At 68.3% G+C, this 57,671-nt stretch carries 48 protein-coding genes and 2 pseudogenes (1 of these 50 cut by a window edge); 28 read left to right on the top strand and 22 right to left on the bottom strand.

The features are described from left to right. Positions 1-19: 19 nt before the first annotated feature. Positions 20-1,387, bottom strand: a complete 1,368-nt coding sequence (locus tag DB32_RS35100; RefSeq protein ID WP_053237025.1) for a hypothetical protein — start codon at positions 1,385-1,387, stop codon at positions 20-22. A gap of 114 nt (positions 1,388-1,501) precedes the next feature. After that, entirely contained in the window at positions 1,502-2,209 is a 708-nt protein-coding gene (locus tag DB32_RS35095) for a DUF429 domain-containing protein (protein ID WP_053237024.1), read from the bottom strand. A 787-nt stretch (positions 2,210-2,996) separates the two neighbouring features. Between DB32_RS35095 and DB32_RS35090 the strand changes: the two genes are divergently transcribed. From DB32_RS35090 to DB32_RS35045, 9 genes are all read left to right on the top strand, one after another. Further along, positions 2,997-3,347: a hypothetical protein gene (locus DB32_RS35090; protein WP_157069751.1), complete on the top strand. Its 351-nt coding sequence runs from the start codon at positions 2,997-2,999 to the stop codon at positions 3,345-3,347. Between the two features lie 230 nt (positions 3,348-3,577). Next, positions 3,578-4,528: a ParB/RepB/Spo0J family partition protein gene (locus DB32_RS35085; RefSeq protein WP_169791661.1), complete on the top strand. Its 951-nt coding sequence runs from the start codon at positions 3,578-3,580 to the stop codon at positions 4,526-4,528. A gap of 36 nt (positions 4,529-4,564) precedes the next feature. Beyond that, on the top strand, positions 4,565-4,906 hold the full coding sequence (locus DB32_RS35080; RefSeq protein ID WP_053237021.1) for a hypothetical protein: 342 nt from the start codon (positions 4,565-4,567) through the stop codon (positions 4,904-4,906). A gap of 64 nt (positions 4,907-4,970) precedes the next feature. Continuing rightward, entirely contained in the window at positions 4,971-6,251 is a 1,281-nt protein-coding gene (locus tag DB32_RS35075; protein WP_053237020.1) for a GP88 family protein, read from the top strand. Between the two features lie 16 nt (positions 6,252-6,267). Beyond that, the gene (locus DB32_RS35065; RefSeq protein WP_169791660.1) at positions 6,268-7,020 is read left to right on the top strand and encodes a hypothetical protein; all 753 of its coding nucleotides are present in this window, start codon (positions 6,268-6,270) and stop codon (positions 7,018-7,020) included. A 168-nt stretch (positions 7,021-7,188) separates the two neighbouring features. Beyond that, entirely contained in the window at positions 7,189-8,070 is an 882-nt protein-coding gene (locus DB32_RS35060; protein ID WP_083458181.1) for an N-6 DNA methylase, read from the top strand. A 361-nt stretch (positions 8,071-8,431) separates the two neighbouring features. After that, entirely contained in the window at positions 8,432-10,072 is a 1,641-nt protein-coding gene (locus DB32_RS35055) for a class I SAM-dependent DNA methyltransferase (RefSeq protein ID WP_083458603.1), read from the top strand. After that, entirely contained in the window at positions 10,065-11,378 is a 1,314-nt protein-coding gene (locus DB32_RS44660; RefSeq protein ID WP_075097701.1) for a restriction endonuclease subunit S, read from the top strand. Before DB32_RS35055 ends, DB32_RS44660 begins: the two co-directional genes overlap by 8 nt. After that, the gene (locus DB32_RS35045) at positions 11,375-14,494 is read left to right on the top strand and encodes a type I restriction endonuclease subunit R (RefSeq protein ID WP_053237016.1); all 3,120 of its coding nucleotides are present in this window, start codon (positions 11,375-11,377) and stop codon (positions 14,492-14,494) included. The genes DB32_RS44660 and DB32_RS35045 overlap by 4 nt, the downstream gene beginning before the upstream one ends. A 302-nt stretch (positions 14,495-14,796) precedes the next feature. Here the strand turns inward: DB32_RS35045 and DB32_RS47490 are convergent, their stop codons facing one another. The 3 genes from DB32_RS47490 to DB32_RS35030 all read right to left on the bottom strand — a co-directional run bounded on the left by DB32_RS47490 (position 14,797) and on the right by DB32_RS35030 (position 21,002). Further along, positions 14,797-16,962, bottom strand: coding sequence for an alpha/beta hydrolase (locus DB32_RS47490; RefSeq protein WP_157069749.1), 2,166 nt, complete (start codon positions 16,960-16,962; stop codon positions 14,797-14,799). A gap of 1,742 nt (positions 16,963-18,704) precedes the next feature. Beyond that, a complete protein-coding gene (locus DB32_RS44655; RefSeq protein ID WP_169791659.1) occupies positions 18,705-20,072 on the bottom strand; it encodes an MBL fold metallo-hydrolase in 1,368 nt (455 codons plus the stop codon). Between the two features lie 273 nt (positions 20,073-20,345). Then, entirely contained in the window at positions 20,346-21,002 is a 657-nt protein-coding gene (locus tag DB32_RS35030; protein ID WP_157069748.1) for a hypothetical protein, read from the bottom strand. Positions 21,003-21,298: 296 nt separating this feature from the next. Between DB32_RS35030 and DB32_RS35025 the strand changes: the two genes are divergently transcribed. Genes DB32_RS35025 through DB32_RS35010 form a run of 4 tightly spaced genes read left to right on the top strand, consistent with a single transcriptional unit; the run spans position 21,299 to position 26,806 of the window. Next, positions 21,299-22,465 (top strand): ComEC/Rec2 family competence protein, encoded by a 1,167-nt coding sequence (locus DB32_RS35025; RefSeq protein ID WP_053237012.1) that lies wholly within the window; start codon positions 21,299-21,301, stop codon positions 22,463-22,465. Positions 22,466-22,471: 6 nt separating this feature from the next. Further along, entirely contained in the window at positions 22,472-24,727 is a 2,256-nt protein-coding gene (locus DB32_RS35020) for a ThiF family adenylyltransferase (protein ID WP_053237011.1), read from the top strand. Positions 24,728-24,780: 53 nt separating this feature from the next. Then, positions 24,781-25,947, top strand: coding sequence for a patatin-like phospholipase family protein (locus tag DB32_RS35015; RefSeq protein ID WP_420820945.1), 1,167 nt, complete (start codon positions 24,781-24,783; stop codon positions 25,945-25,947). Position 25,948: 1 nt separating this feature from the next. Further along, on the top strand, positions 25,949-26,806 hold the full coding sequence (locus DB32_RS35010) for a ComEC/Rec2 family competence protein (RefSeq protein WP_169791658.1): 858 nt from the start codon (positions 25,949-25,951) through the stop codon (positions 26,804-26,806). Between the two features lie 447 nt (positions 26,807-27,253). Here the strand turns inward: DB32_RS35010 and DB32_RS35000 are convergent, their stop codons facing one another. Continuing rightward, entirely contained in the window at positions 27,254-27,994 is a 741-nt protein-coding gene (locus tag DB32_RS35000) for a hypothetical protein (protein ID WP_157069747.1), read from the bottom strand. Between the two features lie 821 nt (positions 27,995-28,815). Between DB32_RS35000 and DB32_RS50385 the strand changes: the two genes are divergently transcribed. The 9 genes from DB32_RS50385 (at position 28,816) to DB32_RS34950 (ending at position 38,630) form a co-directional block, all read left to right on the top strand. Continuing rightward, positions 28,816-29,268 carry a hypothetical protein gene (locus tag DB32_RS50385; RefSeq protein ID WP_476707530.1) on the top strand — a complete coding sequence of 151 codons (453 nt, stop codon included), beginning with the start codon at positions 28,816-28,818 and terminating at the stop codon, positions 29,266-29,268. Between the two features lie 48 nt (positions 29,269-29,316). After that, positions 29,317-30,285, top strand: coding sequence for a reverse transcriptase domain-containing protein (locus DB32_RS44650; protein WP_075097699.1), 969 nt, complete (start codon positions 29,317-29,319; stop codon positions 30,283-30,285). A gap of 455 nt (positions 30,286-30,740) precedes the next feature. Next, the gene (gene istA, locus DB32_RS34985; RefSeq protein WP_157069319.1) at positions 30,741-32,297 is read left to right on the top strand and encodes an IS21 family transposase; all 1,557 of its coding nucleotides are present in this window, start codon (positions 30,741-30,743) and stop codon (positions 32,295-32,297) included. Continuing rightward, positions 32,294-33,109: an IS21-like element helper ATPase IstB gene (gene istB, locus DB32_RS34980; RefSeq protein WP_053234869.1), complete on the top strand. Its 816-nt coding sequence runs from the start codon at positions 32,294-32,296 to the stop codon at positions 33,107-33,109. Before istA ends, istB begins: the two co-directional genes overlap by 4 nt. 1,486 nt (positions 33,110-34,595) lie before the next feature. Next, the gene (locus DB32_RS48750) at positions 34,596-35,261 is read left to right on the top strand and encodes a helix-turn-helix domain-containing protein (protein ID WP_053237003.1); all 666 of its coding nucleotides are present in this window, start codon (positions 34,596-34,598) and stop codon (positions 35,259-35,261) included. Positions 35,262-35,599: 338 nt separating this feature from the next. After that, a complete protein-coding gene (locus DB32_RS34965) occupies positions 35,600-36,733 on the top strand; it encodes an epoxide hydrolase family protein (protein WP_053237002.1) in 1,134 nt (377 codons plus the stop codon). Positions 36,734-36,812: 79 nt separating this feature from the next. Then, entirely contained in the window at positions 36,813-37,490 is a 678-nt protein-coding gene (locus DB32_RS34960) for a MotA/TolQ/ExbB proton channel family protein (RefSeq protein WP_053237001.1), read from the top strand. A gap of 1 nt (position 37,491) precedes the next feature. Beyond that, positions 37,492-37,758: a hypothetical protein gene (locus DB32_RS34955; protein WP_053237000.1), complete on the top strand. Its 267-nt coding sequence runs from the start codon at positions 37,492-37,494 to the stop codon at positions 37,756-37,758. A gap of 137 nt (positions 37,759-37,895) precedes the next feature. After that, positions 37,896-38,630, top strand: a complete 735-nt coding sequence (locus tag DB32_RS34950; protein WP_053239059.1) for a type 1 glutamine amidotransferase domain-containing protein — start codon at positions 37,896-37,898, stop codon at positions 38,628-38,630. A 1-nt stretch (position 38,631) separates the two neighbouring features. Here DB32_RS34950 and DB32_RS34945 read toward each other — a convergent pair whose 3' ends face one another. From DB32_RS34945 to DB32_RS34905, 10 genes and pseudogenes are all read right to left on the bottom strand, one after another. Then, positions 38,632-39,300 (bottom strand): hypothetical protein, encoded by a 669-nt coding sequence (locus DB32_RS34945; protein ID WP_053236999.1) that lies wholly within the window; start codon positions 39,298-39,300, stop codon positions 38,632-38,634. Further along, positions 39,297-39,545 (bottom strand): hypothetical protein, encoded by a 249-nt coding sequence (locus tag DB32_RS34940; protein WP_053236998.1) that lies wholly within the window; start codon positions 39,543-39,545, stop codon positions 39,297-39,299. Before DB32_RS34940 ends, DB32_RS34945 begins: the two co-directional genes overlap by 4 nt. A gap of 87 nt (positions 39,546-39,632) precedes the next feature. Then, positions 39,633-41,708, bottom strand: a complete 2,076-nt coding sequence (locus DB32_RS34935) for a serine/threonine-protein kinase (protein ID WP_053236997.1) — start codon at positions 41,706-41,708, stop codon at positions 39,633-39,635. Beyond that, positions 41,708-42,316, bottom strand: a pseudogene (locus DB32_RS50330) (exopolysaccharide biosynthesis polyprenyl glycosylphosphotransferase); the annotation flags it as partial. The pseudogene DB32_RS50330 and the gene DB32_RS34935, both read right to left, overlap by 1 nt. Positions 42,317-42,346: 30 nt before the next feature. Next, positions 42,347-42,697, bottom strand: a pseudogene (locus DB32_RS50325) (TerB family tellurite resistance protein); the annotation flags it as partial. 283 nt (positions 42,698-42,980) lie between these two features. Further along, on the bottom strand, positions 42,981-43,460 hold the full coding sequence (locus tag DB32_RS34925; RefSeq protein ID WP_053236995.1) for a hypothetical protein: 480 nt from the start codon (positions 43,458-43,460) through the stop codon (positions 42,981-42,983). Positions 43,461-43,695: 235 nt separating this feature from the next. Beyond that, complete coding sequence (locus DB32_RS34920; protein ID WP_053236994.1) at positions 43,696-45,111, bottom strand: GAF domain-containing protein; 1,416 nt, start codon at positions 45,109-45,111, stop codon at positions 43,696-43,698. Continuing rightward, positions 45,108-45,563, bottom strand: coding sequence for a pyridoxamine 5'-phosphate oxidase family protein (locus tag DB32_RS34915; protein ID WP_053236993.1), 456 nt, complete (start codon positions 45,561-45,563; stop codon positions 45,108-45,110). The genes DB32_RS34920 and DB32_RS34915 overlap by 4 nt, the downstream gene beginning before the upstream one ends. Before the next feature lie 30 nt (positions 45,564-45,593). Continuing rightward, positions 45,594-46,838, bottom strand: coding sequence for a YcjF family protein (locus tag DB32_RS34910; protein ID WP_053236992.1), 1,245 nt, complete (start codon positions 46,836-46,838; stop codon positions 45,594-45,596). A gap of 72 nt (positions 46,839-46,910) precedes the next feature. Continuing rightward, positions 46,911-47,666 (bottom strand): Coq4 family protein, encoded by a 756-nt coding sequence (locus tag DB32_RS34905; RefSeq protein WP_053236991.1) that lies wholly within the window; start codon positions 47,664-47,666, stop codon positions 46,911-46,913. A gap of 85 nt (positions 47,667-47,751) precedes the next feature. Here DB32_RS34905 and DB32_RS34900 point away from each other — a divergent pair, with 85 nt between their 5' ends. Further along, on the top strand, positions 47,752-48,492 hold the full coding sequence (locus DB32_RS34900) for a TetR/AcrR family transcriptional regulator (RefSeq protein WP_053236990.1): 741 nt from the start codon (positions 47,752-47,754) through the stop codon (positions 48,490-48,492). On the opposite strand, the gene DB32_RS34895 is transcribed toward DB32_RS34900, so the two are convergent. After that, positions 48,475-48,984: a hypothetical protein gene (locus DB32_RS34895; RefSeq protein WP_053236989.1), complete on the bottom strand. Its 510-nt coding sequence runs from the start codon at positions 48,982-48,984 to the stop codon at positions 48,475-48,477. The two genes, DB32_RS34900 and DB32_RS34895, sit on opposite strands and share 18 nt — an antisense overlap. Positions 48,985-49,111: 127 nt before the next feature. Next, on the bottom strand, positions 49,112-49,573 hold the full coding sequence (locus DB32_RS34890) for a carboxymuconolactone decarboxylase family protein (protein ID WP_053239058.1): 462 nt from the start codon (positions 49,571-49,573) through the stop codon (positions 49,112-49,114). Between the two features lie 104 nt (positions 49,574-49,677). Here DB32_RS34890 and DB32_RS34885 point away from each other — a divergent pair, with 104 nt between their 5' ends. The 3 genes from DB32_RS34885 (at position 49,678) to DB32_RS34875 (ending at position 52,407) form a co-directional block, all read left to right on the top strand. Continuing rightward, a complete protein-coding gene (locus DB32_RS34885) occupies positions 49,678-50,532 on the top strand; it encodes a sigma-70 family RNA polymerase sigma factor (RefSeq protein ID WP_053239057.1) in 855 nt (284 codons plus the stop codon). 73 nt (positions 50,533-50,605) lie between these two features. Beyond that, the gene (locus DB32_RS34880) at positions 50,606-51,199 is read left to right on the top strand and encodes a hypothetical protein (protein ID WP_157069745.1); all 594 of its coding nucleotides are present in this window, start codon (positions 50,606-50,608) and stop codon (positions 51,197-51,199) included. Further along, complete coding sequence (locus tag DB32_RS34875; protein WP_157069744.1) at positions 51,187-52,407, top strand: hypothetical protein; 1,221 nt, start codon at positions 51,187-51,189, stop codon at positions 52,405-52,407. Before DB32_RS34880 ends, DB32_RS34875 begins: the two co-directional genes overlap by 13 nt. An 11-nt stretch (positions 52,408-52,418) precedes the next feature. On the opposite strand, the gene DB32_RS34870 is transcribed toward DB32_RS34875, so the two are convergent. The 4 genes from DB32_RS34870 to DB32_RS34855 are packed head-to-tail and all read right to left on the bottom strand — an operon-like array spanning position 52,419 to position 55,824. Continuing rightward, positions 52,419-54,083, bottom strand: coding sequence for an NAD+ synthase (locus DB32_RS34870; protein ID WP_053236986.1), 1,665 nt, complete (start codon positions 54,081-54,083; stop codon positions 52,419-52,421). Continuing rightward, on the bottom strand, positions 54,080-54,634 hold the full coding sequence (locus DB32_RS34865; protein WP_083458171.1) for a hotdog fold domain-containing protein: 555 nt from the start codon (positions 54,632-54,634) through the stop codon (positions 54,080-54,082). Before DB32_RS34865 ends, DB32_RS34870 begins: the two co-directional genes overlap by 4 nt. Positions 54,635-54,685: 51 nt before the next feature. Then, positions 54,686-55,345: a TetR/AcrR family transcriptional regulator gene (locus DB32_RS34860; RefSeq protein WP_053236985.1), complete on the bottom strand. Its 660-nt coding sequence runs from the start codon at positions 55,343-55,345 to the stop codon at positions 54,686-54,688. A gap of 35 nt (positions 55,346-55,380) precedes the next feature. Beyond that, the gene (locus DB32_RS34855; protein WP_053236984.1) at positions 55,381-55,824 is read right to left on the bottom strand and encodes a TerB family tellurite resistance protein; all 444 of its coding nucleotides are present in this window, start codon (positions 55,822-55,824) and stop codon (positions 55,381-55,383) included. 68 nt (positions 55,825-55,892) lie between these two features. On the opposite strand from DB32_RS34855, the gene DB32_RS34850 reads away from it, so the two are divergent. Both DB32_RS34850 and DB32_RS48745 read left to right on the top strand, forming a co-directional pair. Continuing rightward, positions 55,893-57,404 carry an SDR family NAD(P)-dependent oxidoreductase gene (locus DB32_RS34850; RefSeq protein ID WP_053236983.1) on the top strand — a complete coding sequence of 504 codons (1,512 nt, stop codon included), beginning with the start codon at positions 55,893-55,895 and terminating at the stop codon, positions 57,402-57,404. 49 nt (positions 57,405-57,453) lie between these two features. Continuing rightward, a protein-coding gene (locus tag DB32_RS48745) for a hypothetical protein (protein ID WP_053236982.1) crosses the window boundary here: on the top strand, positions 57,454-57,671 show its beginning. Its footprint extends 352 nt past the window's final position; the window shows 218 of its 570 coding nt (coding positions 1-218); it begins with the start codon at positions 57,454-57,456; its stop codon lies off the right edge, out of view.

Below are 57,671 nucleotides of genomic sequence, written 5' to 3'. Positions count from 1 at the left end.
GGAAAGCTATCAAGGTATCTCATTGCTCGTCGTGCGCGAGCAGCTCCTCGAGCGAGACCACGATCGGCGTGTGCTTCTGGTGCGAGTTCGCTTCGGAACTCGGCGCGATGTCCACCAGCACCGGCCAGATGCGGACACCATCGACGGGCACCTCCGGCGGGAGCACGAGCCGCGGGCCTCCCACGCGAAACACGACGAGGAATGCTTCCCGGATGCCGTTCGGCAGCGCGCGCAACGGGAGCAGCGTGTCGGCGATCTGTCTGACCGCCTTCTTCACGACACTCCTGCCCGCCTCATTGTACTGCTTCGCTTCGACGTAGAAGCTCCATCGCGTGGTCGGATCCAGCAGGTCCGGCTGCGACGGGCCGACGTTGGCTTTCGTGAGTGGGTTAAGCCCGCGCTCGAACAGAAAGCGCGCGAGCTGCTGTGTGAGCACGTCCTCGACTTTGCCGGGCGTATTCTTGGCGAGGTCGTACAGCTCGTTGCGTCCGTAGAGCTGAACCCACTGCGCGAACCGGAGCACGAGCGCGCGGTGGGATCGCATCGAGAGCAGGCGTCGGCGAGTTTCCTCGTATGCGCGTCGGGCCTCGGTGCGAATCATCGCGACGAGCTCGGCGTCGCGTGGCGTGTTCGCCATCTCGACTCGCTCGCCAAACGTATTCGCGCGCAGGTTGCGGAACGGATAGGCCACCTCCACCCACGCTTCCTCGAGAAGCGCGAACAGGGCGAGGTCAGTGCTCAATGCTCGCGGTTTCGGGTTGACGTCACGAGCAATGCCGAGGATCCGCAGCGCGGAAGCGCATCCGTCGGTCCGCGTGTAGAGCAGCCAATCGCGCACGAAGTGCTGGTGGCGGCGCTTGATCCTGGAGACACTTCGGATGAACTCGCTCGAAGGTGTTGCTGCTCCCGGTTCGTTTGGGAACAACTCGTCCTCGCCCATCCGACGGAGCCGGCTCTCGAGGATTCGAATGAGTTTCGTCGCGAGCGAGCCGTCGTCGATGTCGCGTGCGAGGAGAGAGAACCGGATGGAGCTCGTTCCCGCGGCCAACTCGTCGAAGCGTGCCAGCGACCACTGCCGTGGAAACGGGTCGACGTCCGGGCCGCTTGCGACGTCTTGCGGCTTGTCCTCGAGCTGCGGCAATTCGAGCACAATCTCCCTTCGAAGCTCGACGACCTCCCGGGCGATGGCTTCGTCCTGAGCTTGAGCGGCGCGGAGACGTTCGACGCATTCCTCGACGAGCTCCGCGAAGACGGAGCTGGTTCTCGCGTCGGCCTCGAGCGCCGCGACGAAGCGGTACAGCTCCGCATAAACGTCAGCATCACCGCGATCTGCGAAGAACTGATGCAAGCGATCGAGTTGCTCGAGTGCGTCGGAGAGGTCGCTCATTCGAGCCCGATCGATAGCGCGATGGAGCCGTGATCTCCAAGCGCGACAGAACGCCGCGCACGCGCGAGCGCCCGTCGCAGCGGAACTGACCGCGAGACTTACGGCGACTGCGTGCTAGCAGCGCAGCTCTGCGACGTTGCAAGTGGGGATCTGGATCCAACCCTCGCATGCTGCCGCCGCTTCGAGGTCCGGCGGGATCGGGTGCACGCGCCCGAGCGCCACTGCGCGCGCGATGAGGCTCGCGACGAGCGCGTCGAGGGCGTCGGCACACGTCGCGAGGCACTCGGCATCGGCGTCCACGACGCAGAGTGAGAGCTTCGCGCGCAGCGCCGAGAGGATGCGGATTCGCGCGTCCCGCTGGTCGGCGTTCTTGTACGCCTTGTGTTCCAAGCTCCAGACCGCGAGCGCGCTGCCCGGGTAGACCTCATGGAGCCGGGCGGATGCCGACGCGACGCGTGTCGCGAGCAGCCGCCACCGCATCGCCGGCGCGGCGATCCGATCGGACGAGACCGAGAGCGGGTCCTTGCCCGTCAGGCGCTTGCAGTGGCGATCGGTGTCTCGAAGCCGAAGCCTCGCGGCGTCGACGCTCCACGATTGCGCGGACCCCCGGGCCGTGAGGAGCTCTACGAACGCAACGGGCCAGCCGAACGGCACGTCGACGCCGATCGCGGCGAACGCGTCATCGGTGACGAGCTTCACGAGACGCTCGTCGTCGAGTTTCGGGTGCAGCGCCGCAACCCGACAGGCTCCCCCGGACCAGTCGATCGCGCAACCGTAGGTCTCGTTCGCTTGTGCGCCGAGGTCGATCCCGAGCGTCAGCATCTGCGCATCGTCTCACATCACTGACCCGCTGCTCGAGCGAACCTGTGATGCGAGTGAGGTCGTCACGCTGGCAACCACACCCCGGCCCGAGGCTGCCGGCGTTCTCGCCATTCTTCAATATTCTGAGTTTGCAACTAGCGCTTCGGTCGAACGCTCTCAACGGGATAGCCCGTGACGGATGCCGGGTTGAACTGGCTGATTAGAGTCGACTCGACTTGGAGCGCGACGAAAGACCGTTTCCGAACGGTTTCAAGAGAGCGGTCTACGCGACGCTTTCCGCTCGAGCCACATGGACTGAGATCCAGCGTCGTCAGGACGCGGAGAGCCTGCGGTTGAGTTCTCTGAAGACCGGCGCGCAAGAGCGTCGTGCCGTCAATACGACGTCAGTGCCGTCAATACGACGTCATGTGATGTCGAGTATTTGCGTCCTAAACGACCCCGATGATGACGTGACCCCCCGTAGCGTGGGTACGCGACCTCCGATTCACAGTCATGAGCGCCAGATTCTGCTGGTGCCGAGGACGGGTTCTCGATGACCAAAAGTATTGAAATGGTCGTCGAAAGGCGACTCCCATGACAATTGCCAGTTTGATGGTAACTCGCTGGTAACACGGCAGTCTCGCGATTGCCGGGAACCCGGGTTCTCGGCAATTGTGTCGACTGATACAGGCGCCTTCAGACGGGCTCGCCGACGGGAATCCCGTCATGCTCCGTCGGGTTTGGAGAGACGGACGAAGAAAACCGGTTTTCGAGGACGTCGATTCCGATGCTGTCGTGGAGATGAATCGTGATCGAATCGATGAGCTACGGTGAAGAATGGCGCGCGCGTGCGCGCAGCGGAATGGCCCTCTCCGCACTCGAGCGCGAGCGATGGGAGTTGGAGATGGCGTGGGACCGGGCGAACAGCGCGCTCGCCATCCGCCTCGATGAGCTGGTCGGGACCATGGTCGCGACCATCCGTGCTCTGCACACGATCGATGACGCGATCGTGCCGATCGGAGCTCGGTTCCTTGTGCGTGCTCGCTTCGCGAACCGGCTGCTCTGCGAGAGCATGACGCATGGACTGCTGTCCTTCTCGCCGGCGTGGGTCGGCGCACAGGAACGTGAGCCAGCCCAGCCGATGGCGCCGTTAGGTTAGGCACCTTGTCTGCGCCAGATTGAGCGAAGCGCAGACGAAAATTGCCACCACTCCGCCTCCCTGCAGTGCGGCACGGCATTGAACGTCGCGAGTCATGAGCGCATCCGCGCGCAGCGACTCGGCGGCGCCACACCCATTGCGTGACGCGCGACATGCGCGCGAAGCACAAGGGATCGCGCGTCGGAGATCCGCCTCCGATGCTCGTGCAGGAGTGTCTCTGGAGGAGTGAGATGGGTACGACCGAGCGCGCGATCGTCTCGGAAAGCATGCTGCACCTGGCCCCCGAGGACCTGGTGCTCATTGGTGTCGATACGCCACATCGAAAAGGGGAGCACGCGCTGTTCGATGAGCGCGTCTTCCTGCCTCTCGACGAGAACATGCTCCACTCGATCGAGATGGTCGGAGTGCTCAGGCCGATCTTCGTGCGACAGGTCGGAGCCCGCTACCAAGTTGTCGATGGTCGTCGCCGGGTGCTTCACGCGCGCGAGGTGAATCGCGTCCTGCGCGAGCGCGATGGGGAAGCGCCTCGCACGATCCGCGCGATCGTCCAGGAGGGGGACGACGCACACGTCTTCGGGCTTTCGCGACTCGCGAATCGCGGCGCCAAACCCGAGCATGCGATCCAGACCGCAGAGGCGGCGCAGCAGCTTCTGACGGATGGCAAGACGCTCAGCGAAATTGCGGCGTACCTCAGTATTGGCGTCCCGATGGTCCGCAATTATCTCAGCTTGCTCGAGCTCGACGCGCTGGTGCGCGAGGCAGTCGCGAACGAAACAGTGACGATGACCGCTGCGCTGAAGCTCGTGGTGCTCCCTGCGGAGCTGCAGGTTGTGGCGCTCGAGGAGCTCCTGCGGGGCGAGAATCGAACCGTTGCCGCAGCCGTGGCGGTACGAAATCGTTTGTGCACGAGCGAAGTCGACGGGAAGTCCGCGCGCGAACCTCCGCCTGCCCGCCGTGTCGTCCAGCGACTCCTTGCAGACCCCGCGGCGTTCGGTCTTGGGCACGTCAGGGAGGACTTCTGGCTCGGGGTCCGATGGGCCCTCGGGTTCGTGCCGAGCTCGCGGATTCGCGGGATGACGGAGGCGGTCAGCAATGCACTCCGGTCCGGGCGCAAGCACAAGGATGCGAAGGTCGATGCCGCCGACGTGGGCGATGAGTCGACGCATCGGGATGAGCCGTGATCGCGTGCGCACGAGCGGAGGTGCGAAGTGCGAGCCTTGAAGGACGTGATTCGCACGGTGCGCGTGGTCGTGCGCGCGCACCACTTCCTCCGCCGAGCGTATGCGGACGAGGCGAGTGAGCGCGTGAAGAAGGCGAGGCAGCTCGAGTTGAGGCGCGCGCTCGATCGATTGACGGATGCGATGGTGGCATTCGAGCACGAGCTCGTGCGGCTTCGTGCGACGCCGACGGTGCAGCGGCCGGGATTCGACTGGGCGGGGTTCTTCCGTACGTCGCTGGAGATTCTCGACGTGGTGAAGACGGCGATGTCAGAGGACCGCGCAGCTCCGCGTGCCCCGGTCGACTTCATCGACGCGGAAGTGGTCTCTGACGATGGCTGAGCACGAGCGTTGTCATCGACGGTACTGCTCGTCGATCGCGCGGGTTCGGCACTGTGGGTGAGATATGGCCGCGATCACGATCAAGCTCGAACACCAGTCGGCTCTGACGGAACTCGACCGCGCGATCGCGTCGCTCGCGCGGGTGGAGCTCGTGGGGGCTACGAAGCGATCGCGCGAGCGCTCCTCCGGTCTGGGGAGCGCGCCGGAGGACGACACGGGCGCGCTCCGAATTGCCAGCGAGGCCCTGCAGAAGTCGCACGCTCAGCTCGAACAGATGGCGTGGATACGTGCGGTATTGCAGCGCGCGCTCGTGGGCAACCGCATCACACCCGTGCTCGATGGTCGGCAGGTGTGGCTCGAGCTCGAGCATGCGCTGCCGACGGTGCCGGCGTGGAACCCGCCGGCGCAGGAGAACCTGCGCCGATTTCAGTTGCTGTCGTGGACGAGCAAGATGGGCACGCCGTCATTCAGCCTCCCCGCCGGAGCGATTACGATGGGCGGCACCTGTCCCGGCGCGAACGCCGGTCAGTCTGTCGTGCCGCTCTCGACGCTGCGCCGCGCAGCTCGCAGAGTGAGCGAGCAGATCGGCGCGCCGGTGCATTTCGCACAGGCCATCTGTCAGCACTGCTACGCGGAAGGCGGGCAGTACTCGACCGCGTCGGTCCAGTACGCGCAGCTCGTGCGGCTGGCATTCGTCAGCGAGATGCTCACGTCGCGGGAGGGGCAGGGAGATCTCACCGCGCTGTTCGACTACGCGATCAAGAACGCCAACTACTACCTCGATGGGCGCCGCGGATCTCTCGACCCCGTCGAGGGCTGGCGCCGAGCTCGAGGGGAGCGCGACTGTCGGCGCTACTTCCGACTGCACGACAGCGGCGATTTCTTCAGCCCCGGCTATCTGGCGATCTGGAAGAGCGTGGCGAACCTGAATCCCGACGTGAGCTTCTGGGCGCCCTCGCGCGTCTGGGTCAATGAGATGCTGCGCGAAGCGGTGAACGCCGTGAACGGTCCGGCCGAGCACTCGAACCTGGTGATCCGTCCGAGCGCGTTTCACATCAACGAGGCCGCTCCCGACGCGCGCGAGCTGGGTGTCGGCTGGGCCGCCGGCGCCACGACGTACAAGGACAGCCTGAAGCCCGACGGACCGCGGGTCATGGCCCGCGGCGGGCGGCGGCCGCCGTACGACTGGGATTGCCAGGCGTACGACTCGGCGAACGAGCTCGCGAGTTGCCGCGAGGCCAGAGCCCCGGACGGGCGCATCGGATGTCGTGCGTGCTGGACGTACGGCACGCGGACACCCGAAGGCGCGCCGGGCGGGCTCGCGATCAACTACACGCTCCACTGACGAGGGATCGATGAGGATGAAGGATTCGATGCGGGCGCCGCCGACGCGCCGATGCGCAACTCAGCAGCGGCGGAAGCGCTCGACATCCTGTCCGCGCGGGTTCTCGGAAGAGGTACGCACCAGCGCGAGCGGTCGCGCGCGCACGGTGTGCGTTCGTCCGCCGGTCGACATCGTCGAGCACGCTCGCGTCGACTCGCGGTCGGGCGCGCACTCGACGTTCTCGAAGATCGTGATCTCGCGGCCGCCGGGATTCCGATACACGTCGCCGAGCGCGATCGAAGCACGCTCGGCGCAGCATCGGCGCGAGTTCACGTGCGCTCGCGGGCCCGCGCAGGGAGCGGAGCCGGGCGTGCGATTGCCGTACGCGTGCGCGCGTCCGTACTCGTACGAGCCGGCACGCGGTGTGTGCGCGCATCCGGCACTCGGAGAGATACCGCCCGTCCCGACGCCGGCGTGTGCGGGGATCTCGCGGCCGTGCGACCAGTTCCGGAACGCCTGCCCGATCCAGCTCTACTGGGACGACGGCCGACCGCATCTGCGTGCGTGTCGCAAGCCGGGCGACGGACGCCGCGGCTACAAGTTCGCCGTCACCGGCCCGCTCGACGCGCAGGAGCTCGCGGCGCGGCTCTGCGCATGTTGGGCCCGGAGCGGTCCGACACCGCGCTCGCGTTCGTTCTCGGCGTGCGACGACATCACGCGCCTCATCGCGAGCCTGCCGTCTCGAAACGCCGCGCTCGGGCGGACGAAAACGACGAGCCGCGCGCCGTAGCTCGAGCGCTGGGGCGTGACCGAGGCGCGCGGCTTCTCCGTGCTTCGCTGGCAGCGCGCGTCAGATGCGGCGACCGTTCGACACGAAGCGATCGACCTCAGCGATCGATCTCGGGACGGATGACCGGGTCCAGGCGCACGACCGAGTAGGCGAGCACGCCTCCGACAGATCGATCCCTGGTGCGGAACGGGGCTCCTGCTCGCCGATGCAGTCGAACGCGTCCGACGCGATGCTGGCGATGTCCCGCGGCTCCACGGGACGCACCCCTCGCTCGAGGCGGTCTCGATGGCACGCGTCCTCACGTTCCTCGCCGACGGCGAGCCCGACGTGCGCGTGGCGCACGCGCTGACGGCCCCCGTACCCGATCACGCAGGTGCGTTCGACACGGTGATCAGCGTGCTTCCGTTCAACATGCGAACGCCCGATCACCTGCACCTCGCGTCGGGGGGTCGCTTCCGGTTCGGTGCGCCGTCGAGAACCGCGGATTTGCTCCTGGTCCAGCACGCGATCTCGCTGTTGGACGCGAACGGCCGCGCAGCGCTCGTCGTCCCCCGCGGCCCGCTGTTCCGGAGCGGTGCCGAGGCGGAAGTGCGGCGTGGGCTCATCGAAGCGGACCTGATCGACGCCGTGATCGCGTTGCCGCCGGGGTTGCTGTCCTCGACGAGTCTCCCGATCGTCGTGCTCGTCCTCGGTCGCGATCGACCCGCCGCGCGCAAGGGGCGCACGCTCTTCGTGCGCGTGGGTGCAGCGCGAGAGCGCCTCAAGGATCTCTCGCAGCCGGTGGTCGACTCGGTGCTGCGATTGGTCCGCGAGTACCGCGACCACGACACGGAGGACTGCCGCGCTCGAGTCGTGTCGGCATCGGAGCTCCGCGCCGCCGAGTACTCGCTCGACCCCAACAGGTTCTTCGAGGACGAAGCGAGCGAGACCCTGGCGCCCGACGCCGCGGACCTCGCGCGCGAGGTTGCCGAGCTCCGCGCGGCGGAAGAGTCTGCGCGCGCCCGAACGGCGGGTGCCCTCGCGAATCTCGTCGCCGCAGGTCGGGGCTGAGCCAGCGCTCGACCGGAACGGTTCGTCACCAGCAACAGCGATCACCCGCGCCGCGGGTCCGCGGAGCGCCAGACCTGGCGCTCCTCGGACTTCCCCGAACGCAGGGCTCCAAGGCATCATCGTCGGAGGGCCAGTGAAGCGAGAAATCCTCAACTATCTGAAACGCGACGAGCTGCTCGCGGCAGTCGAGCGCTTCGACATCCACGTCGCCGATCGTCGGGTGCGCGACCAGCTCGTGGACGCGCTGGTCGTCTCGCGGAGTGCGAGCCTCGAGCAGATCCTCGACCCGCTCTCGCGCGACCGGCTGAAGGAGCTGTGCCGCGCGCTCGGGCTCGACGACAGCGGACGCGAGAAGGCGCTCATGATCTCGCGGCTCGCCGGAGGCGCAGCGTCGGCACGCGCCGCGGACGCTGCGGCGACGCCTACGCCGCCCCTGCCTCCGAGCGGACCGCGCGCCAAGACGCAGGAGCCGAAGAGCGGCGGCGACCTCGGCTTCGAGCGCACTCTCTTCCAGGCCGCGGACAAGCTCCGCAACAACCTCGACGCGGCCGAGTACAAGCACGTCGTCCTCGGCCTGATCTTCCTCAAGTACATCTCGGACGCGTTCGACGAGCTGCACGCGAAGCTCGCCGCCGAGGTCGACCAGGGCGCGGATCCCGAGGACCCCGACGAGTACCGCGCCGAGCGCGTCTTCTGGGTGCCGAAGGAGGCGCGGTGGACCACGCTTCAGGCCAACGCGAAGCAGGCGACGATCGGCCAGCTGATCGACGACGCGATGGTCGCGATCGAGCGCGACAACCCGTCGCTCAAGGGCGTGCTGCCGAAGAACTACGGCCGCCCGCAGCTCGACAAGCAGCGCCTCGGCGAGCTGGTCGACCTGATCGGCACCATCGCCCTCGGCTCCAAGGCCGACCAGAGCAAGGACATCCTCGGCCGCGTCTACGAGTACTTCCTCGGCGAGTTCGCGCTCGCCGAGGGCAAGAAGGGCGGGCAGTTCTACACGCCGGGCTCGGTCGTGCGCCTGCTCGTCGAGATGCTCGCGCCCTACAAGGGCCGCGTCTACGACCCGGCGTGCGGCTCGGGCGGCATGTTCGTCTCCTCCGAGCGCTTCATCCAGGAGCACGGCGGGCGCGTGGGCGACATCAGCGTCTTCGGGCAGGAGTCGAATCCGACGACGTGGCGGCTCGCGAAGATGAACCTCGCGATCCGCGGCATCGAGGCGAACCTCGGCCCCGAGAACGCCGACACCTTCCACCGCGACCTGCACCCCGACCTGCGCGCCGACTACGTCATCGCGAACCCGCCCTTCAACGACTCCGACTGGGGCGGCGATCGGCTGCGCGAGGACCCGCGCTGGAAGTACGGCATCCCGCCCGCGCGCAACGCGAACTTCGCGTGGGTGCAGCACTTCGTCCACCACCTCGCACCGAGCGGCCAGGCGGGCTTCGTCCTCGCGAACGGCTCGATGTCGTCGAACCAGTCGGGCGAGGGTGAGATCCGCAAGAGCATCGTCGAGGCGGATCTCGTCGACTGCATGGTCGCGCTGCCCGGCCAGCTCTTCTACTCGACGCAGATCCCCGCGTGCCTGTGGTTCCTGGCGCGCGACAAGCGCGACAAGCGCTTCCGCGATCGCCGCGGCGAGATCCTCTTCATCGACGCCCGCAAGCTCGGCCGGATGATCGACCGCGTGCAGCGCGAGCTGACCGACGAGGACGTCGCGCGCATCGCCGCGACCTACCACGCGTGGCGCGGCGACAAGGGCGCGGGCACTTACGAGGACGTCGCGGGCTTCTGCAAGAGCGACACGCTCGACGAGGTGCGCGCTCATCAGCACGTGCTCACGCCGGGCCGCTACGTCGGAGCGGAGGACGTCGAGGACGACGACGAGCCCTTCGAGGTGAAGTTCCCGAGGCTGGTGAAGAAGCTGGAGGAGCAGTTCGCCGAGAGCGACCGGCTCGGCGCCGTGGTTCGCGCGAGTCTAGCCGGGCTGACCGATGGCTGAGCGCACCACTGTTCGCCTCGGTGACTGCTGCGAAATCACCGACTACGTCGCGAACGGGAGCTTCGAAGCTCTCCGCAATAACGTGCAGTACCTCGATGCACCGGGGTACGCCGTGCTCGTCCGGCTCGTCGACCACAGCAACGGCTGGAACGGCAACTACGTCTTCGTCTCGGAGAGCGCGTTCCGGTTTCTCCGCAAGAGCGAGGTCGCGCCTGGTGACGTGATCGTCGCGAATGTCGGTGCCAACGCAGGAACCGTGTTCCGCGCGCCGCGGCTCCCGTACCCGATGACACTGGGACCCAACGCGGTCCTGTGCCGTCCTGATCGTCAGATCCTCTTGCGCGACTTCCTCTACTACTTTCTGTCCTCGCCGCCTGGACAAGATCTGCTGCGCTCGATCGTCTCGGGGAGCGCGCAGCCGAAGTTCAACAAGACGGACCTGCGCAACGCCGCGGTCCCCGCACCTTCCCTTCCCCAGCAGCGCGCCATCGCCGCGGTGCTCGGCGCGCTCGACGACAAGATCGACCTGAACCGCCGGATGAGCGAGACGCTCGAGGAGACGGCGAGGGCGCTCTTCAAGTCGTGGTTCGTCGACTTCGATCCGGTGCGCGCGAAGGCCGAAGGCCGGCAGCCGTTCGGGATGGACGCTGCGACCGCTGCCCTGTTCCCGGCGTCGTTCGATGACTCGGAGACCGGCGAGGTGCCGAAGGGCTGGGCCGTCGACGCGCTCGACGGCATCGCGAGCTTCCTGAACGGGTTGGCGCTCCAGAAGTTCCCGCCGATCGAAGGTCGTCCTGTGCTGCCCGTGATCAAGATCGCCCAGCTCCGTGCGGGTGCACCGAACGAGCGCGAACTCGCGGACGCCGCGGTTCCGGCGCAGTACGTCATCGAAGACGGCGACCTCCTGTTCTCGTGGTCGGGCTCGTTGTTGGTGGACGTCTGGTGCGGCGGGCGCGGCGCGCTCAACCAGCATCTATTCAAGGTCACGTCCGACCGATGCCCGAAATGGTTCTTCAAGGGCTGGCTCGATCATCACCTGCCCTCGTTCCAAGCGATCGCGGCGGACAAGGCGACCACGATGGGGCACATCCAGCGCCGGCACCTCACGGAGGCGAAGGTCGCCATTCCGCCGCAGGCGGTGATCACTGCGGCAGGCGGGACCTTCGAGCCGATGCTGGCTCGAGCTGTTTCGAGCCGTGTCGAGTCCCGCACGCTCGCGGAGCTGCGCGACTACCTCCTGCCCAAGCTCCTCTCGGGCGAGGTCCGCATGCGGGACGCCGAGAAGCTCGTCGGAGAGGCGACATGAGCATCCCGGGCATCGCCGAGTCGCACGTCGAGGAGCTGGCGCTCGAGCTCTTCGCGGCGCTCGGGTACGAGGTTCAGCACGGGCCGGACATCGCGCCCGGCGAGCCAAGCGCGGAGCGCGCGTCGTACGCCGACGTGGTGCTGGTCGGCCGCTTGGAAGAGGCCATCCGCCGGCTCAACCCGCACGCGAGCGAGGCGGCGATTCGCGAGGCGCGGCGCACGCTCCTGCTCGGCGACGCGCCGACGCTGATCGAGAACAACCGGCGCGCCCACGCGCTCATGCGGGACGGAGTGGAGATCGAGGTCGCGCACGAGGGCGGCGAGGTCCGCGGCGAGCGGCTGCGCGTGATTTATCCGGCGCCCGAGGGCAACGACTGGGTGGTCGTCAACCAGCTCACGGTGATCGAGGGGCAGGCGAACCGGCGGCCCGACCTCGTAGTGTACGTGAACGGGCTGCCGCTCGCGGTGATCGAGCTGAAGAACCCCACCGACGAGGCCGCGACGACGCGCGCCGCGTTCCAGCAGCTCCAGACCTACAAGAAGCAGGTCCCCTCGCTCTTCCAGTTCAACGAGCTGCTCGTCGTCTCCGACGGCATCGGCGCGCGCATGGGCACGCTCACCGGCTCGTGGGAGCGCTTCGCGCCCTGGCGCACGGTGGACGGCGTCGAGGTCGCCGCGCCCGGCGAGCTGGAGATGCGGACGCTGCTCGAGGGCGTGTTCGAGAAGGAGCGCTTCCTCGATCTCGTGCGCGGATTCGTGGTGTTCGAGGACGACGACGGCGGCGTGATCAAGAAGGTCGCGGGCTACCACCAGTTCCACGCGGTGCGCACCGCGGTCGCGCAGACGGTGCGCGCGACGTCGTCGGCGGGCGACCGCAAGGTGGGCGTCGTCTGGCACACCCAGGGCTCGGGCAAGAGCCTCACGATGGCGTTCTACGCCGGCAAGGTGGTCCAGCACCCTGACATGGAGAACCCGACGCTCGTCGTGATCACTGATCGCAACGATCTCGACGATCAGCTCTTCGGCACCTTCGCGCGCTGCCGCGACCTCTTCCGCCAGACGCCGGTGCAGGCGAGGGATCGGACGCACCTGCGAGAGCTCCTCCAGGTCGCGTCCGGCGGCGTGGTGTTCACCACGATCCAGAAGTTCCTGCCCGAGGAAGGCGGCGACGGCGTGCCGAGCCTCTCGGCGCGCCGGAACATCGTGGTGATCGCCGACGAGGCGCACCGCAGCCAGTACGGCTTCGCGTCGCGGCTGGTGCAGCGGGACGGCGGCGGGCACCTCGTCGCGGGCTTCGCGCAGCACATGCGCGACGCGCTGCCGAACGCGTCGTTCATCGGCTTCACCGGCACGCCGGTCGAGGCGACCGACAAGAACACGCGCGCGGTCTTCGGCGACTACATCTCGGTCTACGACATCCAGCGCGCGGTCGAGGACGGAGCGACGGTCCCGATCTATTACGAGAGCCGGCTCGCGAAGCTCGAGCTGAACGACGCGCTCAAGCCGGTGCTCGACGACGGGTTCGAGCAGCTCACCGAGGCCGAAGAGGAGTCGCGCAAGGAGCGGCTCAAGTCGAAGTGGGCCGCGCTCGAGGCGGTGGTCGGCGATCCCAAGCGCGTGAAGATGATCGCCGAGGACCTGGTCGCGCACTTCGAGGCGCGCGTCGCCGCGATCGACGGCAAGGCGATGATCGTCTGCATGTCGCGCCGCATCTGCGTCGACATGTACGAGGCGCTCTGCGCGCTGCGGCCCGAGTGGCGCGCGGACGGCGACGACGCGGCGGGCGCGATCAAGGTGATCATGACGGGCTCGGCCTCGGACCCCGAGAGCTGGCAGCCGCACATCCGAAGCAAGACGCGCCTCAAGGCGCTGGCCGAGCGCTTCAAGAAGCCGGCGGACCCGCTGAAGATCGTCATCGTGCGCGACATGTGGCTCACGGGGTTCGACGCGCCGTGCATGCACACGCTCTACGTCGACAAGCCGATGCAGGGGCACGGGCTCATGCAGGCGATCGCGCGCGTGAACCGCGTCTTCCGCGACAAGCCGGGCGGCCTCGTCGTCGACTATCTGGGTCTCGCCGACAGCCTGCGCCGCGCGCTCGCGACGTACACCGAGAGCGGCGGCCAAGGCGAGGCGACGGTCGATCTCGACGAAGCGGTCGAGGTGATGCTCGAGAAGCTCGAGATCAGCCGCGACCTCTTCCACGGCTTCGACTACTCGAAGTTCTTCACCGGAACGCCAGTCGAGCGACTGAAGATCCTACCCGCCGCGCAGAACCACGTCTTCGGCATCGAGGACGGCAGCGATCGTCTGGTGAAGGTCGTCACCGAGCTGTCGAAGGCGTACGCGCTTGCGGCCTCGCGCAACGAAGCGATCGCGGTGCGCGACGAGGTTGCGTTCTTCCAGGCCGTGAAGGCGGCCGTGGTGAAGACGACCGGCGGCGCGCCGGGAGGGAAATCCGAGGCCGACGTCGAGCACGCGATCCGCCAGATCGTCTCGCAGGCGATCGTGACCGACGGCGTGATCGATGTGTTCGCCGCGGCCGGGCTCAAGAAGCCGGACATCTCGATTCTCTCCGAAGAGTTCCTCGCCGAGGTGAAGGAGCTGCCACAGAAGAACCTCGCGGTGGAGCTCCTGCGCAAGCTGCTCAACGACGAGCTCAAGCTCCGGCGCAAGAAGAACCTCGTGCAGTCGCAGGCGTTCTCCGAGAAGCTCGAGCAGACGATCTTCCGCTACCGCAACCGCGCGATCGAGACGGTGCAGGTCATCGAGGAGCTGCTTGAGATCGCGCGGGAGGTGAAGGCCGCGCACCAGCGTGGCGAAAAGCTCGGCCTCACCGACGACGAGCTCGCGTTCTACGATGCGCTCGAGACCAACGACTCCGCGGTCGCGGTGCTCGGCGATGCGGTGCTCGCGAAGATCGCGCGCGAGCTGACGCAGACGATCCGCGGCTCGGTCACGATCGACTGGACGATGAAGGAGACCGTCCGCGCGAAGCTGCGCACGCTGGTCAGGCGCAAGCTGCGCCAATGCGGCTACCCGCCTGACAAGACCGAGACGGCAGTTGAAACCATCATCAGACAGGCCGAGTTGCTGGCGGCCAACTGGGCGGCGTAGCGCGCGAGCCGCTCGGTATCAGAAGCTGGACGAGCGCTTTCGCGTTGAGGAGTGTGATTCACGGCCGAGCCGCGGCACACGCGTGGGTGCGTCCGGGCGACCCGACGGGTTCCGGTGGATGCATCGCCCACCCGGCCGGAAGACGTCAGATATCGACGGCAGAGCCCGAGGTTCGGGCTCCTCGCCAGAGTCGTGTTTGCGAGCCACCAACGCTCTTGAAGAGCGCGATCGCGGCGCGCTGCGGGAGGGCTACCTGCGAGTACCGCTATTCATCAACCTGCCGTGCGGGGAGGGGAGCCTAGTTAGAGCCCAAGGGGGCAGCCCGGAAGAACGCAGGCCATGGCCGCGCCGTAGCGGGCCTCGTCGACGACGACTTGCCCATCGCGGAGCTCCGCCGATGCGAGTACGGCTTGCAGCGCTGGCGGATGAAATTCAAAGCCATCGCCGTGGTATGCGACGAAGCCCGAGAACCGCAGCAGGTCGGCCTCTCGAATCTCGTACGATTGCGATCCAACAGAGAAACGCACTGCCCCCATGCCGACGAGGACATCGGCGCGCGTCATGCCCGCACCGCGTGGAATGCCTTCGTGAGCTAGCGTCGAGAGCGCGCTGAAGTAGGGCGCGAACAAGCGATCACCGGGCTGAGGTCGACCGTGGTGCTCGCGTGCCCGCTGCAGGAGTCTAGTGAGGACTGCCGTGGGGATTCGGTCGCTTCCGTCGAACGCGGCCTGGATGACGATGTTTCCGGTTTCGCCTGCGTACAGCAGGTCACGTGCGCCATCCAGTCCGAGGCCGGCCGCGGCGTCGACAGCCCAAGCTCGTCGATCAGCCCACGACTCGTGCTCCGCGCACGTCATTCTTCCCTGCGCACTCGACGGGAGCGGCACCCCGCGGAGATGCGCGGTGCATGCAACGTCCGTCAGGTACCAGAGAAACGTTTCGCCAGAGCCCACGAAGAGTGGATCCAGACGTGCAATGCCAATCGCGCGTGTATCTCCGTGCGTGCGGACCAGCGGAATGGCAGCCTCGGCACGACTCAGGAACACCACGGCCCGTTCGTCGTCCTCGGCGGTCCATGCTGTTGCGAGTTCTAGTATTGCCCGGCCGCTTGACGCCGAGATCTCATCTAGTGAGTCGACAATCACGGTCCTCGGGTTCGCACGAATGAACCCACGCTCATGAGCCGGAGCGTTCTGTCCGTAAAAGTCGATGACAGCGGAAAAGCGCGCGGCGAGCGCGCCGCTGCCCGTGTCACGGGCAGCGTCCGTTGGAGCGCTCCCGGGTACATTCAATTCGCTTGCGTCCGTGGCACGATCAGCAGCACCGTCGCGCGCATGCGGCCACCGCACGCGATCAAACTGGGGTGCGGGTAGCGACGCTGCGAGCACACCCGGGACGGTGGAGTACGGTTCGTATGTGCCTCCGAGCGAATCGAATGCCGCACCAGCGTCGCGGGGCCATGCGAGGTCGATGCGTGTGGCGCCGGCCAAGGTCACCGCAAGATGGCGACCGACGGGTCCCTTCCCGGTGCCCCCGGGCGCGACGATGATCGTCACGCCAACGCAGTCGGCCCTCGATCCCGTCGACTCCTGCAGGCACTCGCGCAGCTGACGCACCTGGCTGTTTGCCTCGACGAGCACGTCGCCAAGTGTTCGAGCGGGGTGAAGTGGATCGCCATCGTGCGCAAAGCGCGAGATTTCCCAGTCCCGCGTCAATGCGTGCTCGTCCTGATGAGCTACCGCGGCGAGGCGGATCGGGCGGCTCTGTATCCAGGCTCTCATCTCGTGGCGCCAGACGCCCATCGCGCCGACTACTATCGCTAGCGTCGCGACTACCGCCCCAACGCCCACAGCGCGCGAGCGTCTTCTCGGGCGGGGTACAGGTGGAAGCGGCTTCGTCGATGTAGACGGTCCCTTCGTCGATGTAGACGGTGGATCCGTCGATGTAGACGGTGGTGGCGCCTCGGTCAGAAGCGCGCGCACATACTCTTCCATGCGCACGTATGCCGGATCGGACGGCGCTTCCGGCTTGCAGCACGCGAAGTGGTCGCCATCAACGGCGGCGAAGGGGTCATTGTTCTCGTTATCCATGCCGCGCAGAGCGCTGCTCCGGGGCACGACGAGCACTCCCTTGGTCTCGAGAGTTTCGTACATGCCGCGCAGCCGGGGCGGGCGCGCGCCAGCGCCGGTTGCGGGGCGGCGATCACGCGCAGTACCCACAGATGCGAGAAACTGCTGATGGAGTTCTTCGAGCTCCCCCCAGGCGCGCCGCCGCTGGAGATAGAGCACATCTTGCCCCACAAGCCACGACGTGTGACTCGCGATGTTCGCCACGTGAGACCCATCGTGTGGAGTTGCGATGAAGAGCATCCCTTGCAGCTGGTCAACGATGGGGCGCGTGTCCGCCTTGCGCTCGAGCTGTACGACCAGGTGCTTCGCGACGACTCCGCCCAGGCTGTGGGCAATCATGACCCAAGGGCGCGTCCCGACTCCGGCGGTTTCCAACGCGCTACCCACCAGCCCCGCTCGCCAGGGCGCGGGCATGTTCGGTGTGGGCTGAAAGCTGGCTACCTGCGTGGGGTACTGGACGCACAGCACACGGACGCCAAGTCCTCGAGACATCCAGCCGGGCCAGTAAGCCTCCGGATGTTCTGACGCAGCCCATGTTCCCCATGCATCGCCGCCCAGTCCATGTAGCAGGACGACGTCCGCGGCCGTCGGACCGGCGTCCGTGCGCGGCACCTCATAAACAGCTATCCGTGCGCGTGAAGGCGAATTCAGGCGCGTGGCAAATCGAACAGTCCCCGCGATCCAAGCGAGAGTATTATGAAGAGAGATCGGCATACCTGTGCTTGCTTGCCCTCAACCCGCCGCGCAGAAGCCGCACGATGCTGGCATCCCGAAAGGCACGCCAATCCGCGCGTTGACCAGTAGGAAACGCGCCAAGCTCGTTCGGATGGGAGCGGGCCGCGCCGTCGATAGCTCTCACGATGCACTGCACCTGCCGCGGCCTGGACCCAATCGAACGTGTGACTCCGTCCGATCACACCCCGCTCTCCCCTTGCCCGCCGACATCTCGGTGCACTGGGACCCGGAGCATTCGTAGCGAAAGCCGACTGGCGCTGTCTAGTGATCGTTGCAGCCGAGGGATCTCCATTGCCAAGTCTTAAGTCACCCCTGGGGGTGGATCGATCGCGGGGTGATCATCGCCTCGATACTGCGCGGCGTGCCCTCCGCTCGCCTCTGTCCAGAATTCGCGAGGTTTATCCCGCACTTCCGCTCGGGAGCTGTGATCCACCCAGGGGATGGGCGAGGTGGGCGAGGTATCCCGTCATTCGCAAGAAGTGGTCGAGGCTTTCGAGACGGGGCGAGCAGGCGGGACCCGATTCGGCGCCGTCACTGCGTCCGCCAAGCGATGGGGTGACTGGCGCGGGAGTGGGCGTCTTGAGCCCGAAGCCGCACTATGCGGCCCCCCCTCCGCGTGTTGCCGGCGAGGCGCTGGCGGCCACTCTCCGAGCGCATCCGAACGCGATGTCGAGCTCAACCGAGGTCGCCGAGGAAGTCGGCGCGCAGGTGCCGAGTGTGAAAGGCTCTTCATCGGCACGGGTGCGTGGGGAAAAAAGGCGTGTCCGCCCCGGCTGAGCAGCTTCGAGAGGACGTGATCGTCAACGTGCGGCGTTCGTGTGTCGCATCCGGCGCGTTCCCTTCGAGCGCCTTGTGGTTTCTGGACGAATCGGGCTCACGACCGTCATGCATCGCGCGCACGCATGGGTCCCAGCGGCGACGAACGCGTGGAGCGGCGCCCGATCAAAGTGGGCACGAACTCACTGTGCTTGGCGCGATTCGCCTCTCCGGCTGGGTTCAGACATCCACGATGTTCGCGACGATGAACGCCGAGCGGTTCGTGGCGTGGCTCGGGGCAAGCTTCTTCCAGCCTCAATAGCGGCACGTCCTCGTCTGGACAACCTCGCCGCGCTCACGACCCGCGGGTTGCCCGCATCGCGAGCCGACCACGGCACCAAGGTGATGTACCAGCCGACGTACTCTCCCGACCTGAATCCCATCGAGTCCGCGCGGGGGTTTGCTGAAGCAGTTCATTCGCGCCCAGCCTCTGCGCGCCCGCTTCTTGTATGTCGCCTCGCCCAGCGAGCGCGTCGTCGAGTGATTCGGCACCATTGCGAGCGCTGGTTTCGCTACGCTGGATATGCGAATCAACGGTTCTGATCTCCGGGGTTAGCCAGTCCATTCGTCCGAAACGCGCGGCGGAAGGCAGTTCGGGGCAGCAACCCGACTTTCTTGAACGATCCCTGGTGCCATCTCGTGATCTGGCGGCGTATGGCCGGCGAGGGATGATGAGCCGAGCGGCCAGCGCAAGCGAGCCAGTCGCGCGGCGTCAGCAGCTTGCTCAGCTCGTCAACGTCACAGTTGTGCTTGGACCCATGATGGGGGATCACGAAAACGTCCACGCCCCGAAGGCGAACGGGATCCAACCCGGCCGCGAATTCCGCGATCTGCACTGCTGACCGGAGCGGAAGGTCGCCCGTGGACAACCAGTTCAGCCTCCGTGAAGGCTGCCGGCCCACTGCCCTCCAGCAATCCGGATGGCTCGGTCCGGTGCACATGCACAGAGACATGTCATTCGGTGCACGTCCGATCGCACGGTCATACGCGCTCACCAGTCGCTTCCTGAGCGTTTCGCTCCAGACGGCCTCCCTCAACACTGCATCGAAGTTGACCGAGCGTTCTAGGGCGCTGCACACGCGACGTTCGAGGTCGAGCTGCGCTTTCGCGTCGATGCGCGGAGCGTATAGGGCAACGTCCCAGAGGTCTGCGCCCAGTACTCGCAATTTCAGCACGCCGCCAGAACCGATTGCGCCGTCGGCTGCAACATCAGTGGAATGGACGCCGCTGAGCTCCCACCATTGCGCCGCGTGGATCCGTTCAGGTGGCTTCGGTTCGAGAAGGCGCGGGCTACCGTCGTGATCGCCGCGCGCCACGAGGTAAACGCGCCGTGCTCCGCGGTTCCTCAACCAACTGATTGGGCTTACGATGCGCTCGGCGGCATCCGGCCCGTATCCGTCACTCCTGATCTCTCCGACAGCGAGCTGGACGCGCTCGACTGGCGTGAGATACGGCAAGATCACGGCTCCTGCGCCGTTTTTCGCGAGAAGGGCCTCGACGCCATTCACGTGGTCAGAGTCGAGATGCGAGAGAACGAGTATGTCGATTCTTCGGCCCGGGCCATGCTGAAACGTGGCGATCTCGCGTCGCAGCTCTTTTTGGTTGCGCGATCCGCAGTCGTAAACGATGTTGACTTCCTCGTCGAGAGCCTCAAGCGTTCCAGTTAGAAATCCGCCCTGTCCAACAGGGCGTTGGGTGAACACGGCGGTCGCACGTGACATGGGCGCTCCTTGGGCAGTGCCTACTTCATGCCGCGTCCCGGTCTGGCTGGGAGTGCCGACGATTGCACGCGAGATGGCGTCGTATTCCACTAGGAACGCGATCGCCTGCTTGCGTCCGACGCGGTCGCATAACTTGGTCTTCGCCTCCGCGTAGGCCTTCTCCAGCGCTTCGAACAAAACAGCGTCAGTGGCAGAGAGCTCCAGCAGCTCTCCCAGGCGCCAGAGTTCGATTAAGCTGGGAACGCAGCACAGGGGGATGGAGTAGCGAGATGCAATTTCGGGGATAGTAGCCATGAAGTTTCAGGGCGACCTCACGCGGTCAACCGGAAATGGCGGGCCGGCGACACTGTTGCGCGGTGTGGGGCAACGCGGTCCCCCGATCCGTCACAGGCGCCAGTTCTCCGAGGCGAGGCACGCTGCGAGCTGTTGCAGCGGAGACGCGCTCTCGAATCAGCCCTTCGCGGCCGGCTCAACTCCGGCGGACGCCACAGCTACGACCGTGCGCACGAACGCGTTGCCGCGCGCGCGCGCAACGATGCAGAATACGATCGTGATTCCGACAGATGCGGATGCATACAGCGTCGCCATCCGTGCGGTCGGCATCGCTGAGTACACGAGGATGCATCCTAAGCAGCCCAGTACGATGGAGACCCAAGTCAAGTCGCGAAAGAGCAGCCACTCGAAGTGCGTCTGTCGCACCGACGGGTCGCTCTCGTTGGCGCGGTAGAGCCGATACCATACTCTATTCTGCTCGGCCGGATCGTTAGGGAGTTCACCGCCGACCAGCGCACGCACACGGACCGGATCGATACGGGGGTCGCCCGAGATGAGTGCGCTGAACACGCGCGTGCCGGGCTCAGGATAGCGGCGTGTCAGGTAAACGATGGACGTCTTCGTTCCGTGGTCAACGACACCGTTCAGAGCCATCGCGGCGACTGCGACAACCGCGGCGATTGCGGCTTTGGTCCAGTCGATCCCTCCGGCCGAGTTGAGTGCAGACTCCGCGATCGCGGGCGTGCCGTGCACAACCCAAGCTCCCGTTGCGGCGTATGCGAATGCATAAGCTGCGACCAGCGCGATCGAGACGCGTTTTAGCGAGTTCGACACTCGGTGGACCGTATCACTGGCGTCACGATGATGACGCTCGCATGACAGTCTCGGCGTGCCTCTCGAGTGTGCTCAATCACCCGTGAGGGTGATTGACGCGAGACGGTGGGTGCGGTCCACTTCCGCGGGCGTGACCGATGATTTCGGGCGCGCCAGGCTCCCCTCCTGTTCCTCGGTAGCTAAACCTACGAAGAGCACGAGCGGCGCGGCGCGCTTAGGCGGCGCAACCCGTGTTGCGACGCGCGTTGCGTCGATGGCCCGGATGGATCGCACAACGATCGCTCAGGAGGTATCGCATGACCACCCGCACGCTTCCCGACAAGGGATTCGTTTTTTGGCCAGTGGGCACCGGCGACAGCGCGACGATCGCGATCGACAAGAGCACGGTGGTGCAGGTCGACGTCAATCACCTTGAGAAAGCCGAAGGCGATGACGACCCGTCGCTTCCGATCGTCGACGAGCTCGTGCAGATGCTGCCTAAGAAGAACGGCCGGCCGTACCTGTCGCTCTTTGTGCTCACGCACCCTGATACTGATCACTGCCGAGGCTTCGCCGAGTTGCAGAAGAAGGTCGGCATCGGCGAGCTGTGGTTCACGCCTCGCGTGTTTACCGAGTACAAGGGTGACCTCGGCGACGATGCCAGGGCGTTCCAGACCGAGGCGAAACGACGCGTCAAAGCTACCATCGACGCCAAGGGCACGGTCCCGGCGGGCGACCGCGTGCGCATCATCGGGTACCACGAGGTACTGCAGGAGAGCGACTACAAGGGCTTCCCTGAGGCCCGGCTCACGATCCCTGGGAATGCGGTCACTGAGATCGACGGCGCCGACCTCTCGGCGACATTCCGGGCGTTCGTGCACGCGCCGTTCAAAGACGATATCGCGAGCGAGCGCAACGACTCCTGCGTCGGGCTGCAGATTAGTCTATTCGACGGCGAGGCGGTCGGGCGCGCGCTGCTCTTCGGCGATCTCTGCTACCCGACCGTGAAAGCGATCTTCGACCGAAGCAGTGAAGAAGATCTCAAGTGGAACATCCTCCTTGCGCCGCACCACTGTTCGAAGTCCGTCATGTTCTGGGGGGAGAGCGAAGACGACGAGGAAGTACTGCAGCAGGATCTCCTCGACGTGCTCGAGCAGGCCGCTCAGCCCGATGGCTACGTCGTGGTGAGTTCGCACTGCATCCCGGAGAAAAACGAGCCCGGCGACAACCCGCCACACGCGATCGCGAAGGAGCAGTACGAAATCATCGCCCCTAATGGAGTCCTGTGCACGATGGAGTATCCGAACTCCGAGGATCCGACCGTGATGGTGTTCACGATGACTGCAAGCGGTCTATCCTTGGCGGGAGCGGCAACGTCCACGAAAGCGCACGACGGCGCCTCGCAGCTGAAGTCCGACATCGACGCTGCGCGCGGTGCGCCGGAGCCGTCCCGCGATCGCGTGGGGTTCGGAGCGGCGCGCTGAAACCGTATGGGGCTTCAGCCGCACGACGAGGCGCTCCAGCAGCTCCGCGATATCGAGGACGCCTCGAACGGCCGGTTCCGCGTCCGCCGGAGCTGGGTTCCGGATCCGCGCACGCTGTGCGTGGATCTCGCCGTTTGGTGCGGCGGGTTCGAGCGCCGGGCCGGGGGGCTGCCGATCCGGAATCGAGAACGGTTCACGATCTCGATCCCGGACGATTTCCCGTTCGTGCCACCCAGCGTGTGTGCAGCCCACGATCGCTTCGCCGGATTCGGGCACGTTCAGTGGAAGCGCTCGCTCTGCCTCTACCAATCGACCGAGAGCGAGTGGTCTCCGCGCGATGGCATGTTCGGGTTCCTTACGCGGCTTGTGGATTGGCTTTCGCATGGGGCGCGCGGCGAGTTCGAGCCCGAAGGCGCTCCGCTCCACCCGCCGGTCGCGTACCAGCGGTCGGGCATCACCGTGATTCCGCGGATCGATACACCCGCGCCGAACGGCGCGCCGTGGATCGGCCTCGCGCAGGTGAACGTCGTTCACGAGGCGCGGGTCGACCTGGTCGGCTGGTGCTCGCTTGAGGAAACCCCTGCGAGCGGGCTGCAAGCCGGCGCCGCCATCCTGCTCGATACGTCGATGCCGTATGAGTACCCCGCGAAGGTCTCGGATCTCTTCGGACTGCTTGAAGCGCGTGGCGTTACCGCGCGATTTCGCCCGCTGTTCACCGCGGCTACGCGCAACGCTTACGGGACTCCACTCTACGTCATCGTCGGCACGCCCATGCGGGGCGTCAGCGGCGCGCGTCAACTCGAGCAGCACGTTGCTGCGTGGCGTGTCGACGCGGCATTCGCTGACAAGCTCCGGGCGCTTCTCGAGGTGGCAGCGCTTGACGATCCCGCTTTTCGCGAGATCGAGGACGCACTGCTTCAGAGCGTCGCGTCCTGGGCCGCTGAGGCGAAGATCGAGTGGGCGACTGTCCGAGAGGCGCGGCCCGCAGTGACCCGCCGGCGCGATGAGCACGCGCCGATGAACTACTTTGCCGGCAAGGCGGTCGCGGTCTGGGGCTGCGGCGCGCTCGGAGGTCACATCGCGGAGTTGCTCGCACGAGCTGGCGTTCGCCGACTCGTGCTCCGTGACCGGTCAACGGTCGCGCCGGGAGTTCTCGTTCGCCAGCCCTTTGAGGATCTCGATATCGGGCGCCACAAAGCGGAGCTCGTCGCGGCGCGCGTGGCGCGGATTGACCCGTCGATCGTGGTGGAACCGCACCGCGCGGAACTCTTGGTCGACCCGCTCGATTGTGATGACTGGACCGACGGAACCGACGTAGTCGTTGACGCCAGCGCCAGCCTCGCGGTGCTCGAGAAGGTGGAGCTGCGCCGCGCAGCATCGGTACGCCGCGTACCCCTGGTGAACCTCGTGGTGGATGGCGGGGCGGAGCGCGCGCTCCTGACGATCGCGCGAGCCGAGCACACTGGAGCCGCAGGAGACGTCGCGCGCCGAGCGAAGCTCGCCGCGTGCGCTCGTCGTGAGCTCCGTGATTTCGCCGATGCGTTCTGGCCGGTCGTGCGCGCGCCGGTTTTCCAGCCCGAGCCCGGATGCTCCGCGAGCACGTTCCGGGGCTCGGCGGCAGACCTCGTCGGGCTCGCCGCAACCGGTCTGAACCTCGCCGCAGTGAGCTTGTCCGACCCTGCGCCTGACGCGACCGCCTGCGCCCACTTCATCGCGCAGCCCCACGTGCGGTCCCCACCGGGCTGCGTTCGCCACGCCTGCGTTGTCTGGCCGGCCGATGTCATCTGCGATGATGCGGTATCCGGGTACCAGATCCGTATCGCGGCCGGAGCTTGGCGTGAACTCGCAGGGTGGACCGTGCGATCGGCACGCGTCCACGGACCGAGTATCGAGACCGGAGGCATCCTCTTCGGCGAGAGAAATGACGCGTGCCGCGTCATCTGGGTTGATGAGATTCTCGGACCGCCGCCTGACAGCCGCGCGCGCGCCGATGTGTTCGAGTGTGGCGTCGAAGGCGTCCTTGCCGCTTGCGCCGAGAAACGCGCCCGCACGCGCCGATCGGTTGAGTACATCGGCATGTGGCACACGCATCCCGACGCGAAGCCAATTCCGAGCGCCACGGATCGAGAGGGAATGGCGCGTCTCACGAGCCTCGCGGGCACGAGAACGCAGAAAGCGCTCCTCGTAATCCTGGGCACGTCCGCGGGCCGTCCCGCAAGTCACGGGGCATACCTTTTTTCGCGGGCCGACTTCGTGCCATGACAACCGAACTTCGACCCGCGCAGGACCCGACAGCGGAGAGCGGCACCGTCGTCGTGTCCCCAGCCCCTCCAAGGCAGATCGGGCTCGCTCTGTCGGGCGGCGGCGCCCGCGCGATGGCTTTCCACCTGGGGTGCCTTCGCGCGCTGCACGATCGAGGGATCCTGGAACAGGTTCGCGTGCTTTCGACGGTCTCCGGGGGCTCCGTCATCGGCGCGATGTACGCGTACAGTGACGACGACTTTGAGGCTTTCGACGCGCGCGTGGTGAACGTGCTGCGACGCGGGCTCGCGGGCTCAATCCTGTCTCGAGTCCTGTCTCCCACCGATCTCGTCGCGTCCTTCTTCACGTCGCTCTCGGCATCCGTTCTCGCGCTTGGTGCGGACATCTTGCGAGTGGTGGCCGGCCGATTCTCGAGGCGGGTGCGCCGGATGCAGCCGCCGCTTCGACGCTGGCACAGCAGGACGACGTCGTTCGAGCGGAGTCTCGACGCGCTCATCTTCGGCAAGGCGCGGATGAGCGACGTGAAGCGAAGAACCCGACACGGCGCCCTCGACGTTTTCATAAACGCAACCGAGCTCCGCACCGGAACCGCCTTCCGGTTCGCAAGTGACGTCGTCGGTTCGCGTCGTCACGGCACGATCACGGCCGCGAGCGTTCCGGTGAGCCTTGGGGTCGCTGCGTCGGCGGCGTACCCGGTGTTCCTTCCCGCGCTCGATTGCGAGATGGAGTTAACGACGAAAGGCGGCGAGACGAAACGCCAGCGCGTGCTGCTCACGGACGGCGGCGTCTACGACAACCTCGGCACGGCCCCGATGGAACCTGATCGAGACCCGAGCGTGAGCGCGCACATCGCCCGACCCGACTATATCATCGCGTGCGACGCCGGAGCGGGTGTCGTGGAGGGCAAATCGATCCCGTACTGGTGGCTCACGCGAATGACGGCCGCGTTCGAGACGGTGTTCCGGCGCGTGCAGAACGACACGCGCAACCGGCTGCACCGCCACGCGTCGGACGGGCGCATAAAGGGGATGGTCATGCCGTATCTCGGACAGGACGACGCTCGGTTGCCGTGGGCGCCGCCCGATCTCGTCGCGCGCCGGTGCGTCATTGATTATCCGACTGACTTCTCGCCCATGTCGGAGGAGAACGTTCGGCTCCTCACGCGCCGGGGCGAGCAGCTTACCCGAGTCCTTCTCATGCACTACATGCATGATATCTGAGGTGAATACCACTTTAGAGCTGATCGCAGTGGAGTTCATTAGTTTCGACGTTGGCCAGGGCAACTTCGGGGTCCTCCGAGGACCGAGCGAAGCCATTGTCTTCGACACGCACGTGCCGCCGCGCGGCGGACGGGAGGAGTTCGTCAAGCGCGCTCTTGCAAAGGCGGTCGAAGGACTGAGCGTCCGAGGGCTCGTCTTGACGGGTTTCGACGCCGATCACGCGGATGTACGCGGTGTCGCCTGGGTTCTGCGCAGGTACCAACCGACATGGGTGATGTACCCGACGTACTTCAAGGAGACCGCGGAAGCCTCAGCTGTGTTTCGCGTCATTCGCGGCGAGCAGCGCGACCGAAAGTCCTCACGTTCTCCGCTGGTCGCCGTGTCGGTGCGCATCGACCAGGACCCGGTGCTCTCGGAGCTCTCGGATGATTTCGCGTTCGAGGCATTCAGTCCTCACCATGAGGACATGGATACGTCGAACAACAGCTCGCTCGTCGTGAAGGTCGAACGGTCCGGCCTGTCGCTGAGCTCGTTCAAGGTGCTGGTTCCCGGTGACACCGAGGCTACACGATGGGACGCAATGGCCCGCCTCTTCCGCGGCCGCCTTCGTGCCGACCTTCTTATCGCGCCGCACCACGGATCGAACCACGGACTTACCCAGGATGCGCTGCATCGCATTCGACCGAGCCACGTCCACATCAGCTGCGGCCGCAACAATCAATACGGCCACCCTGGAGCGAACACGGTTGCACTCCTGAAGCAACAGGGTTGTAGTACCTTCTGCACTGCCGTCCACGGCTCGCTTGCCACGACCGGTGGAATCCTCGGCATGAAGACGCGGAAATGGACGCCGGCGTGAGCGCTCATCGCGAGGCTTCGCCGTTGCCTACTTGCGCCATGCCGCCGTTCGTCAGTCGCAGTCGCCTTCGTGGCGATGAGGCCGGCACTGCGCCAGGATCGTGCTCTGTGCGCGAGCTTGATCCTGTGTGGAGTGGCACTTGAACGGCACCTGAACGTTGACGAGGACGCGCGCGTCGCGAAACTCTTGCGACTCCACACAAGCCGACGGCGTGAGCTGCGGCGGGCCCCCGCGATCGGCGAGGTCGGCGGCGCGCTCCGAACCGCCGAGCGAGAGGATGCGGACGGCGCGCTCGCGATGCGTGAGGCAATCGCCGCGGGCGCTTGAGGAACTCGAACGCGCGCATACGCGAACTCAGTACACGGCGGTAGTTCGGGCGACGGCTCGGACCGACGACCGAAGACGATCCCGCCGCGTGTGTCTTCGGTCGTACCCCGAGCCCCAGCGCTACTGACCGACGCCTCCGGTCGCCTGCCAGCCCTTCCACGTGGGTTCGAGCGAAACGTGGGAGAGCTTGTAGAGGGGCGTATAGAACTTGCCCGCCTGCTCATCCATCTTCGGCCATTTGATCAGGCCACCACTCTCTCGCGTCCAGCTGAACTTCGTCGCGGCGTTCCAATCGATGTCGGCCGCCTTGCCCTTTCCGTCCACCTCGATGGAAAACGACGAGTGGTCGGCGCGAGACATGATCATAGCGAGCTGCTTCGTACGGACTACCGTCGTGACTACCCGGTACCGCCCGTGGTTCCACCACTTCGCGTCCTCGTTCGACAGCTTCGCGCGCCGAACGAGCTCATCCATGATCTCAGCGGTGTTTTCCATTCGGAATGTTTGGCGGCCCGAGAGATACATCCAGAACTGGTTGCTTCTGCGGAACGCGATCTTCACTCCGGCATTGACCGCGAGACTCACCTCTCCGGTTGGCATTACGAATTTCATTCCCGCCTCGAAACTCTCCGACCGGGCCTCGTGGGACATGAGGAAGTTATCGACACTCGGACCCGAGCCATCCTCCTCGACAGCCGGCATGTCGGGGAGGTCACGGAGATTTCCTGCGTATCGCAGGACTTTCCCGTCCCAGAGGCCGTAATCGCCGAGTTCCCACGTGTCTGCCGGATCGGGTTCGCCGAAATACGCGGTGTCCGTGCGGACCGCTTCGCAGAAGTACTGCTCCAGTCTGTTCTCCATCTGTCCCTCCACGCGTTGGTAGGCGTCGTGCTGCTCGGTACGATCGCGTGGAGCAGACCGCAGGCGAATCACCCGTGCGGGTGGTGCGACCATTCAGCACTGGTCCGACAGGAAGGAGCTTCGCGATGAGCAACTGAAAGTCGGAAGCGTCGTCCAGCGGGTGCGAATCCCGCCTCGGAACGTCGAGCCCGACGACCGGGAAGCGAGCCTTGCGATCGACGCGGTAACGCGTCGGGCGATGCGTAGGTACGCGAGCGTTCGAGCCGTGGAGTCAGCGCCGAAATGGGGCGATTCCGGGTGCCCAGGGTTTCACCCGACCTGAAGGCGACGGTGTCCGATCCGCGATTGGGCGAGGAGACGACACACCCGGCGGAGTGTGAGAGACCACGGCGTGACGAAAGAGGCCGGCCCAGTGACCTGGGAGACCCGCGCTCCCCGCGCGCAACCATGCCGGTGCGAAGGGACCCGGTGACCAATCCCGGCGAGAGCCCCGAGCTCTCCGCGACGATCGTCGGTGTCGGCGAGATCCATCGCGATTAACAAACCAGCGGACACGCGCAGCGGTAGGCCGAAGGCGAGGGAGACCACAGCCGAGGCCGAAGGATACGCGGGAGTCGGAGGACTGCGTAGTAGCGACGACGTCGGGGAACAGCGAGGCAAGCTGGACCGGATGGAGCGAAGGCGGTCCGTGTCGAGGACGAGCTTTCGGAGGGAACCATGGCCGACGCACCGACGGCGGCGAATCACATGTCACCCGGACTTCGGAAGGTAGCGGAGCTGGCAGAGCGAGATCCTCAATTGCAGTTCCGCACGCTGGCCCATTGATCGATGAAGCTGCGCTGCATCGCGCGTTCGAGCGAATCCGCAAGGACGTGGCGATCGGCGTCGATGGCGTTACCAAGGATGCGTACGCGAAGGAACTGGATACGCGGATCCAGGACCTGCACGGGAGGTTGAAGACGAAGCTGTACCGTCACCAACCGATCCGTCGCGTCCACAATCCGAAAGCGCCGGGCAAGACGCGCGCGATCGGTATCTCGTGTATCGAGGACAAGATCCGGCGCCGGAGCATCTCCTTCAGCATCTCGCGATCGATGCTGTCGAAGAAGGACTCGATGTCTGCTTCCAGCACCCAAGCCGCCTCGCCGGTCCACAGGATCCGATTCAGCTCACGCAGCGCATGGTGCGCGCTGCGCCCCGGCCGGAAGCCATACGAACAGGGCAAGAAGTCCTGCTCGTGGATCGCCTCCAGCAACTCGCGTAGCGCGCCCTGAACGATCGGCGACGAGTCGCTGACGCGGCTCGTCGGAAAGTGTCTTCACGTGGGCGTGCTCGACGGCGCGGAATACTCCGAGCCGGACGAGGGAACGGCGCAGGGCTCGATCCTGTCGCCGCTGCTCGGCAACATCTATCTGCATCACGTGCTCGACGCGTGGTTCGAGGCGGAAGTGAAGCCTCGACTGCGCGGTCGCGCGACGCTCAATCGCTATGCAGATGACTTCGTCATCTGCTTCGAGCGGAAGGACGACGCCGAGCGCGTGATGAAGGTGATCGAGCAGCGGATGCAGAAGTTTGGACTCCGGCTCCATCCCGACAAGACGCGCCTATTTCCCTTCGAGAAGCCGCCGCGCAATACGGACGATCGAAAGGGAGCGAGCACCTTTGACTTCCTCGGGTTCACGCTGTTCTGGCGTCGATCCCACACGGGAGCGTGGGCGCTCGGGATGAAGACGCGCCGTGCGCGCCTATCACGGGCATTCGTGTCCGTGGCGGAGTGGTGTCGGAGCCACCGACATCTCCCTGTCGAGGCGCAGCACAAGGCGCTTTGTCGCAGACTGAATGGGCACATCAACTACTTCGGCGTGAATGGCAACCTGGCCAGCTTGGCGCGGCTACTTCAATGGACGCGACGCGTCTGGCACAAGTGGCTCGACCGTCGAAGTCAACGATCGCGAATGACATGGGCGCGCTTCGACCAGCTGTTGAATCGCCTCCCGTTGCCGCGAGCGACATTCGTGTTCAAATCTGGCTCACGGCTTAGTGAGACGACCTCGGCGGAAGAGCCGGATGGTGGAAATCTCCTTGTCCGGTTCTGGTGGGGGCCCGGGCTGAGCGATCAGCCCGGGCTACCCGACACTTCTGTTCGTTCATCACCAGCAGGTGCCGCGCGCGGCCGCGGCGACGAGCGCCAGACCTGCCTTAGACGATCCACCCTGGTTCGCCACCGACCGCGACGCGAGCACCTTGGGGCATCCAGTGCCGGATCTGAATCCGACACTCCTTGCCCTTGAGAAGGACGCGCCAATCTCCGGATCCGTCGTCGCGGAGGAGGGTGGCGCGGTCTTCCGATCGAGCCCCCCTCACAAAGCTTCGGTCGGTAGCGGGGTGCTCTTGGACTAAGGCCGTCGGGCGGGCCGGCTCGACCAAGACGCCCGGCTCAGCCCAGGCGCGGCCCTCTCGGAAAGCACTCACTGCCGGTGTTCAGCCTGAAGGGACCACCTTCGGGCGCGATTTCCAGCCTGAAGGGACCACCTGGTTTTCAGGGTCATGGGACCGACCCGCGAGGGGCGTGCCCCTGATTTTCAGGGTCATGGGACCACCCGATTTTCAGGGTCATGGGACCGCCTTCATGACCTCGAGACCGAGCGGTTCGAGCCGAGCGACCGGAGCGTGAAACGACCGACCCTCCTGCGCGCCGACGTGGGGCAGCGCGCAGGGGGTGCCGGTGAGCTTCCGGGAGCTGACGATGATCGAAGTACGAGAGATCGTGCGCCGCTGGCAGGCCGCACAGCGTGTGCGCGAGGTCGCACGCGAGACGGGACTGGATCGGAAGACGGTGCGCCGCTACTTCGCGGTGCTCGATGCGCTGGGCGTGTCGCGCGACACCGAGCTCGACGATGCGCTCGTGCACCAGGTCGCGTCGCGAGTGCAGACGCGCGCGCTTCCTGAGCCGAGCGTCGAGCGCGAGATGCTGATGGAGCATCGCGATCGCATCGCCGCGTGGCTCACGCAGACGAAGCCGCTGCGACTGACGAAGGTGCACGTGCTGCTCGCGCGCGACCACGGCGTCGACGTGAGCTACGCGACGCTGCGCCGCTTCGCGATCGACGAGCTGAGCTGGCGGATGAAGAAGCCGACGGTGCGTGTGGTCGACGCGCCGCCTGCAGAAGAAGCCCAGGTCGACTTCGGCAAGATGGGCGACGTCTACGACCCGGCAGCGGGTCGCGTGCGCGCGCTCTACGTGCTCGTCGTGACGCTCTGCTTCAGCCGCTACCAGTTCGTGTGGCCGACGTGGGATCAGACGACGGCGACGGTCTGCGAAGGGCTCGACGCGGCGTGGCAGTTCTTCGGCGGCGTCGTGCAGCGCATCGTGCCGGACAACGCATCGTCGATGGTCTCCAAGGCCGACGCGATCGGGCCCACGATCGTCGACGCGTTCGCCGACTATGCGCAGGCGCGCGGACTCTTCGTCGACGCGGCGCGCGTGCGTCAGCCGAAGGACAAGGGCCGCGTCGAGAATCAGATCGCGTACGTGCGCGAGAGCTGGTTCGCCGGTGAGCAGTTCGACGATCTCGAGCACGCGCGTCGAGATGCGGCAGCGTGGTGCCGCGACGTCGCCGGCGCGCGTGTGCACGGCACGACGCGCGAGGTGCCGCGCGACCTCTTCGAGCGTGAGGAGCGATCACTCCTCGGCCCTGCGCCTACCGAGCGATTCGACGTGCCGCACTGGTCCGACGCGAAGGTGCATCCCGACCATCACGTGCAGGTGCTCAAGTCGCTCTACTCCGTGCCGACGCGCTTCATCGGCAAGAAGGTCCGCGTGCGCGCCGACAGTCGCATGGTGCGGATCTATCTCGGCACCGAGCTCATCAAGACGCACCCGCGCGTCGCGGCGGGCAAGCGGTCGACCGACCCGAACGACTATCCGCAGGGCGTCGGCGAGCTCGCGATGAGGAGCGTCGATGCGCTGCTCGCGCGCGCGAAGCAGCGCGGCGCGAACGTCGGTCGCTACGCGGAGCGACTGCTCGGCGGGCCGCTGCCGTGGACGACGATGAGGCAGGGCTACGAGCTCGTGCGGCTCTGCGATCGCTACGGCGAGGCGCGTGTCGACGCGGTGTGCGCGCGTGCGCTCGAGTTCGATGTGATCGACGTACCTCGCATCGCGCGAATGCTGAAGCTCGCGATCGCCGGCGAGGAGCGCGCGCACGACGAAGGCAAGCTGCATCGTCTCTCGAGCGGTGGCGCGCCCCGCTTCGCGCGAGGCGCCGATCTCTTCGCGACGAAGAAGGAGGGCGAGCGATGAAGACGCTGCCGTCGATCTCGCCCGAGCTGAAGAAGGTGCTCAAGAAGCTGAAGCTCGGTCCGATCATCGCGACGCTGCCCGATCGCATGGCGCTCGCGGAGATGCAGAAGCTCTCGCTCGAAGAGACTCTGCTGCTCGTGCTCTCGGACGAGATCGCTCGTCGTGAGAGCAGCGCGTGCGCGCGACGCGCTGCGAAGGCGGGCCTCGATCCGGACATGACTCTCGAGCGCTGGGACTCGAGCGCAAAGGTCCGATACGACAAGCGCGTGCTCGCGGAGCTGACGAGCCTTCGCTTCATCGAGGCGAGCAAGAACGCGGTGATCCTCGGGCCGGTCGGGGTCGGCAAGACGTTTCTCGCGAGCGCGCTCGGCCACATCGCGTGCCGGCACGGCTACAACGTGATCTTCACGCGCGCCGACGCGATGCTCAGGCGGCTCAAGCAGAGCCGTCTCGACAACTCGCGCGACGCGGTGATGACGGAGCTGTCGACGATCGATCTGCTCGTCGTCGACGACTTCGCGCTCGAGCCCATGACGCGCGACGAGAGCCGAGACGTTTATCAGCTCTTCGTCGAGCGCTCGGGCCGCGCATCGACGATCGTCACGAGCAACCGAGACACCTCGGAGTGGCTCGCAGCATTCGACGAGGTGCTGCTCGCGCAGAGCGCGGTCGATCGCTTCATCCACAACGCCTTCGACCTGGTCGTCGAGGGCGAATCCTATCGCGCGAGGCTCAAGCCGAAGGTCAGCGACGACGACCCTCCGCCGTCCTCGCCGGTCGAGAAGAAGACGCTGATCGGAAAGCGCCGCTGACGCGGCGTACGTCGGCGCGCTACGCGCGCCTCCGCTGTCTCGACACGAGCGAGACGGATCGCGCATCCTGCATCCGGTCGCTCGACTTCCCCCTGGTCCCATGACCCTGAAAACAGGGCGGTCGCTTCAGGGTGAAGACCGGCAGCACTCACCGCATTCTTGGTGGGATCTTCCTCGTCCATCGGACCGAGGGTCGCATCGGTGCACGCCGCAGGCGAGGCGTAGCTACACGAACGCTGGAGCCCGTGCGGGGCCGCTGGGCGTCAACAAGAGCGTGGAGCCCGATGGCTCGTCGAATTCTGGACGAAGCTCGCGGAGAGGACCCAGACCCTCCGCTCGTGGGGCATCCGTGGCGCTCCGATCGTCATCATGCGGGGCCCGAATGGCCAACGCTCAAATCGCAACCGCGACGCCGGCTTCGCGCATCGCGTCCTCAAGACGCTTGCGTTCGGGGGCGCCTCGACGGCCCACCGTCGCGAGCGCGGACAGCCGCGCGCTGGGCGAGAAGTGTCGTCGCCAAGCGTGTCACCGGTCCGTCCGCGTCGGAGTGCCGGGGCGGCGTGGCGAGCTCGACGATCGCCGCTCCGGCAATCGCAGGTGCCGACGGAGTCAGCAGATGCCCGATCGCAGCGTGCGCGACCCTGGCCGCCTCGAGGTCGCCGACGGCCACCGCTTCCACCATCGACGAGCTCAGAGAGGCAATCATCCGGGTACGCGGCGAGGTGCCGTCCAAGTGGGGCGAGGCGGGGCTGAGGTGGGACGAGCCGTCGTGGCCCGTCGCATCCGTATCTCGAATCCCTTGCGAATCCGACGTCTCTCGCGCGCCTGCGCAGGCCGAGCCGATTGAAAATCCCCGTTGAATCGAGGATCCCTCAGCGTCCTGACGATGCACGATGTGATCGCGCGGCACTCGACGGCGGATCTCCGCTCGCCGCCGCCGTCGGACCGTTCCCCACGATCGCAAAGAGATGCGAGCTCGAAAGGATTCCTGTCCTATCGGTGCGCTTCGAGCGCGGCGATTGCGACGTCGAGGGCTGCGCGCGTGGCGTCGTCGGTCGTCGCGGTCCGAAGCGCACGCAGGACGGTCGTGGCCGTGGCTACATGCGTAGCTCCGTGCACCGCCTCGGTACTTTCGCCTGCGATTTGGGTGTCGTGTGGAAGGGCCTTCGTCGTCATCGATGCGCTGCGGGCCGCAGGATTCCCATCTGCCGGAGCGCTTCGACTCCCGTCACCAGCATCCACTTCGTGTCTGCTGCCGACGCTCGTCGCGTCGCTGCACTCCGTCCAGCTGGCGCTGGACTCCGTGCAGCTCCTAACGACTCCCGTCACCAGCATCCACTTCGTGTCTGCTGCCGACGCTCGTCGCGTCGCTGCACTCCGTCCAGCTGGCGCTGGACTCCGTGCAGCTCCTAACGACTCCCGTCACCAGCATCCTGATTCCGTCGCGCGTGCTACGCCTCGTCGTGTCGTCACGAGGGACCTTCGAGTGAGCGCGCGCCGACAGGTTCGCTCCTCGGACTCACCGTTCGTCGAGCGCGTCACGCGCGTGACGTACGACGCGGCGGTCCGCGAGCTGTCGACGCCCGACGGCACCTGGGATCTCGTCGTCATCGAGCGCGAGGGACGCAGGCTCGTCCTGCAGACCGGGCTCATCACGCGGCCCGTCGAGCTCGAGAACGACGCGGGCGACGCGTATCTCGCGATCTCGTTCAAGCCGGGCGTGTTCCTCGCGAAGCAGCCCGGCGTGAGCACGGTCGACCGCGGCATCGTGCAGCCGATCCTCTCGCCTCGCGCGTTCTCGATGCACGGCGAGACGCTCGAGATCCCCACGTTCGACAACGCCGACGACTTCGTCGCTCGCCTCGCGCGCCGAGATCTCCTCGCGCGCGACGAGCTCGTCGCCGATGCGGCGCGCGGCGACGTGCGCGCGATCGGGACGCGCACGCTACAGCGCCACTTCGTGCACGCGCTCGGCATCACGCCGAAGCAGCTCGCGCAGATCCAGCGCGCGTGTCGCGCTGTCGAGCTGCTCGAGCGCGGCGTCGCGCCCGCCGCGGTCGCGATCGAGGTGGGCTACTCCGATCAGCCACACATGACGCGCGCGCTGAAGGCCCTGGTGGGTCGCACCCCGGGCCAGATCCGCGGCGGATGAGCGCCTGCCGGAGTGCTCGTCGCGCCGTTCCCGGACGGGAGCGCGCGAAGCGCGCGGACGGTAGGGCCCGGCGGGCGAGCCGATTTGAGCGCCTGCCGGAGTGCTCGTCGCGCCGTTCCCGGACGGGAGCGCGCGAAGCGCGCGGACGGTAGGGCCCGGCGGGCGAGCCGATTTGAGCGCCTGCCGGAGTGCTCGTCGCGCCGTTCCCGGACGGGAGCGCGCGAAGCGCGCGGACGGTAGGGCCCGGCGGGCGAGCCGATTTGAGCCCCTGCCGGAGCCGATTGCGATTGTCGCATTCCTTCAAGAGCGCTCGGAGGGCCGGTGCTTGACTGACCCTCATGAAGATCACGCCCTTCCGAATCGACGTCAGCCAGAACGTTCTCGACGACCTCCGCGATCGCGTCGCGCGCACCCGCTTCCCCGAAGCGCCCGAGGGCTGGAGCGCGGGCACCGACTCCGCGCTCATGAAGCGCCTCACGAAGCACTGGCTCGACGAGTACGACTGGCGTCGTCACGAGTCCGCGCTCAACGCGCACCCGCAATTCGTCGCCGACGTGAACGGCACGCCCATTCACTTCGTGCACGTGCGTGGACGCGGCCCGAGCCCCACGCCGCTGCTCCTGATCCACGCGTTCCCCGACTCGTTCCACCGCTTCGTCGACGCGATCGGTCCGCTCACCGATCCCGCCGCGCACGGCGCCGATCCCGCGCTCTCGTTCGACGTGATCATCCCGTCGCTGCCCGGGTTCGGATTCTCGGGGCACACGGCGATGTCGGTCGACGCGACCGCGGACACCCTCGCCGCGCTCATGAAGGGCCTCGGCTACGACCGCTACCTCGCGGGCGGCGGCGACGGGCCGATCCCCATGGCGATGTCGCACCGCCACGCCGAGTCGGTCGCCGGCATCTACTGCGTCGACGTCGGCTATCCCGACGGCAACACCGACTTCGCGAGCCTCAGCCCCGAGGAGCGCGAGTTCGCGCAGTGGATCCACGCGTGGTGGATGCGCGAGGGCGCGTTCAACATGATCCAGTCCACCAAGCCGAGCAGCCTCGCGTTCGCGCTGAACGACTCGCCGGTGGGCCTCGCCGCGTGGCTCATGATCCTCTTCGCGAGCGGCGCGGAAGATCGCGTCGAAGAGCGCTTCACGCTCGACGCGCTGATCACGAACGCGATGATCTACTGGGTCAGCGGCACGATCGGCTCGGCGATGCGCAGCTATCTCGAGAGCGCACGCGCGATGTACGCGAGCCCCGCCGCGGCTCCGCGCGGTCGGAGCGAAGTGCCCGCGGCAGTCGCGCGGATGCCGCTCGACGCGCCGCTTCCGCGCGCCTGGGCCGAGCGACGCGTGAACGTCGTGCAGTTCACCGAGATGGAGCGCGGCGGGCACCACTCGTCGTGGGAGGTCCCCGACCTCTTCGCGAAGGACCTCCGCGACTTCCTCGCCACGCTGCGCCGTCGCTCGCACTGACGCGCGATGTCCGGCTCGCGCACGGCGCCTCCGCCGACGGCGGGAACTTTCGCCCGCGATCCGTGGTCCGACGCGCGACGTGCGATGGCTGGCGCACCACTTCGAAGAGGGCGGGTGGGGGATGTACCCGCTCGTCGCGTGCCTCGCCGTCGCGCTGCTGATCACGATCGAGCGCGCGTGCGCATTGCTGCGAGCGCGGCCGAACGCGGACGCGCTGCTCGACGCGCTGCGCGCTTGTTTGCGAGTCGGTGACGTGACCGGCGCGATCGCGATCTGCGAGCGCAATCGCGGCCCGCTCGCGCGCATCGCGCTCGCGGGCCTACGCGAGTCGTTGCAGTCGGTGCCACGCATCGAGGCCGCGCTCGCCACGCGATGGATGCTCGAGGCGCAGCCGCTCGCGCGGCGGCTCGGATATCTCCAGCTGATCGTGCAGATCGCGACGCTCTTCGGCCTGCTCGGCACCGTCACCGGGCTGTTCGGCGGCTACGGTCACACCAACGCCGACGCGTCTTCGCGCGCGACGATGCTCGCGCGCGGGATCTCCGAGTCCCTCAACTGCACTGCGGGCGGGCTCTTCGTCTCGATGGTCGCGCTGCTCGCGCTCTGCCTGCTCGACGGCCGCGCCCGCACGCTGCGCGAGGAGCTCGAAGAGGGCACGCTGGCGATCCGCAACATGCTGATCGACCATCGCGAGCACCTGCGATGGAACGGCGCGCGAGCCCCGCTCGACCGTCCGACCTATCGCACGGCGCGGTGAGATGAACATCGGCGACTACTCGGAGTGGCGGCGACATCGCGGTGATCGCGCGAAGTACGCGTGCTTCCGCTGCCGCGTGTGCTTCAAGTGGCCGCACGAGCGCGCCGCGTCGGTCTCGGGCCAGCGGCGCTGCTTCGCGCGTCCGCTCTCCGTGCCAACGTGTCCGCACTGCCGCGCGACGATGCGGCCGATGGGCTACACGTACGAGCCTCCGCCGCGCCAAGACCGCCGCGCGTGGGAGCGCGACGCGCGCCGCTACGCACGTTGAGCCTGCGGCTCGCGCGCGATCGTCCGCCACGATCCCCGCTCGATCGCGAGGGCGGCTGCCTCGCGCCGTGCTCGCGCCACGGCGCGTTCTTCGCGCGGCGCGTCGGTTGCCTCGTCGCGTCGCCCGGAGGACGCGCCATGCAGATCACGAGCACGAAGCTTCGGGGCAAGAAGATCGCGGTGCTCGCCGCGGATGGATTCGAGCACGTCGAGCTCAGCATTCCCGAGAAGGCGCTGCGCCTCGCGGGCGCCGACGTCGAGATCGTCTCGCTCCACCCCGGGCGCATCCGCGGCATGAACATGACCGCGCCGACGAAGACCGTGCGCGTCGATCGCACGATCGACGAGGTGAGCGTCGACGAGTACGACGCGCTCTTCGTCCCCGGCGGGTTCATCGGGCCCGACCTGCTGCGTCAGAGCGGCCCCGCGCGCCGCTTCGTCGCCGCGTTCGACGCCGCGCAGAAGCCGATCGCGACGCTCTGCCATGGCCCGTGGATGTTCGCGTCCGCGGGGATCGCGCGCGGCCGCACGCTCGCGTCGTGGCCCGGCGTGCGGGACGATCTCGTCCACGCCGGCGCGACGTGGCGCGACGAGCCCGTCGTGCGCGACCGCAACTGGATCACCAGCCGCGGTCCTCAGGATCTCAAGCAGTTCGTCCCCGCGATGCTCGCGCTCTTCGCCGACTCCGGGCTCCACGCGGAGGACGCGACCGCGCATCGGCTGCAGACCGGCTCGTCCCCCGCGCACGAGTCGCCGCCCCCGATGGCGGTCGCGGTCGCGCGCATGATCCCGGGACCGACGATTCGCACCGTCGCTGCCGCCGCCGCCGTCGCCGCGGTCGGCGCGCTCGCGCTGCGCGCCGTGAGCGCGTGAGTCAGCGGAGCGCGAGCTCTCCGAGCCTCGCGGCGTGCGCGAGGCTCTCCGTCTTGTGCTCGCGCTCGTCGAGCACCATCGAGCGCAGCAGATCCGCGACGCTCGTGAACCCGTGCACGCCCGCGGGCTCGTGCTCGAGCTCGGGGTGCGCGGCGAGGAAGCGCAGGTACTCGCGCTCCGCGCGATCCTCGAGCTCCGCGTTGAGGTGCAGGCTCCACGCGGGATCGACCCAGTGCGCGATCCACGCGAGACGATAGAGCAGCGCCGCGAGCACGCGCGGAACGACGCGATGTCGCCACCATCCCTCGCGCTCTCCGCGACGCTCGCAGAGCGCGTGCATCCAGAACAGGTGCCGCTGCTCGTTGTCCTGTTGGTGACGGCTGCGCTCGATCGTGCGCGCGTGGCCGCTGCGCGCGTCGACGTCACGGTAGTCGCTCGAGATCGCGCCGTACGCGACGCTCTCCCACGCCTGGTACATCACGCGCGCGATCACCTCGAGCGCGCGGAATTTCGGGAACGATCCCTCGCTACCGTAGACCGCGTCGACCGCTCCGATGATCCCGCGCGCGACGAGCCCCGGCGCGACGTGGGGGGAGGGCTCCTGCGCGCGCGCGAGCCGATCGCGCGCCGCGCGTGCGAGCTCGGGATCGACGTCGCGCAGCGCGGTCATGCGTGCGCCGCGATCAGGAGCACGAGATAGACGATCGAGACCGCGGCGAACCCGAGCGCGAGCTCGCGCTCACCGCCGCGCCACGCCGCGACCGCCGCGAGCGGGGGCACGACCGAGAGGCCGGGATGCATCTCGCTGGTGCGCGCGCGGCGCACTGCGACGCCGATCATCGCGACCCACAGCACGATCGAGCTCGCGAGCGAGAACGTCAGCGCCAGATACACCAGCAACGAAGTCGTGAGCATCACGACTCGCGCTCTGCATCGTGTGTTCCAGGCGCGAGGCCCTGGGCGTCGCCGGCGAGCATGGCGTGGCCGAGCGCCACGCTCGCGTCACTCGGTCGCGGCAGCTCCGCTCGCGCGCTGCATCGGAAGCTCCAGGATCGCGCTCGCGCGCGGCGCGAGCTGCACCTCGCGCACCGTGGGCTCGTATCCGTCGGCGACGATCGTCACCGTGTGTCGCCCCGGCGAGAGCCCCTCGACGCGCAGCGGGACGCGGCCTCGCGACACTCCGTCGATCAGCACCGCGCCGCTCGTCATCGGCGCGGTGCGCACCTCGATCGACGACGTCGCCGCGCCCGCGAGCCACCAGTACGTCGCGCCCGCGCCCACCACGAGCATGAAGAACGCAGCGATCGCGAAGAAGACGACGTCGCTGCGGCGCCGCCGCGGCGCGCTCTGCTCCGCGAGGATGCGCCGGCGCGTCGTGGGATCGCGCCGGTTCTCCGAGGACGCGCGGTGCGGCCCGGTCGGCTCGCGCGACGCCGCCTGCTGCGCCTTCCTCTGCGCGGGATCGGTCTTCCCCGTCGGCAGCAGCGCGCGGATCACCTGCGAGTTGATCTCCGCGGGATCGAGCGAGAGGTGCTCGGGATCGATCGGGATCGTCGAGAGCACCTTCTCGTTCGAGTCGGGGTCGCGCATCGTCGTGCGCAGCTCGTCGGCGACCATCACGCTCGGCTCGCTCTCGCTGCCGGGCGGAGGCGACGTCGCAGGGCCCTTCTCGGCCGACGGATTCGGATCGGTGTCGCGCCCGACCTCGCGCTCCTTGGGCTTGCGATAGGGGCCAAGCTCCGCGAGATCGGTGCGCGGCGGGCGCCAGCTCTCCGCGGCCTGGGTGCGGCCCGGGCGGAACGTCGCCTTGAGCGGCCGCACGTGCGACCCACTGCTCGGCTTCGCGCCCTCGTCGGCGCCGTCGCGCTGGAAGAACACCTCGTAGGGGCCGACCGGGCGCACCTCGATCTCGAGCTTCGCGAGCGGCGAGCCCTCGAAGATCTGCGTCTCGGCGTCCTCGTCGTCGTCGAAGAGATCGTGCGCGCCGATCTCGAGGCGCGTGCTCGAGTTGGTGCGCTTGCGCTTCGCTTCGGGCTGCACGCTCGGACGGCGCCCGATCAGATCGAGCACGTCGAGGCGCGCCTTCTCCTCCGCCATCTCGTCGCGGAAGATGCCGCGCAGCCACGTCGTCAGCGTGAAGCGCTCGTAGCCCGGCGCCGCCTCCGCGAGGAACAGCGTGAGCGCCTTCTGCATCTCGTGCGCGCTCTCGTATCGATCGTCGGCGCGCTTGCTGAGCGCGCGCATCACGATCTCGACGAGCTTCGCGGGCGTGCCGGGCGCGGCCTCCTCGAGCGGCGGCACGTCGGCCTCGCGCACGAGCTCCATCGCCTCGAAGTTGTTGGCGCGCGAGAAGAGCGGGCGCCCCGTGATCATCTCGTAGAGGCACGTGCCCGCGGCGAACTGATCGCTGCGCGCGTCCATCGGCGCGCCGCGCACCTGCTCCGGGCTCATGTAGCCGACCTTGCCCTTGAGCGTGCCGGCCTGGGTCTTCGTGCTGCGCGACGCGGCCTTCGCGATGCCGAAGTCGATCAGCTTCACCTTGCCGTCGAAGCTGACGAGCACGTTCTGCGGCGAGACGTCGCGGTGCACGACGTTGAGCGGCTTGCCGTCCTTGCCCTTCGCGGTGTGCGCGAAGTGCAGCGCCTCGCACATGCGCGCGCCGACGTACGCGATCGTCGTGGGCTCCATCGGCAGCGAGAGCTCGCGCAGCCGCCGCAGGATGCCGAGCAGGTCGCGGCCCCACACGAACTCCATCGCGATGTAGAGCGAGCTGCCGACCTTGCCGAGCTCGTGGATCTGTACGATCCCCGGGTGCTCGAGCTGGCCCGCGATGCGCGCCTCGTCGACGAACATGTGCAGGAACTCTTCGTCGTCGGAGAAGCGCGGCAGCAGGCGCTTGATCGCGAGCAGGTCCGAGACGCTCTCGTCCTGCACCGTCTTGCCGAGCCACACCTCGGCCATGCCGCCGGTCGCGATCTTGTCGAGCAGCAGGTACTTGCCGAACGTGACCAGCTTCGACGCCTCGGCGTCATGCGCCTCGGTGGCACCGCGCTGCGTGCTGGTCGTCGGCGCGGACATCAGTACGCGTTCTCCCTCACCGCGGAGCCGAAGACCGTGCGCAGCACGATCTCGATGTCGAAGAGGACGCTCCAGTGCTGGATGTAATAGAGGTCGTGCTCGACGCGCGAGAGCATCTTGTCGAGCGTGTCCGTCTCGCCGCGCCAGCCGTTGACCTGGGCCCAGCCGGTGATGCCGGGCTTCACCTTGTGCCGCAGCATGTACTCGTCGATCAGCTTCTTGTAGTGCTCGTTGTGGGCGATCGCGTGGGGGCGCGGCCCGACGATCGACATGTCGCCCTTGAGCACGTTGAGGAACTGCGGCAGCTCGTCGAGCGAGCTGCGGCGCAGGAACGCGCCGAGCTTCGTGACGCGCGCGTCGTTCTTCGTCGCCTGCGTGACCTTCGCGCCGTCCTCCGCGACCGTCATGCTGCGGAACTTGTAGACGAAGAACTCCTTGCCGTTGAGCCCGTAGCGGCGCTGCTTGAAGAGCGCCGGGCCCTTGCTCGTGAGCTTCACGCCGATCGCGCACGCGAGCATCACGGGGGCGCTCACCGCGAGGAACACCGCGCCGAGCACGATGTCCTCGAGGCGCTTGAGCCGCTCGGCCCACGGACGATCGAACGGCGAGCCGAGCAGGAGGCCGCGCATCGCCTGATCGTCGAGGGAGAGCGCGATCGCGAGCGCCATCAGGTACGCGTCCTCGCTGAGGTCGTACGCGCCGTCGGCCTCGCACACGTGACGCGCCATCGCGAGCAGCGCGCGGCGCTTGATCGGCGGGTCCGCCGAGTACGCGTGCACCGCGGACTCGAGGTCGAAGCGGCTCGCGTCGAAGTCGCGCAGCCGCTGCTCGAGCTCGACTGGCAGCACGCGCGTGCCGAGCAGGTCGAGCAGGCAACGTCGCACCGCGTCGCGCTCGCGATCGCAGAAGCGCGTGTCGGCGTGCACTGCGCCGAGCAGGATGTCGGCGACCGGGTACAGCGAGGTCGCGTCGATCGCGGGAGGAGGCATGGTCGCCGGGGACGCCATCGGCCCACGGTTCTACCACGAGCGCGGCCCACACCTGCCCACGTCCGCGAGGTTCCGCGTGTGCCAAGTGGGCGATCGACGCGACGTGTCCGCTAACCCGAAGAACATCGGCTCGTCCCGCCGCTCCTACCGTCCGCGCGCTTCGCGCGCTCCCGTTCGGGATCGGCGGGACGAGCACTCCCGCAAACGCTCGCCCGCCGCTCCTACCGTCCGCGCGCTTCGCGCGCCCCCGTTCGGGATCGGCGGGACGAGCACTCCCGCAGGGTTAACCCGCCGCCGGCTCCTCGGCGTCGTCGCGCTCACGCGACTCGGGGCGAAGCGCGTCCGAGAGGAACGCGAACGCCTCGGCCAGGCGCGGATCGACGCGCGACTGCGCGCGCACCAGCGCGTTCGCGTCGAGCAGCTTGCGCCACAGGTCGTCCTCGGCGACGAGCCGCGCATCCATCAGCACGCGGAGCTTCGTGTCGGCCTCGCGGCGCAGCGCGTCCTCCTTGTCCGCGGCCTTGATCGCGAGTCCGAGTGCGCGCCGCAGCTGCGCGCGCGTGAGCCCGGTGAGGCGAACGCTCGGGTTCTCCTCCCACACGCGCAGGAACGTCTCGATCAGCTCGCGGTAATCGCGCCGCGGTCGGAGCTTTCGCGAGCGCTCCGCGGGTGTGAGCGCGATCGGCGCAGGCTTCGCGCGCTTCTTCGCAACCTTCTTCGCTGACTTCTTGCCGACCTTCTTGGTGTTCTTCTTGGTCGCCACGTGATCTCCGTCGGTTCGAGCGCGATCCCACACGATCGCAGCAGGGAAACTGACGGAAAACATTGGTCATTCGCAACGTCCGTACTCGGATACGGAGATCTCGCCTTCACCAGGCGACCGCTTCGCATCGCGAAGGCGACCACATCGCATCACCGATGCCGGGACCTCGCCTGGCGCAGGCGAGGTCACCGCCTGCCGTAGGCGACGAGGCCGCCCGGCGCAGGCGACGCGGACGCTACGCGGTCTCGCGCTCCACGAGCTCGACGGCGCACTCGAGCTCGAGCGCGAAGCGACCGCGGCGCGTCGGCACGATGCGGACCTCGGGGCACTTCTGCTCGAGGCGCTTGCGCAGCAGGATGAGCCGGCTCTCGAGGTTGTCCTTGATCGCCGGCAGGCCGAGCCAGGGATCGAGGCGCAGCTCGCGGTTCGAGTACTCGGTGCGCCGCTCGCGCGCGTGGGCGTTGAGCAGCTTCCAGAGGATCTTCCCGGGCACGTTGCGGATGAGGTACTCGCCGTCGACGAACACCGCGTCGTCGTTCTTGTAGAAGCAGAAGACGCGGGTGCGGTCTCCGCCGGGCAGCGAGATGCGGATGCGATCGGGATCGGGACGACGCGCGCTCGGGCTCTCGTCGTCGTCCTCGTCGTCCTCGTGCTCCGCGAGGTGGTCCATGCGGCTCGCGATCTGGTTCGCGAGGACCTGGAGGAACGCCTCGTGCCACGGCTCGAACGCGGCGGGATCGCGGCTCTCGATCGCGAGCACGCCGAGCAGGCGATCCTCGACCAGCAGCGGCAGGCCGAGCTGGCTGCGCGCGTCGGGCAGGCCGGGCAGCGGGATCTCGGGGCGCACGTTGGCCTGCGAAGGCGCGCGCCGGGTCGCGTCGCGGATCGCGCGGCCGTAGCGCAGGCCCGCGTCGATGCCCGCGACGGCGAGCACGCGCCGCTCCTCGGCGACGGTGCCGACGAGGCCGTCGCCGATCGCGACCTCGGCGCCGATGCCTCCGTCGCCGTAGCCGTGGCTCGCGATCGTGACGAGGCGCTTCCCGCTGCCGTCGGGCACGAGGACCATCGCGTGGCCGAACCCGAAGAGCTCCTCGAGCGCGGCGAGCGTCGACGCGAGGAGCGCCTCGAGATCACACGCGCGGTTGATGCGCGCCGAGACGGTCTGCAGCGCGCGCAGCTCGCTCGCCGGGCCGGGGATCGCCATCGGCTCGTCGTGCCCGGTGATGCTCGGCTCGGCGCCGGTGAGGAAGTCCGCGAGCACTTCGATCTCGAGCACCTCGAACACGTCGGACGAGAGCAGCTTGAAGACGCCCTTCATCCCGGTGTGCGAGGCGATCGCGTCGAGGCGCGCCGACATCGACTCGAAGAGCGCGCCGTCGCGCTCGCTGCGCAGGAAGCGCAGGCGCATCTGGTAGGCCTGCAGCGTGAGCGGGTCGACGATCTGCACGCACGCGAGCGGGCTCTGATCGAGGTTGCGCCGCGTCTTGTTGAAGAACTGGCAGGAGAGCGCGACGTGGCGATCGTCGACGACCTGCACGTGGCTCACGTAGCTGACGTTGGGCAGACCGTCGGCGTCGCAGGTCGCGATCGCGCCGGGCACGATCCCCTGGAAGCAGCGCGAGAGGCGCTCGAGCGGGACCGCGAGCTTCACGAGAGGCGCGCTCCCGCGGCGGGACCGGGCGTCTGCTCGAAGACGTCGGTCACGTCGAGATCGATGGCGACGGCGGGCCAGGTGGACACGCGCATCGTGACGCGGCGCGGGATGCCGACCACGTCGAGCGCGACCGCGAACGACGCGCGATAGGACTCGACGATCGCGCGCTCGTCGTCGCTCGCGTCGCGCACCGCGGTCGTCGTGCCCTTGAGCTGGTAGGTGCGGTGATCGTGGGGGCGCGAGAACGTGAGCGCGATGCGCGGCTCGACAGCGAGGTTCGCGACGGCGCGCGCGCCGACCGCGCGCGGGACGAAGATCGTGACGCGCGCCGGGCCCCGGACGACGACGCCGACGGCGCGCGTGCACTCGGGCATGCGCTGCGCGTCGCGCGTCGCGATCAGCATCGAGGGACCGCTCTCGAGAACGTCGACGAGCTCGGCGGACAGCATCGTTTCCCGACCGAGCAATCTAACAGATGGTCACTCGGTCGGCGGGGGCGTTTCGATGGGGGTCGAGGCGTCGGCGGGGAGCTGCAGCCGCGGCGTGCGCGCGCCCGGCCCGTCGACGAAGTACGCGACCGCGCTGCGACCGATCGCGAGCGTGCCCGCGCCCGCGACGCTGCCCGAGACGAGCGTGCCCGCGCCGGGGATCAGCTTCACGAGCTGCTGCGCGCCCCAGCGAAGCCCGAACGCGGCGCCGCCCATCACACCGACCGAGCCGAGCCACTCGAGCGCGGCGCGTCGATCCCAGGGCTGGCCCGCGAGGTACGCGACGCCGCTGACCATCACGCCCTGCAGCGGGAGCAGGATCACCGCGTCGGAGAACGGGACCGGCATGAGCCCGACGGTCACCGCGGCCGCGGCGCAGTGGTTCACGATCGTGCGCGCGAGCTCGCGGCGCATCTCGACCGGCACCGCGAGCGCGCGCACTGCCTCGACCTTCGCCTCGTCGGCGAGCGCGTCGTGGATCGCGGCCGCGACCTCCTCGACGTTCCATCGAACCGGCTGATCGGGGCCGCCGAGCTCGCCGCCCGCGAGCACCGGGATCGGGCGCGTGATCTTCGTGGTCGTGCCCGCCTCGAGCTGCTTCTTCAGCGCGAGCGTGGCGGCGTCGAGGCGCGCGAGATCCTCGGTCGCGAAGCGCACGCCCGACTCGGCGGCCTCGGGCTCGGTGACGCGATCGACGTGGGTGATCACGCCGATCGTCGCGGGGCGCGCGGCCTTCGCGTCGCCGATCGTCTTCGACTCGGCGAGCATCGTGTGGATCTGCGCGAGCGTCTCGCGCGCGGCCGCGCCTTCGGTCTCGGGCGCGTCGGCGCGCGCCGCGACGACGATCACGTCGGGCACGCTCTCGTCGAGCGCGCGGCGCACCATCGCGAGGCGTCCGCCCTCGAGCGGACCGCTCGCGACCTCGAGCCAGTCGAGGTGACGACCACCCGCGTCGATGCGGATCCACGCGTCGGGCGGCGATGCCGCGTGCTCGCCGAGCGGCAGCGCGGGCAGGCGGAGCAGCGAGTTCGCGAGGCTGGTGCGTCCGCTGCCGCGCGCGCCGACCGCGAGCACGCGCGGCGTGCGGCGGTCGTACAGCAGCTTGCGCAGGTGGGTGAGGTCCTTCTTCAGCGAGCCGAAGAAGGGCAGGCGATCGACGATCGCGAAGAGGTCGTCGAGCTCACCGTGGTGCGGCGGCGGCGAGGGCGGATGATCGTCGTCGGAGCGGCGGGTCATCGAGGAATGGCATGCACCCCCGGGGGCGGGAGGTGCAAGGGCAACCCGCACGACGTCGGGATTCTTCACGCATCAGCGCACGGCGCGGATGCCCCACTCGGCGCGCAGCTCGTCGAGCTCGCGCGCGAAGTGATCCTCGATGCGGATCGGCGCGAGGAACTTCGCGCGACGCCCGTCGCGATAGCCCGCGGCGGCCATGCGCACGATGCGCGGATCGGTGACCGAGAAGCGCACGCCCGCGGCGAGCGTGACCGCGGCCGCGCTCGCCATCCCGGTGTTGCCCCACGTGAAGGCCTGCAGCGCGACCTCGCCGGCGACGTCGCTGTCGTAGCCCGTGAGCACGTGCCAGAGGTCGTGCACCTGGCGCATGCGCTGCGCGATGTACGAGGGCACCTCGGGCAGGCCGGGCGGCGACTGGAAGAGGTCGGGGTCGAGCCCGTTCGCGTCGAGGAAGCGCACGTACGCGCCGCCGAGCGTGCTCGCGGGCATGGCGCGCAGCGCGTCGTAATCGACCGTCGAGCGATCGATCGCGGGTCGCTCGCGGAGCAGGCGCGCGCCCTCGTCGTCGGTGGTGAAGCGCGCGAGGAACGTGGGGTACGTGCCGCGGTTGACGAGCAGGCCGACGTAGAAGACCTGCTTGGTGTCGTCGGGATCCGCGATCAGCGCGCGCAGCGCGCGGTACGCCATCGCGGTGCGCTGGAGCGGCGTGCCCTCGAGGGCGATGCGCGCGGCCTCGCGCTCTCGCGGATCTTCCGGGGGCGCGGGCTTCGCGGCGGGCGCGCTGCGGGGACGTTCGGTCGACGGCGTCGCGTGCTGGGTCGCGTGCATGGGCGCTCCTGTTGTCAGATCTGACAATAGGCGGATGCGCTCTCTTGTCAAGCGTGCCAATACGCCCCGGGCTATCTTCGCGGCGATGGCTCGTACCCCTGCCCGCGGGCGAACGTCTCGCGCCGCGGCACCGTCCGCCTCCTCCGAGAAGAAAGCCGCGCCCGAAGCGCGCAGCACGCGCCGTCGTCGGAGCCCCGAGGAGGCGCGCCGGCTGATCCTCGATGCGACGAAGACGCTGCTCGCGCAGCACGGCCCCGACGCGGTCGGGCTCAAGGAGGTCGCGAAGGCGGCGGGGGTGAGCCACGCGCTCGTCTCGCACTACTTCGGCACCTACGACGCGCTGGTCGAGGCCGCGCTGCGCGATCACATGCTCGAGACGCGTGTCGAGACGCTGCAGCGCATCGCGGACGTCGCGCACGCGGGGCCGGCGGAGTGGGTCGAGATGTGCTTCGAGCAGCTCGCGCATCCGCTCTCGGGGCGGCTGCTCGCGTGGGCGATCCTCAGCGGGCGCATGGACAGCGAGGACTTCTTCCCGCGTCGCGATCAGGGCATGCGCTTCGTCGCGGACGCGATCGAGGCGCGGGTGCGCGCGCAGCTCGGCGAGGATCGTGTGCCGGCGCGCGAGGACATCGAGTTCGGGATGCTGCTCGTGTTCTCGGCGGCGCTCGGGTACAGCTTCTCGCGCACGGTGCTCTGGGAGAGCCTCTCGAAGAAGCCGAGCGCGGAGCGCGATCGGTGGTTCCGCGAGAAGCTCGGAGAGCTCGTGACGGATGCGCTGCCGATCGCGCGCGGGCTCGCGCACTCGGGCTCAGAGCGCGACGAGTAGGTACCCGGCGATCACGGGAGACAGTGCGAGCGCGGCGATGCGCGCGAGGCGTGTCGAGCGGCCGCTCGCGCGGAGCAGCGCGGCGGGCAGCCAGAAGAGGCCCATCACGAGCAGGCCGGCAGTCCCACCGAGCTCCGCGGCGCGGACCCAGCCGAGCCCTCCGTCGCTCGCGAGCGCGACGCTCGCGGCGCTGAGCGCGCCCCAGTTCGCGCCGAGCCCCGCGCCCGCGCCGAGCAGCACGAGCACCGGGAGACGCCGCACGCGGCGCGAGAGGAGCCACGGCGCGCCCGCGCCGATCGCTGCGCCGATCAGCGCGCTGGTCGCCGCGACCGCGAGCGCGAAGAGCGCGCTCGCGCCGAGCATCGTGGCGACCGCGAGCGCGCTCGCGCCGCCGACCCACGCGAGATCGAGCGCCCATCCGCGGCGCGTCAGGAGTCGCTCGATCGCGAGGTCGTTCGTCTCGGGCTCGGGGATCGTGATCGTCGTCGTCATCGCTCGCTCCTCCAGTGCGCGGAGGGCGATGGCAACGCGCGTTCCACCGCGTTTTCTCGGCGAGAACGCGAGATCCGTCGCGCGCCGCGCGACAGAACGTCAGCGCGGCGTGCGAGCGTCACGACATTCAGTCGGTGCGGATCGATCCCGCGATCTGCCGCGTCGCGACGTTGAGGCGGTTCCAGGTGTTCACGTTCGAGATCCCGAGGACGAGCGCGGCGAGCGCGGGCTCGTCGAAGTGGTGCGTGACCTCGCGCCAGAGCTCGTCGGGCACCGGGTCGGCGCGATCGGCGACGCGCGTGATCGCCTCGGTGAGCGCGAGCGCGGCGCGCTCGGCCGGCGTGAAGTGCGGCGACTCGCGCCACGCCGCGACCGCGAAGATGCGCTCGTCCTTCTCCTCGCTGCGCTTCAGCGCGCGCGAGTGCATCTCCACGCAGAAGCTGCAGCCGTTGATCTGGCTCGCGCGCAGGTTCACGAGCTCCAGGGTGCGACGGGGCACACCTGCTCTCTCGATCGCGGCGCCGAGCGCCTGGAGCGCCTGCATCGCGTCGGGGACCATCATCGCGGGGTGCTTCATCCGTGCTCGCATCGTCATCTCGAACCTCCTGATCGTCTGACGGATGGCGGAGCGCGGATGTGACCGGTCACGTGCACGTCGTTCCATCCGTCATCGAGATCGAGGAGAACGACGGGATGGAACAGCTGGCGGAGCGATGGCTCGCGGATCGTGATCACCTGCGCGCGGTCGCGTATCGGATGCTCGGATCGGCGAGCGAGGCCGACGACGCGGTGCAGGAGGCGTGGATCCGGGTGAGCCGCGCGGACACGAGCGAGGTCGAGAACCTGCGCGGGTGGCTGACGACCGTGGTCGCGCGGGTGTGCCTCGACATGCTCCGCTCGCGGAAGTCGCGCCGCGAGGACGCGCTCGATGGACACGCCGAGCGCGTCGGTGAGGGCGATCCCGAGGCCGAGCTCGCGCTCGCCGACTCGGTCGGGGTCGCGCTGCTCATCGTGCTCGAGACGCTGCCGCCGGCGGAGCGCGTCGCGTTCGTGCTCCACGATCTCTTCGACGTCTCGTTCGACGAGATCGCGCGCATCGTCGATCGCTCGGAGGTCGCGGCGCGACAGCTCGCGAGCCGCGCGCGCCGGCGCGTGCAGGGCGCCCCGAGGCCGGACGACGCGGCGATCGCGCGGCAGCGCGCGGTGGTCGAGGCGTTCGTCGCGGCGGCGCGCGGAGGGAGCATCGACGCGCTCCTCGCGGTGCTCGATCCCGACGTCGTGCTGCGCGCGGATCGCGCGGCGGTCCCGGCGGGGGCGGAGACCGAGGCGCGCGGCGCGGAGGTGGTCGCGCGGCGTGCCTCGCAGGCGCGGGCCCGGCACGGGACGCTCGCGGTGGTCGACGGCGCGGTGGGCATCGTCGTGGCGCCGCGCGGCGTGCTGCGCGGCGTGCTGACGTTCACGTTCGCGCACGATCGCATCACGTCGGTCGAGGTGATCGCGGATCCCGAGCGGCTCCGCGCGCTCGACATCTCCGTGCTCCCGGCGTGACTTCCGCGCGGCCGGTCGAATCGGACAGAATCGCGGGAGGGCGGGGGAACGAACCATCGTGCGCGCGCATCTCGTGGCACTCGCGTTCGTCGCGGCGACGTCGCTGCTGCCGGCGTCGGTGCGCGCGCAGACGGCGGTGCATCCATCGAGCGACGCGCTCTACATCGGGTTCCGCGCGGAGCCGGGCGTCGCGTATCTGGTCGCGTACGACCTCGACATCCTCGTCACGGATGCGAGCACGGGCATCTCGATCGGGCCCTCGGTGTCGATCGCGTTCGGCGGCGACAGCTCGACCGATCTCGGACGCCAGCAGGAGTACCTGATCGCGGCGGACTTCGTGCGCGCGCGGCTGACCGTCGCGCAGGGCTACGGGCTGCGCGCGACGGTGCTGATCGGCGCGGGCATGTACCTCGTCGGGCTGCCCGAGCAGGAGCGCGCGCCGCACGTCGCGCTGCTCGACGACGGCACCGAGGTGATCGTGCGCGAGCGCTACGCGTCCGCGCTGCTGCCGGGCGCGCTCTTGACCGGCGGCGTCGGCGGCGACTGGTACTTCGACGCGCACTGGGGGATCGCCGCGTTCCTCGTCGGGCACGTGCGGCTCGACGATCTGAATCGGATGCCCGCGTTGTGGATCGAATTCGGAGCCGGCGTGCGATGGGGCGAGTGATCGCGGCGCTCGTGATCGCGCTCGGCGCGAGCGGTTGCAGCTTCGTCGTGTCGACGATCCGTCAGGCGCTCGAGACCTCGAGCCCGGGCACGACGCTCGTGGAGTCGCAGCGCGTGCGCGGCTCGACGCGCGGCGGGCCCTCGGGGCTGCGCGCGATCTCCTGCGGGAACGCGGCGGGCTCGCCGATGCGCAGCGTGGTCTTCGTGGCGCCGCGCAGCGCGACGTACGTGTTCGAGTCGGCGACGACCGACTACGACGGAGTGCTCTCGGTGTGGGATCCGAGCACGGGCGAGCTCGGGTGCAACGACGACCACTCGAGCACGCGCGCGTCGCAGGTCACGGTGCCGCTGCGCGAGGGACAGCGCGTCGAGGTCGTGCAGGGCGGGTACTCGGGCGCCGCAGGGAGCTACGAGCTGTGGGTCAACGGCGGCGCGGCGGTCGCGACCACGGCAGCGAGCGCGAGCGACGGAGGCACGCCCGAGCCGCCGCAGGTGCTCGCGGCGAGCACGACGGTGCAGGGCGACACCCGGTTCCGCGCGCCCGTCGTGGGGATCGACTGCCCGCCCGTCGGCCCGATGCAGGAGTGGGCGTTCACGGCGACCGAGGACGGCGCGCAGATGTTCCAGGTGCAGGCGGACTACGACGCGTACCTCGGCGTCGTGCCCGAGGGAAGCACGACGTCGATGGCGTGCAACGACGATCACGGCGACATCACGCGATCGCAGGTCGTGATCGACGTGGTCGCGGGCGTGACGTACCGCGTGATCGTCGGTGGGCTGTCGGGCGGCTCGGGGACGTACACGCTGACGTCGACGTCGCTCGCGACCGGCGGGCCCGTCACGGTCGGCCAGCCGGTGTTCTTCTCGAGCGGCGCGGTGAGCTCGCAGCCGGATCGTTGCGGCGCGCCCGCGGGATCGGTCGATCGGACGTTCACGTTCCGCCCGCCCGCGGAGGCGTTCTACGCGATCCAGACCGACGCGCCGGGATGGCTCGTCGTGAGCGACGGGCGGCGGACGCTCGCGTGTGTGTCGCTCGCGGCGCAGCACCGCGCAGGGCTCGCGCTCAAGCCGGGGCATCGCTACGAGATCGTGATCGAGCTCGGCGCGAGCGACGGCGGTGCGCACTTCTTGTCGGTCGAGCGGATCGCGCCCGAGGCGCCGGAGTGGCGCGGAGAGTCGAGCGCGCCGATCGACGTCGTACCGCTCTGATCTGACCGTCCTCAGTAGGCCCAGCGCTGCGCGATCGGGATGCGACGTCCGGGGCCGAACGCCTTCTTCGTCACGATGAGCCCGGGCGGCATCTGGCGCCGCTTGAACTCCGCGATCTTCATCATGCGCGCGACGCGCGCGACGATCGCGGGGTCGAACCCCGCCTCGACGACCTCGCGCGTCGAGCGCTGACCCTCGACGAGGTGCGCGAGGATCGCGTCGAGCACGTCGTACGGCGGCAGCGTGTCCTGATCCGTCTGGTTGGGACGCAGCTCTGCGCTCGGCGGCTTCGTCAGCGTGCTCTCGGGGATGATCTCGCGTCCCGCCTGACGGTTCACCTCGCGCGACACGCGGTACACGAACGTCTTGTAGAGATCGCTGATCACCGCGAGCCCGCCGGCCATGTCGCCGTAGAGCGTGCAGTAGCCGCACGCGACCTCGCTCTTGTTGCCGGTGTTGAGCAACATCGCGCCGGCGCGGTTCGCGAGCGCCATGAGGATCGTCATGCGCAGCCGCGCCTGCACGTTCTCGAACGTCACGTCGTCGGCGGGCGCGGGCCCGAGCGCGGCGAGCGGCGCGCGAAGCAGGTCGTCGTACGGCGCGAAGATCGGCTCGATCGGCACGATCTCGAAGCGCATGCCGAGGCTCGTCGCGAGCGCGCGCGCATCGGCGATCGAGTGCTCGCTCGAGTAGCGGCTCGGCATCGCGATGCCGAGCACACGATCGGGCCCGAGCGCGCGCACCGCGATCGCCGCGACGAGCGCGCTGTCGATGCCGCCCGAGAGGCCCAGGATCGCGCTCTTCATGCCGCATCGCGCGGCGTAGTCGCGCACGCCGAGCGCGAGCGCGTCGAGCGCCGCGGCCTCGTCGGTCTCGGGCCACGCGCGCTGCGGGCCGCCCGGCGCGACGTCGCACACGAGCACGTCGGGCGCGAACGCCGCGGCGCGGGCCCACGTCGCTCCGTCGGGGCCGAGCACGAGCGAGGAGCCATCGAAGATCAGATCGTCGTGCCCGCCGACCTGGTTGACCATCACCACCGGGCGCGCGTGCTTCTCGGCGATCGCCGCGAGCATCGCGGCGCGCCCCTCGCGCTTCGTGAGCGTGAACGGCGAGCCCGCCAGGTTGACGATCACGTCGGCGCCCGCGCGCACCACCGCGTCGACGGGATTGCCCTGGTAACGACGGCCGCGCATCACGGTCACGTCGTTCCACGCGTCCTCGCAGATCGTGATGCCGAGCTTCACGCCCGCGACGTCGACGATCGGATCGCTCGTGCCCGCCTCGAACCAGCGGTCCTCGTCGAACACGTCGTAGGTCGGGAGCAGCTGCTTGTGGATCACCTGCGCGATGCGCCCTTCGCGCATCACGAGCACCGAGTTGTGCAGGTCGCGACCGATGCCTCCGGTCGCGCGCGTCGGTGCGCCGACGAGGCAGACGAGATCGGGCGGGAGCGCGCGCGCGAGCGCGTCGCATGCGCGCTCCACCGCGTCGACGAACGACGGGCGGTCGAGCAGATCGCGCGGGCCGTACGCGGTGATCGCGAGCTCCGAGAACAGCGCGACCTGGGCGCCCCCGTCCTTCGCGCGCCGCGCGGCCTCGGCGATCGCGGCGACGTTCGCGTCGAGATCGGCGATCGCGTAGTCGAGCTGACAGAGCGCGATGCGGAGCGGCTTCACGAAGCGCGCCCGTTCCCGTTCGGCTCGCGCTTCGGACCGACGAGCGTGCGCAGCGTCGCGCGCGTGACGACCTCACCCTTGGCGTCGCGCATCTCGACCTCGACCGCGTACTCGCGCTTCTCGCTCGACGCGATGCGCGGCGGGCGGCTCTCGGCGGTGATCGTTCCGCGCGCCTTCTTGACGTACTCGAGCGACATGCCCGCGACGATGAAGCGCGCGTCGTCGGGCAGCGCGTACGCGACCGCGACGTTGCCGCAGAGCTCGGCGAGGTTCGCGAGCGCGATCGCGTGCACGCAATCGAGGTGGTTGCGCACCGGCTTGCGGTCGCGGAGCTCGACCTTCGCGTAGCCCTCGCGCAGCTCGACGACGTGCGCGTGGATCGAGCCGGTGTAGGGCGCGGCGCGGCCGACGAAGCGCGAGAAGAGGCGGGTGCCGCCGGGGACGCTGCTCAGGCGATCCCACGCGGTGCGGATGAGGTTCCCGCGGCGCTCGATGTCGGGGCGGAGGACGGAGCCGATCTGCGCGGCCCAGCCGCCGGTGGAGGACGTCATGGCGCGGAGCTTGGTTCGGGGGGCGCCAGGGCTGCAAGGGTTCGGCGAGCGTCAGCTCGCGTCCTTCTCCAGCCCGCGCAAGAGCAGGAGCAGCGCGCTCTCGAGCTCTTGCGCGAAGTCGAAGCGCAGCGAGCCCACGTCGTCGTTCGCGTCGAGCACCTTCTTCGCGTTCGGCGAGACCTCGCACAGCGCGTGCAGGCCGACGACCAGCGCGTAGGTGCGCACCAGCAAGTGCGCGCCGCCGCCGGGCCCGAGGAAGCTCATCTTGCGCTCGAGGATCGCGCCGATCTTCGCGAGCCCTTCGACCAGCTTCCGCTTGAACGCGAGGATGCGCTCTCCGTCCGCCTCGTGCTCCAGCACCGAGCCGAGGATCGCGAGCAGTCGCGTCAACGTCGGTCGCTCCACGAGCCCGCTCGCGAGGATGCGCGCGGCGCGCGCGCTGCCGAGCTTTCCGCGCGTCGCTTCGACCTCGCGCTCGAGCGCCTCGATCCACTCGACCAGCAGCGTCTCGGTCAGCGCGAGGAAGAGCGACTCCTTCGTCGGGTAGTAGACGAACACGGTGCCCTTCGCGAGCCCCGCGCGCGCCGCGACGTCCGCGACCTTCACCTGCGTGTAGTGCTGCTCCTCGAACAGCGAGCGCGCCGCGTCGAGCAGCACGCGTCGCCGCTCGTCCTTGTCTTCTTCCTTCCGCGCTCGCAGCACCGTTCGCATGGTGCGCGAAAAGGTAGCTGACCTGCGGTCAGGATTCACGCCTTCAGCGGCGGCGGCTTCACCGAGCGCAGCGTGGACAGATGCTCGCGCAGATCTTCGATCTCGTAGTCGAGCGTGAGATCCGAGTACTCCGCTTCCTTCATGCCGAGCGCCTTCGCGAGCGAGACGAGGTACTCGTCCTCCGCGACGTCGACCTCCTCGTCGGCATCGCGCACCGCCGCGACGAGCTCGAGCAGGCGCCGCTTGCGCTCCGGCTCGGCGCTCGCGAACGTCGCCGCGCACTCGGCGAGCGAGAAGTCGCCGGGCTCGAAGAGCTCGATGCGCTTCTCGATCGACTCCGGGAGGTCGCGTTGATCGAGCAGCTCCTTCAGGAGATCGCGCACCACGTGGATCTCCTCGCCGCTCTTGCTCCCGTCGGCGTGGACCGCGCCGAGCAAGAGGTCGGTGATCACGAGGATGCTCTGGCTCGTCTCGCTCATGGGCCGCGAGCGTACAACATCGGTGCGTGCTAGTGCGTCCGCCCCCTTTCGTTCGTGGGTGAGCACACGTGAGCGACGAACAGCATCCCGGCGCCGACATCGAGGCGTGCATCGCGACGCTCGAGCGCATCGTCGAGGATCGCGGGCTGCTCGCCGAGGTCGACGAAGAGACGCGACAGCGCCTGGTGAAGGCGGCGGGGCTCGTCTCGCGCCCCGACCGCGCGGCGCTGCGCAAGATGGCGAAGGCGTTCCGCCGCAAGGAGCGCGACGAGCGAAGGCGCGCCGACGACGAGGTGCTCGACGCGACCGGCATCCGCACGCTCCGCCGCGCGCCCGTGTTCGTGACGCCGCCCGCGCTGCTGCCCGGCAGTGCGCCCGAGGCCGCGCCCGTACAGCGCGAGCTCCGCGACGCGCGCAAGTGCTACGTGTGCAAGGCCGAGTTCACGCGCGTCCACGCGTTCTACGACCAGATGTGCGAGCCCTGCGCGGAGCTCAACTGGCAGAAGCGCAACCAGAGCGCGGACCTGCGCGGGCGCGTCGCGCTGGTCACCGGAGCGCGCGTGAAGATCGGCTACCACGCCGCGATCAAGCTGCTGCGCGCCGGCGCGCACGTGGTCGTCACCACGCGCTTCCCGCGCGACGCGGCGGCTCGCTACACGCGCGAAGAGGACTTCGAGCAGTGGCGCGATCGCCTCGAGGTGCACGGCCTCGATCTGCGCCACACGCCGAGCGTCGAGGCGTTCTGCGCGCGCATGCTCGAGACGCTCCCGCGCCTCGACTTCATCCTCAACAACGCGTGCCAGACGGTGCGTCGTCCGGCCGGCTTCTATCGCCACCTCATGGAGCTCGAGGGCGCCGGGCACGACGCGGTCTCCGCGCCTGCGCGCGCGCTGCTCGCGTCGTGGGAAGAGCACCGCAAGGCGCGCCACGAGACGCTCGTGAAGGAGCGCAGCGAGCTCGCGCGCGACGTGGGCCTCGTCGATCCCGCCGCGCTCTCGCAGCTCGAATTGCTGCCCGAGGATCGCGGTCAGGACCTCGCGCTCTTCCCCGCGGCGAGGCTCGACGCGGACCTGCAGCAGGTCGATCTGCGCGGTCGCAACTCGTGGCGCCTCACGCTCGCCGAGGTCTCGAGCGTCGAGCTGCTGGAGGTGCAGCTCGTCAACGCGGTCGCGCCGTTCGTGCTGAACGCGCGGCTCAAGCCGCTGATGATGCGCGTGCCGACGCGCGACAAGCACGTCGTCAACGTGAGCGCGATGGAGGGGCAGTTCTATCGCGACCACAAGACGGACAAGCACCCGCACACGAACATGGCGAAGGCCGCGCTCAACATGATGACGCGCACGTCCGCCGCCGATTACGTGAAGGACGGGATCCACATGAACAGCGTCGACACCGGGTGGATCACCGACGAGGACCCGCTCGAGATCGCGGCGAAGAAGGTCGAGGAGCACGGCTTCCATCCGCCGCTCGACGTGGTCGACGGAGCGGCGCGCATCGTCGCGCCGATCTTCGACGGGCTGATCTCGGGCGAGCACGTGTGGGGGCTCTTCCTCAAGGATTACAAGCCCATCCCGTGGTGACCGCACGTCGGGGGATGTTGACGGAGCCGATCGCGCGCACGATCCCGGCATGCGCGCACGACGTCCCGGCCCGTGGTGTCTTCCATTCCTCTTCGTGATCGCGGTCGCATCCGGCTGCTACGTGGCGCGCGACGCGCCTTCGATCCCGGTGCGCGACGGGGGCCTCGCGCTCGACGCTGCACCGCCCGCCACGCTCGACGCCTCGATGCCGGCGCGGGACTCCGGTCCGCGTCGCGATGCGGGCGCGCTCACGTGTGACGGACCGCT

It is taken from the genome of Sandaracinus amylolyticus (genome assembly GCF_000737325.1).
Classification (GTDB): domain Bacteria; phylum Myxococcota_A; class Polyangia; order Polyangiales; family Sandaracinaceae; genus Sandaracinus; species Sandaracinus amylolyticus.
The sequence above is the reverse complement of the archived record's forward strand: the minus strand, read 5'-3'. Positions and strand labels throughout refer to the sequence as shown.

Excerpts from the sequence above, each read along its gene's own strand:
- DB32_RS35055 (WP_083458603.1), top strand. The coding sequence starts at position 8,432 with ATGATCTCGCGGCTCGCCGGAGGCGCAGCGTCGGCACGCGCCGCGGAC.
- DB32_RS34955 (WP_053237000.1), top strand. The coding sequence starts at position 37,492 with ATGAACATCGGCGACTACTCGGAGTGGCGGCGACATCGCGGTGATCGC.
- istB (WP_053234869.1), top strand. The coding sequence starts at position 32,294 with ATGAAGACGCTGCCGTCGATCTCGCCCGAGCTGAAGAAGGTGCTCAAG.
- DB32_RS34895 (WP_053236989.1), bottom strand. The coding sequence starts at position 48,984 with ATGACGACGACGATCACGATCCCCGAGCCCGAGACGAACGACCTCGCG.
- istA (WP_157069319.1), top strand. The coding sequence starts at position 30,741 with ATGATCGAAGTACGAGAGATCGTGCGCCGCTGGCAGGCCGCACAGCGT.
- DB32_RS34945 (WP_053236999.1), bottom strand. The coding sequence starts at position 39,300 with ATGACCGCGCTGCGCGACGTCGATCCCGAGCTCGCACGCGCGGCGCGC.
- DB32_RS34890 (WP_053239058.1), bottom strand. The coding sequence starts at position 49,573 with ATGCGAGCACGGATGAAGCACCCCGCGATGATGGTCCCCGACGCGATG.
- DB32_RS34935 (WP_053236997.1), bottom strand. The coding sequence starts at position 41,708 with ATGTCCGCGCCGACGACCAGCACGCAGCGCGGTGCCACCGAGGCGCAT.
- DB32_RS44660 (WP_075097701.1), top strand. The coding sequence starts at position 10,065 with ATGGCTGAGCGCACCACTGTTCGCCTCGGTGACTGCTGCGAAATCACC.
- DB32_RS35025 (WP_053237012.1), top strand. The coding sequence starts at position 21,299 with ATGACCACCCGCACGCTTCCCGACAAGGGATTCGTTTTTTGGCCAGTG.
- DB32_RS34855 (WP_053236984.1), bottom strand. The coding sequence starts at position 55,824 with ATGAGCGAGACGAGCCAGAGCATCCTCGTGATCACCGACCTCTTGCTC.
- DB32_RS35085 (WP_169791661.1), top strand. The coding sequence starts at position 3,578 with ATGGGTACGACCGAGCGCGCGATCGTCTCGGAAAGCATGCTGCACCTG.
- DB32_RS35095 (WP_053237024.1), bottom strand. The coding sequence starts at position 2,209 with ATGCTGACGCTCGGGATCGACCTCGGCGCACAAGCGAACGAGACCTAC.
- DB32_RS34885 (WP_053239057.1), top strand. The coding sequence starts at position 49,678 with ATGGAACAGCTGGCGGAGCGATGGCTCGCGGATCGTGATCACCTGCGC.
- DB32_RS35065 (WP_169791660.1), top strand. The coding sequence starts at position 6,268 with ATGAAGGATTCGATGCGGGCGCCGCCGACGCGCCGATGCGCAACTCAG.
- DB32_RS34900 (WP_053236990.1), top strand. The coding sequence starts at position 47,752 with ATGGCTCGTACCCCTGCCCGCGGGCGAACGTCTCGCGCCGCGGCACCG.
- DB32_RS35075 (WP_053237020.1), top strand. The coding sequence starts at position 4,971 with ATGGCCGCGATCACGATCAAGCTCGAACACCAGTCGGCTCTGACGGAA.
- DB32_RS34910 (WP_053236992.1), bottom strand. The coding sequence starts at position 46,838 with ATGACCCGCCGCTCCGACGACGATCATCCGCCCTCGCCGCCGCCGCAC.
- DB32_RS34875 (WP_157069744.1), top strand. The coding sequence starts at position 51,187 with ATGGGGCGAGTGATCGCGGCGCTCGTGATCGCGCTCGGCGCGAGCGGT.
- DB32_RS35020 (WP_053237011.1), top strand. The coding sequence starts at position 22,472 with ATGGGGCTTCAGCCGCACGACGAGGCGCTCCAGCAGCTCCGCGATATC.
- DB32_RS34905 (WP_053236991.1), bottom strand. The coding sequence starts at position 47,666 with ATGCACGCGACCCAGCACGCGACGCCGTCGACCGAACGTCCCCGCAGC.
- DB32_RS34965 (WP_053237002.1), top strand. The coding sequence starts at position 35,600 with ATGAAGATCACGCCCTTCCGAATCGACGTCAGCCAGAACGTTCTCGAC.
- DB32_RS34865 (WP_083458171.1), bottom strand. The coding sequence starts at position 54,634 with ATGACGTCCTCCACCGGCGGCTGGGCCGCGCAGATCGGCTCCGTCCTC.
- DB32_RS34860 (WP_053236985.1), bottom strand. The coding sequence starts at position 55,345 with ATGCGAACGGTGCTGCGAGCGCGGAAGGAAGAAGACAAGGACGAGCGG.
- DB32_RS35100 (WP_053237025.1), bottom strand. The coding sequence starts at position 1,387 with ATGAGCGACCTCTCCGACGCACTCGAGCAACTCGATCGCTTGCATCAG.
- DB32_RS34940 (WP_053236998.1), bottom strand. The coding sequence starts at position 39,545 with ATGCTCACGACTTCGTTGCTGGTGTATCTGGCGCTGACGTTCTCGCTC.
- DB32_RS34915 (WP_053236993.1), bottom strand. The coding sequence starts at position 45,563 with ATGCTGTCCGCCGAGCTCGTCGACGTTCTCGAGAGCGGTCCCTCGATG.
- DB32_RS47490 (WP_157069749.1), bottom strand. The coding sequence starts at position 16,962 with ATGATTGCCCACAGCCTGGGCGGAGTCGTCGCGAAGCACCTGGTCGTA.
- DB32_RS35000 (WP_157069747.1), bottom strand. The coding sequence starts at position 27,994 with ATGGAGAACAGACTGGAGCAGTACTTCTGCGAAGCGGTCCGCACGGAC.
- DB32_RS35045 (WP_053237016.1), top strand. The coding sequence starts at position 11,375 with ATGAGCATCCCGGGCATCGCCGAGTCGCACGTCGAGGAGCTGGCGCTC.
- DB32_RS34950 (WP_053239059.1), top strand. The coding sequence starts at position 37,896 with ATGCAGATCACGAGCACGAAGCTTCGGGGCAAGAAGATCGCGGTGCTC.